Source organism: Deltaproteobacteria bacterium (assembly GCA_005879535.1).
Taxonomy (GTDB): domain Bacteria; phylum Myxococcota; class Myxococcia; order Myxococcales; family 40CM-4-68-19; genus 40CM-4-68-19.
The window spans coordinates 1-56,349 of sequence record VBKI01000050.1; the positions used below are offsets into that span (position 1 = coordinate 1).

Sequence of the window (56,349 nt, forward strand, 5' to 3'; positions counted from 1 at the left end):
CGGCAATGACGCCCTCGAAGCCGGTTGGCGTACTCATACCCTGCGAGAAGAGCAGACCGGTGGCGCTCGTGAACGTGCCCGTGCCGTCGACGATTTGGTCGATCTCGAAGAAGCTGCCTTCCGCGGAGTCGAGGACGCCCTTGTCATGAATCGTGAGGGCACCATTCGGCGTGGTGATGACCAGATCCCCCTCATACTGGAGCAGGTTGTCAGAATCACCGGGTTGGAGGTTCAGCAGAGCGAATCTCGTGGGCCCCCCGCCAGCACCGCCCAGAAGACGGCCCGCTTCGCCCGAGGCTCCGGAATAGCCCGGTGCTCCGCGAGGCCGTCCGGGGTAGCGAGGTCACCGTCCGGCAGGCCGAGGCGGTACTGCCGGTCGCTCGGGGCGAAGCAGAAGCGTTCTGGGTGGCGCGAGCGCGGAAAGGGGAGACCGTTCGTCGGCTCAAAGCTGCAGTGAACCATCCCGGCGGTTGCGACCCCGACGAAGACGAGGAGTGGCATCGGCTGCTCCGCAGTAGGGCCCGTCACTCTCGATGTCCGCGCGGTGCTCAGATGCGCCACCATCGTGCCGCGCACGCACGAGACCATCGTACGCCCGACCGGTGACGGCAGTCGAGACCGAGTGACTGCACCCGGCGGCGTTCCTCACGGCGTCGAGCCAACCGATCAGTACGCGGCTGGAGCTGTCACCGTGAGTATCGCGGACCTCGAGCTGCCGTTGAAAGACGCCGAGATCGTCACTGGCATGGTGGAGGTCACCGGACCCGCGCTGATCGGAAAGGTCACACTCGTCTCACCCCAAGGCACTTGAACGCTGCCGTTCGCCACGACGGCGGGATTGCTGCTCGAGTAGGATACGACCAGCGGCGGGTTCGCCGGGGCCGCCCCGTTGAGGGTCACGGTGACAGACGACGAAACGTTGCTGCCGCCGGGAATGGTGCTCGGATTCAGCGTCACTGACCTGATTCCGGTCGGCGGGGGCGTCACGATGATGATTGCGGACGTCGTCAAGTACTCGTCGTTGAGCATCCTCACTTGAGCGGTGATCATAATCGGAGTGTCGGTGGTCACCGCCCTGGTCGTAATCATGAAGTCGATGCCATACGTTCCAAAGGTCGAACCGTACCCTGGGACGTCAGCGACTGCCGGGTTGCTGCTCGAGAGCCAGAGGGGGACGAGCTGGTAAAATGGCGCACCGACAACTCGTACGTTTCCCTGCGAGGGAGTTCCACCTGCGACGGCGTGACGGAGGGTCAACTCGAGGTGCGTCGGTTCGTACACCCAGGCGTGAGCGTGTCTGACAGCGTCACCGAGGGTGGCGGATACGTCGATCGCGGTAACCGTGGTCACTCTGTGGGTCGAAACGGTGAAGGTCGCTCTTGTATCTCCCGCGGGCACCGTCGCTGTCGGGGGTACGGTGCCGATATCAGCGGGCGTGATCGAAAGCGCGATCGTGGCCCCACCTGCCGGTGCCGGCTGCGCGAGCGTGACCCACCCGGTGGCCGGCGTTCCACCATTCACGTCCGGCACGACGACGGACGCGAGCAACGAGTGCTGAAAGAGACCGGTAAGGCTCCAGCTCGCGCCTCCGTCCGTGCTCTTGAGAACCCCGCCGCTCGTTCCCGCATAGAGGCTCGACGGCGTCTTGGGGTCGATCGAAATGGCGCGGATATAGTCATCCAGGCCAAAGGCGCGGAGTCTGTCGGTCAACCCGCTGTTGACCGGGTTGAACGTGCCTCCGGCGTCCGTGCTTTTGAAGACGCCCGAAGAGTCCGGAGCCGGGGTCCAGAACCACGATTGCGGGTCCCACGTTGACGCGACGGCATAAAGGGTGGCTGGATTTACGGGATCGACGGCGAGTGCCGAGATCGTGGTGGCGGACCAGTAGTTGTCTCCCCACAGCCCCGTGCCGTACCAGGTCGCGCCATCGTCCGGGCTCGCATAGAGCCCGTAGGTCGCGAGACCTGCGTAGGTGGCGCCATTGCCCGGCGCGATGGCCAACACCTCGACAGCGTCGGCAAAGACGCTCGAGTCGGCCAACAGCACCCAGCTCCCGCCGCCGTCGACGCTCTTGTACATTTCTCCCCAACCCATTTCAGGCGATGCCCCCCACGCACCTGCATAGAGGGTGCTGGGGGTCAGAGGATCGATCGCGACTGACCGAACCTGACCGGACGTCTGTTCGTTCGACAGGGAGGTGTCCCAGGTCGCGGCTCCGTCGGTGCTCTTCAGGAGCCCGCCGCGGGGTCCGGCGACCGGCGAACCGCCAGCATCGTCGAGCACGGCATACAGGGTAGTCGGGGTCACGGGGTCAACGACAAGGCTGCGCACAGGACGGTTGGTCAAACCTGTGTTGCTCCAGGTAGCGCCCGAGTCCGTGCTCTTGAACACGCCTCCGGTCGCCGACGGATCAGTGCCCGCGGCATCGGGGCCATACCGGGAGGTGCCGACATAGACCGTGCCCGGGGTAACCGGGTTTATCGCCAGCGTCGTGACGCGAGCATCCGCTGCTCGGCTGGACGTCCAATTCGCGGCCCCATCGGTGCTCTTGAAGACGCGACCGTCGTCTGTTCCTGCGTACAGGGTGCTCGGAGTGAGCGGATCGATTGCCAACGCCTGGACGGGAGGAATACCAGGCGAATCAGTCGAGGCAGCCGGCGATTTTGCTCGCCGCGTCGCGAGGACTGCTCGTGGCTCAGCCGCTTTCCCGCATGAGAACGACGCTGGAATCGTCGCCAGCAAGCAAAGGCGTACCGCCAGGGCAAAGCGAGCGCTGCGCAGCGTCAGTACACCAATGGCACTGCTCGACGTGATGCGTCGCATCGAAGACCTCGCGGGAGTCGATCGAATCCTGGCTGGCATGTGCCGGGTGCGTGCGGATCCGTACCAGGCTGCATTGGCGCACCAGCAATCGCCGGGCCATTGCAGCGGTATCAGCTGAGCTCGAAATGAGTGCGCCGGGTTCGGGGTTGCGCTACCGCGGCGCCGCTGTGGCGCCCCCGGCTCGAGGCAGGCGTCGATCGAGTTCGATGGCCCGAGCAGTGGAGTGAAGCTTTCCGCCATCGTGGCTCCACGGCCATGCAATCCAGAGAGCGATTTCCGCGATACCCACCCGCCCCGGAGGTGCTCTCCATGCCGGCAATGCAATCCGAAAGCTCGTGCCGCCGTAGCGCTCCCGCGGGAGAGCGAGGAGCCTTCGCAATGACGGTGCTTACTCCGACGAAGGTACGAACCGCAAGACCGCATGCGTTATGAGCGCTTGGCCCGCCTTTTCGCGAGTTTCGCTCCACAATCGTCATCGCGATCAGGCTCGCAGCACACTTTACCGATTGAAAGGTCCGGAGAATCGCTCGCGGCATCAGTGGCGGCGGATGTCCCCGGCGGTGACGACGCCCGTGCTTGCAGTGAGCTGGTGCGTGAAGTTGGCGCGGATGAGTCGCCGCTTGCTCGGGTTCTCGGCGCCGTTGTCGGGCCCCGCGGTGGAAAGGGTCGAAGGCCACCTGGAACAGATCGCCGAGGTTGCGGGGCGCTCATGAGCTCCTCCTCCGTTGTGCGCGCTGCGCTTATCCACGCTGGCGGGATGGCGGCAAGGCACTGCTCGCGCGCTCTTGTCCGTCGCACGACCGGGCTCGCCCGCCGTGCATCGCATGGGCGCTGCATTCATCAGGTCACGTGGGGAGTGGTTTCAGCTGCTGCTCGTCTCCTGCGCGTTGGCGTCTGCAGCGCGGTCGGCGCCCGCTGCGGCGAAGGACTTCGACGTCCCCCTCTCCGGCCACGGTCACATCCGCAGCTTCATGTACTTCGACTGGGGCCCCGATAACTGGATCGACACCTTCATCGGCCTCGAGTCCGAGCTTCTCCGGTACAAGCGCTCCTTCCTCGTTTTCCGCTTCGAGAACGAGACCGACATGGGACGGGGCGCCGACCCGAAGATGATCTTCGACCCCAACCGCGGCCGGTGGACCTTCGGGGTTGGCGCCAGGACGGAGCTGCAGAAGCATTTCCTCGAGCTGCTGGTCCGGCATGACTGCCATCACGGCATCGACCGGTGGTGGCCGGGACAGGATTACAAGATGACGTCGGCTGGGCTCGCCTTCGGGACGCTCGCATACCTCCAGAAGTACCGGTACCCGGGCGACGTCGACGGAGGCGCGTCGCTCCCTCTGGGGCTTGCATACTTCGTGATGCCCACCTTCTACCTGCCGCGCGGCGACCCCTGGCAGCGCCAGCCCTATCTGATCAGGCTGGAGGCGAACACGCGGATCGACATCTTCCGCTGGAGCCGGCTTGGGCTGGGACTCGAATCAGCAAACGTCCTCTACTGGAGCGACAAGGGCCAGCTGCAGCGATCCCACGCGCTGAACCTCGACATGTTCCTCTATGGCGACCACGCGGCCCTGCTCCTGTTCGCCGGCTGGTGGCCTTACGACAATCAGGTCTTCCGGAATCGGGCCGGTAAGATCGTGTCCGGACTCGAGATTTCGTTCTAGGCGCTGAAGGCGTCGGGCCCGTGGACTTGAATGTCAGAGGGTCCTGCTATCCAGAAAGAATGAGCGAAGCGCCTGTCGATCCACCCAACCCCCGCCTGGCGGCGCTGGCCAAAGCCGCGGCGATGCTCCAGTGGCCCATCCTCCGCGTCCGGGACGAGGCCGTCGGCGTTCTCCTTGCGAAAGCCATCGACTCCGTCCTGGCCAGCGTCTCCCGCGGCCGCGGCGCCCTGGATATCGCCATCGGCGAACACCTCGACGTCCTCGGGACCGGCGACCGCGTCAGCGTCGGCGACTACGCCCGCGAAATGCTGGGAATCCGCGCCAGCACCGCCCAGAAGATGGCCCGATTCGCGCGCCGGCTCCGGGACTGCCCGCTGCTGGCCGAGGCCGTCCGGAGCGGGGAGGTCAGCGTGCGGCAGGCGGAGGCGGTGCTGCCGGTCGCCCGGGGTGAGGCCGAAGCGGATTGGGTGGCGCGGGCACGGAAGGAGACGGTCCGCGCGCTCCAGGCTGCGGTGAAGGATCCCAGCGGTCGCGACCCCGAGGAGGACGAGCAGTGGGACCGGGTCTGCATCGACATTCCGGCCGCAGGGCGGCAGCGCTTCGATGAAGCCATCGCGCTCGCCGGCAAGGCCCTCGGCGCCAACGTGCCGAAGTGGGAACGGCTCGTGGTGCTCTGCCAGGAATGCATCGGGGCGCATGCGACGCCCGACGGCGAGGCCTCTCCGACCCGGTGCCGGCCGTGCCCGTCGACGACTGGATGGAGCCGGCGAAGAAATGGCTCGAGGAGCAGAGCGCGCGGTGGGCGGCGCTCATGCAGGTGAGTCCGGTGGCGGTCTGGGAGCCCATTCCCGATGTGCATGCCGATGCGCATGGGCTTCATGAGCAGCTGCGGCGGCTCGCCAGCCAGCGCGACGACTGGGACGGGCTCTTCGGCCATCTCGCGATGCTTTTGCAGAGGACGCAGGCCTGGCGCCTTCTCGGATTCGCGTCCTTCGGCCACTACTGCGATGAGCGGCTGGGGATGTCGGAGCGCGCGGTCCAGCAGCGCGCGTCGCTCGAGCGCCGCCTCTATGACCTGCCCTCGCTCCGCCAGGCCATGTGCGAGCGGCGGGTGTCGTACGAGAAGGCGCGGATCATCGCCCGTTACGCCGACGCAGGGTCATTGGACACCTGGATCGAGCGCGCCGGACGGATGAGCTGCGTCGCGCTCAGGGCCGCGCTGCAGGGCGAAGAGGAGGCGCAGATGTGCGCGCGGGGCAATGTCGAGATCGTGGTCCCCAGGCACATTCGCGGGCTGCTAGCCATGGCCTTTCACGCCGTTCGCAACGCCGCTGGGCAGTGGATTTCGCCCGGCGAATGCCTCGTGCGCATCGCCGAGCACTTCCTGGAGGTCTGGAAAGCCGCCTTGGAGGAGCCGAATACGGCCCGGAAGCGCGTCCTCGAGCGGGATCTCGGCTTGTGCCAGGTCTGGGGGTGTACTCGCGCAGCGGTGCACGTCCACCACATCCAGTTCCGCTCCGCAGGCGGCTCCGACGATCCAACGAACCTCGTCAGCCTCTGCGCCGCCCACCACCTGCAATGCGTGCACAACGGGTGGATCCGCGTCCGCGGCAAGGCACCCGATGGGCTCTACTGGGAGCTCGGGGTCCGCCCGGGAAGGGCGCCGCTCGTGGTCGTCGAGCCGGCAGCTGCCTCCGCGGAGACGAGGTGACGATCGTATCGGCGGACGAATGGCCACCAGATGATCAACGCGATGACCAGGTTCACGAGCTGCAACACCAGCGCCTTTAGATCGCCGCCGCTGCTCAGGTACCAGCGTCCACACCACCTCGATGTACGGTGGCCGCACGGCGCCGAAATGCATCGCGCACCACGAGATGACGGCCAGGATGACCGGCGCGGCGATGAAGGGCGGCGCGAGCTTGCCGTTCATCACCACCGGGGCGCCGAAGAGGAGCGGCTCGTTGATGTTGAAGACGGCGGGAACGATTCCGGCCTCGCCCACCAGCCGGAGCTGCTTCGAGCGCGCGAAGAGCAAGAGGATGGCAAAGGCGAGCGTCGTCCCCGACCCGCCCTGCCAGATGAACCAGATGAAGAACTCCTGTGTGAACACGTGCGGGGGAGCGTGGCCGGCGCTGGCGGCGGTCATGTTCTCCGCCAGTGCCGCCAGCCAGAGGGGGCGCACCGCCGCAAGCACCGCGATGCCGTGGACGCCGATGAGCCAGAGCGCGCTGTCGATGAGGACGACGATCACCACCGCGTACAGCGAATCGCCCCCGCGCAGCAGCGGCCGGAAGAGCGCCGCGATGCCGCCCGCCAGGTCGATGCCCAGCACGTGCACGACGAACCAGACCAGCACGACGCAGGTCACGCTGGGCAGCAGCGCCGCGAAGCTGCGCACCACCACGTCGGGCGCGCCGCCGCTCAGCTTGATTCCCCACTTCCGCTGCTGGAAGGCATGCAGGACTTCCACCGCGAAGATGGCTCCCGCGAAGGCCGGGAAGAGTCCGGCCGCGCCGAGAGCCGCCATCGACAGCATCTTGTTCACCGGGTACTGCGCGACGAGCAGGACGGCGAGCGCCGTGGTGGCGCCTGCGACGGGATCGCTCTCCCGCCGCCGCGACAGGGATAAGGCGGTGGCCACGCAGGCGTAGATGGAGACCAGCCCGGCGCAGGCCTGATACCCGGAGAGCAACGTCGAAGGCGCCGGCAAGAACCGGGACAGCGCCGGCCAAGGCGGCTGCGCCAGGAGGAGAAAGAGGCTGCCGAGGAGGATGAGCGGCAGGCTTCCGACCACGCCGTCGCGCACCGCCATCAAGTGCGGTTGCTTTCCCAGCGCGGTGCCGAGAGCGTGGAGCCGTTCCCGCACCCGTGCATTGTCGTGTGCGAAAGGCCTTTGCGCCAGTTTGACACGCCGCGGTGCGCGCGCTAACTGCGCCCTCCATGACGACGGTCGTGATGCCGCAGCTCGGCGAATCGGTCATGGAAGGCACGGTGGTCCGCTGGATCGCGCGGCCGGGTCAGAAGGTGGAGCGCGACGAGCCGCTGGTGGAGATCGCCACCGACAAGGCGAACACCGAGATTCCCTCGCCGAGCGCGGGCGTGCTGGTGGAGCAGCTCGCGAAGGAAGGGGCGGTGGTCACGGTGGGCGGGGCGCTGGCGCGACTCGACGAAGCAGGGGCCGCCGCCGCCGCTGCGGCGCCTCAGGCGAAGCCGGCGCCTAAGGCTGCCTCTCCCGCTGCGCCTTCCGGGGCCGCCACGGCGGAAGCCGATGCCGACGCAAACGGCGTCCGCGCCACGCCGGTCGGACGCAACGTCGCGCAGGAGCACGGGTTGGATCTGAGCAAGGTGCCGGGATCTGGCGCGGGCGGCCGGGTGATGAAGTCCGACGTCACCACGTATCTGGAGAAGGGCGCCACCTCCTCCCAGCAGTCCGAGCTGCAGCCGCCTTTGAGCACGTTCCCCGGCCAGAAGGCGCCCACCGCGCCCCCGCCGCCATACGCGCAGCCGTATTCCCAGCCGCCGATCGCGCCGGTGTACTCGCAGCCCCCGCCGCCCAGCTTCGGGCCGGGTTACCAGGGATTCGGGCCCATCGCGATCACGCTGCGCGCGTACAAGCCGCCGCGGTACACGCCGAAGGAAGGCGACCAGGTGGTGCCGTTCGACCAGCGCCGGCGCCTCATCGCCGAGCACATGGTCTACAGCAAGGCCACGAGCCCGCACGTACCCTGCACGGCGGAAGTGGACATGACCAACCTGACCCGGCTGCGAGGGGAGTGGAAGCGGGCCAAGGAGACCGGAGGCAAGGCGCCCAGCTTCCTGGTCGGCGTCTGCCGCGCCACGGTGCAGGCCCTGGCCGAATTTCCCCGGCTGAACGCGGTGGTGCAGGACGAGAGCGTCATCCTGCGCAAGGACGTGAACCTGGGCGTCGCGGTGGAAACGGAGAAGGGGCTTTTGGTTCCGGTGATCCGCAAGGCCAACGAGCTCAGCGTCCTCGGTCTGGCGCGCGCCATCGACGACCTCGCCGCCCGCGGTCGCACCGGCAAGGTGACGGCCGACGAGCTCTCCGGCGGGTCGTTCACCGTCTCCAATCCGGGGCTGAAGGGAAACCTCTTCGGCGCCGCCATCATCAACCAGCCGCAGGTCGGCATCCTGCGCATGGGCGAGATCGTCAAGCGGGCGGTGGTGCGCGAGCGCGACGGCGAGGACGCCATCGTCATCCGCTCGATGATGTACCTGACGCTCTCGTACGATCACCGCGTCATCTGATCGACGGCGTGACGGGGAACGGGTTCCTGCACCGCGTCCGCGAGCTGATCGAGGAAGCGAAGTTCGAGCTGTAGCTAAGGCGTCCACGTCACCGCGGCGCGGAGCCCTCCGCTCCAGCGTGTCGAGCCGTTCACCAGATCGGCGTTGTCGATGCCCTCGCCGAAGAGCCCCGCCGAGACGACCAACGGCGCCACCGTCGCCTGCGCGTCGATCCCGAGCCGGCGTCGATGCTCGACGGGTCCCCTCGCGACCACGAACACGCCGCGCGCCTGGTCGGAACCGTAAGTGTCGCCGGAGAAGCGCAGCCACTCGAACCAGGGCGAGATCGTCAGCGCCGCATGCTCGAAGTCGGCGCGGATCCACAAAGACGTACCGTCCGGGCCCAGCGCGGAGCCCAGGGTGCGGCCGGCATTTGTCATCCCGGTGGTGAAGACGCCGTGCTCCTGCGAGACCCAGCCGGTGTGCTCCAGCTCGACGAAGAGCCGCCGCCAGGGGCCGAGCCGGATGGCGCGCAGCTCGATGCCCAGCAGGTGATCGGCGTCGTACTCGACGGAGTTCCAGAAGGCCTTGCGTGTGTCCTCGAAGGCAATCTCGTAGTACAGCCGCGCGCCTCGCAGCTCCGGAAGGCGGACGGAGAGATCGAACGAGAGCCGGTTGTTCTCCGCCGTCCCGGTCGGTGTCTCGTGGGTGCGGCCGAAGTGCTCGAGGATGAAACCAGTGAAGCCGCCGTAGTCGGGGGCGCCTTCGCCGCCCAGCATCAGCATCCGCGAGCCCCCCAGCTGAACGCGATCTCCGAAGTCGAGCTGGGCGCGGGCGCAGTCGAGCAGCGTCCCCCGGAAGGTCTGTGGCTGCCGCAGGCGGTCGAGGAAGTAGAGCAACGAGATGCGGACGTCCTTGGCGAAGGGGAGGGCGACGGGCTTGAGCTGCGCGCGAAATCCATCCTGAGGAGCGGCGTTGGTCGAGAGCATCAGCGCCGCACGGACCGAAGGACCCAGCACGAGCACGTCACGGCCGACCTGCAGCGCGAACGGGTCGGATTCGAACTTGAGGTACGCGCGGTCGACGATGAAGCCGCTGGCGTAATGGTCCGTCCCGGCGGAGACGCGAAGGCGAGTTGCCGCGGTGACCAGTCCGCCCCAGCCGGCCGCGGAGTCGAGCTCCAGCGCGGTTCCGACGCCGTCGCCGCAGGGACGGCCCTCCTGATAGTCGCAACTGAGTGCGATGCCGCCGGCGATCTGGCGCGGGCGCACCGGCAGCGAGTAAGGGCGGTCGTGCTCGTCGGCGGCCGAGAGTCGCAGCGTGAGGCGGTCGAGGGGCGCCAGCCACCAGCCCTCGTCGTCGGCGCCGGCCTCCGCCCCTGTCGCGATGGAGAGCGCCACCGCAGCGCCGGCAACGCAGCAAAGCTCGCGCATGGGCGCAGGCGTCTATCACACGGGCGATCGGCTCCACATCATCTTCAAGAACTGGTCCGCCGGGCGCGCGTTGATCACGCGATCGCGTTCCGTCCAGCCGCGCCGCGCGGTGCCCACGGCGTAGTGCAGGTTCTCCAGCTCCTTGGTCGAGTGCGCGTCCACCGACAGGCAGATCTTCGCCTTGTGCTTGCGGGCGACGCGCAACAGCTCGGCGCTGAAGTCCAGCCGGTGCGGAGTCCCGTTGCACTCGATGGTCACACCGCGCTCGGCAGCGATCGCGATCAGCTCTTCCCAGCGCGCCGGCATCGGATCGCGGTCGCCGAGGTAGCGGCCCGTCGGGTGCCCCCAGATGCCGCACTTGGGGTGCAGCAGCGCGCGGCGGATGCGCTCGGTCTGGCGCGCCTCGTCGAGCTTGAAGCGCTGGTGGACCGAGCAGATCACCACGTCGAGCTTGTCGAGGATGTCCGGCGGCCAGTCGAGGGCGCCGTCCTCGAGGATATCCACCTCGCTGCCGCGGAGGATTTGGACCTGCGGCACCTTCTCCTGCACTTCGGCGATCTCGTCCCACTGGCGGCGGAGCCGCTCCACGTCGAGGCCGTTGGCGTAATGAGCGGCGCGGGTGTGGTCGGTGATGGTGATGAACTCGGCCCCCAGGGCGCCGGCGGCGCGGACCATCTCCTCGATGGTCGCCTTGCCGTCGGACCAGGTCGAGTGGCAGTGCACGAAGCCGCGGATGTCGGGCTGTGCGACGAGCTGCGGGAGCTCGCGCTTTGCCGCCAGCTCCAGCTCGCCCAGATCCTCGCGGAGCTCCGGCGGCACCGGCTGCAGCCCGAGCATTCCGTACAGCGCCTCTTCCGATTCCGGCTGCAGTGGGGCGCCGCCGTCCAGCCGCGCCAGCCCGTACTCGGAGATGCTCAGCCCCTTGTCGCGCGCGATCCCGCGCAGCTTGACGTGATGCTGCTTGCTTCCGGTGAAGTGGTGGAGGGCGGTGGCGAATTGCGCCTCGGTGACCACGCGCAGGTCTGCCTGCAGGCCGTCGCGCAGGCGCACGGAGCACTTGGTGCCGCCGCGCGCCAGTACTTCGGCGACGCCGGCAGCGTCCGCGAACGCCTGCATGACCGGCTCGACCGGGCCCTTGACCGCGGCGACCACGTCGACGTCGCCGTTGGTCTCGTTGTAGCGCCGGACGCTGCCCGCGATCTCGGCCCGGACCACGCCGAGCGCCCTGCGAACGCTCGCCACCAGTTGCTCCGCCAGTGGCCGCGTCTCCCACAGCGGCTTTCGCGCTGTCTGGCGGACGCGCACCTTGGCGATGCCTTCGAGGATGGCCTGCTCGGTCTTCTCGCCGAATCCCTTGAGCACCCGCACCCGCCCTGCGTGCGCGGCCTTCTCCAGGTCGTCGAGGTTCACCACGTCGAGCTCCCGGATCAGGATCGCCGCCTTGCGCGGCCCGAGGCCGGGAATCTGGACCAGGTCGAGCGCGCCGCGCGGGAAGTCCAGCCGCAGCTTCTCCAGATATTCGAGCTTGCCGGTGTTGACGAGCTCGGTGACCTTCTGATCGATGGCCTTGCCGACGCCTTCCAGCTCCGACAACGTGCCGGCCTTGACGCGCTCATAGAGCCCGCCGGACGCGGCCGGGTCCGGCGGAAGCGTCTCGAAGGCGTCCGCGCCCATGTCGTAGGCGCGCACCTTGAAGGCATTCTCTCCCTTGAGCTGCAGGAGCTGCGAGATCTCCCGCAGCACCGCCGCCACTTCACGCGGGGTCATGTTGCGCAATCATAGCAGGGCGCATAGCTTGCGGCGGGCATGGCGACCGAGCAGACCCCCGAGCCCTCGAACGTGATCTTGCAGCGTTTCTTCGAGACCAGCGAGTCCGCCCGCAAAGCCGCCACGCACCTGAGATCCGCCGCCGAAGTGGGCGTGCAGTTCACCGACATCAAGGGCGATTTCCGCTTCACGCTGGTCGACGGCAAGCCGCGCTTTCTCGACGGCAAGGCAAAGGACCCGGACTTCGAGCTGACCATGGCGCCCGGCGCGGTCACGGCCATTGCGGCGCAGCCCAACGCCGACGTCGGCGAGCTCGGGATCCTGTTCTTCCAGCACATCGTCGCGCAGGACCCGCAGAGGAAGATCCGGGTGAAGCTGCACAGCGGGCTGATCAAGCTGACCATGCGCGGTTGGGTCGGCGTGATGATGTCGGGCGGGGGCAAGGTCCTCGGCTGGCTGGCGTCGAAAGGTCTCAAGGGTCCTTCCGCCATCGCGCACGCCGTCAGCAGGCTGAGGAAGGGCTGACCGCGCGATGACCGACGCCCTCCTCGTGCTCACGACGTTGCCCACCGCCGACGCGGCGGCGCAGTTCGCGAAGGCCGTCGTCGGCGAGAGGCTCGCCGCCTGCGCGAACATCCTGCCCGCGCTCCGATCGATCTATCGCTGGGAGGGCAAGATCCAGGACGAGAACGAAGTGCTCGTGCTGCTCAAAACGCAAAAGACCCATCTCGCCCGCCTGATGGCGCGCATCCTCGAGCTCCACCCGTACGAGGTGCCCGAGGTGCTGGCGATTCCCGTGGAGCAGGGGCACGCCGCGTACCTGGACTGGATCGCTCGCGAGACGGCGTAGCGCCGGGAGCTCAGGCGCACGCAGGCAGCGTGACCGTGAACCGCGCGCCGTTTCCGGATTCCGAGTCGACGGAGATCGAGCCACCGTGGGACTCCACGATGTTCTTGCAGATGCTCAGTCCGAGCCCGGTGCCTCGTCCATTCTGCTTGGTAGTCACGAACGCCTCGAAGAGGCGGTTCCGGACCGCAGGGTCGATGCCGGGCCCGCTGTCGGAAACTTCCAGGTGGACCTTCCCTCCGCGCTCCCAGGTCCGGACGCGCACCGTCCGCAGCGTCGAGCTTTCGACTGCGTCGGCTGCGTTGACGAGGAGGTTCAACAGCACCTGCGCGATCTCCGGTCCTCGGCAGAGTACCGCCGGAATTGCTGTCAGGTCGCGTTCGAGCTCGATGCGGGACTTGAACCGATGCCTGAGCAAGGAAACGGCTGAGAGTACGCCTTGGTTGAGGTCGTACGGCGCAGGGTCCGGGGCGTCGCCCACGGCGCGCTTCATTCCCTCGATCACGGACCGCATCTGCATGCCTGCGGCGCCGATCGATGCGAGGATCTCGTTGAGGTCATCCGAATTGCGCTCCTGCATGCGGCCCGTCAGAACCGTGAGCTTCTCGAGCGCCTCCGCCGGGAATCCGGCCTCGACCGCCTGCGCACAGGCGCGAAACAGCTCGCGCAGGCGAACCACCTCTTCCCCCAGCCATTGCGCGTTCATCAACAGTGGCGTCGCCGCGTTTGCGAGCTCGTGACCGACGCCGGCGGACAACCGGCCGATCGTAGCGAGCCGCTCGGCGCGGACGAGCTCGTCGAATTGGGCGCTGAGCTTTGCCGCCATGCTTTCGTGCGCGTCCGCCAGCCGTTTGGCCTCGACGGCGCGCCGGACGCTCACGCGCATGTCATCCAGATCCCAGGGCTTGAGAACAAAGCGATAGACGAGGCCGTCGTTGATCGCGCGGAGCGCGACCTCCATCTCGGGGTAGGCGGTGAGCAGGATGCGGTGCGCCCGCGGCCTGCGCTCCCGGACGCGGCCGAGAAAGGCGAGCCCGTCCATCTCGGGCATCCGCTGGTCGGTGATGATGAGGTCGAGCTCCTGCCGGTCGGCGATCTCGAGGCCCCTGATCGGCGAGGTCGTCACGCGGACGTCCATGTCCGCTTCTGCCGCGAACGTGCGCTCGATCAGATTCAGCGCGAGCGGCTCGTCGTCGACCACCAGCAGGCTGTAGGCGGTCCCCTTGGAGCCCACGATTCAATGGCTTACCAGCCGTGGACAGTAGGTTGGGACGGGCGGGAGTGATGCCGTAGGCCGGGGATGCGTACCCGGCCACACACATCCGTTGCGGAGAGCACAATCGCCGACTCACTTCTTGAACAGCGCATCCAGTGCCGAGAGGGCCTTGGCGCGCGGGTCTTCTTCTTTGGCGGCGCGTTCGCCCTTCTTGAACACGAAAAGCTCGCAGGCGTTCGCGCGCTCCTTGTCGCTGGGCGGCTCGGCCTGCGGCTCGCGGCAGCCGTAGCGCATCGACGCGTCGTAGGCGTGGCAGTTGAAGCAGCAATGCAATGGCGCGCGGCAATGCGGGCAATCGTCCCGCCGCCCCGCGGCGCCGCTGACGCCGAGGTCCACTTCCTTGCGGCAGGCGTGGCAGACGTGCATGCGTCTCATCTTGCCCGTTCCGACGCAGTGGCGCTACGCTGCAATGCCCTCGGTCATGCGCCATCCCATCCGGTTCGGGAAATACCTCCTCCTCGAGCGCATTGCCGTCGGCGGCATGGCGGAGGTGTTCGTCGCCAAAGCCTTCGGCGCGGAAGGGTTCCAGCGGCTCCTGGCCATCAAGAAGATCCTCCCTACCATGGGCGAGGACGCCGAGTTCATCCGCATGTTCGTGGACGAGGCGCGCCTGGCGGTCCAGCTCGCGCACGCGAACATCGTCCAGGTGCTCGAGCTGGGAAAGCACGACGAGAGCCTCTACATCGCCATGGAGTACATCTCCGGGCGCGATCTGCGGCAGCTCATGGAGCGCTTTCGCAAGCGGCAGCAGCCGATGCCGCTGCCGCAGGCCTGCCTGATCGTCGGGGAGGTCTGCGAGGCGCTCGACCACGCGCACCGCAAGCGCGACGCGCAGGGACGGGCGCTGGGCATCGTGCACCGCGACGTCTCCCCCCAGAACGTGCTGGTCAGCTTCGACGGGGAAGTGAAGCTGATCGACTTCGGCATCGCCAAGGCGGAGAGCCGCCTGCAGAAGAAGACGCAGGCCGGCATTCTCAAGGGGAAGTTCAGCTACATGTCGCCGGAGCAGGTGAAGGGCTCCGCGCTGGATGGCCGCAGCGACGTGTTCGCCTGCGGCATCCTGCTCTGGGAGCTTGTCTGCGGCGAGAAGCTCTTCGTCGGCGACTCGGACTACGCGGTGCTGGAGAAGGTGCGCCTCGGCGCGATTCCGCCGCCGCGCTCACGCAATCCGGAGTGCCCGGAAGCGCTGGAGAAGGCCATCCTCCGCGCGATGGCGAACGATCCGGCGCGGCGGTACCAGACGGCATCCGAGCTGCACGACGATCTGATGCGCTTCACCGTGGGGCGGGGAGGAGTGTTCGGCGCGCGCCAGCTCGCCGCCTGGATCCGCGAGGAGTTCAAGGCGGAATTCGAGAGCGAGCAGCAGAGGCTGCGGACCTGGCTCGCCGCCGGGGCTGCCGAGGACCGCGATCCGGCACGGGCACGGGCCGCGCCCGGCAACAGCTTGCCCGCCGTGATCGTCGCCGACCTGACGCAGACGCCGCGCGCGCCGGTCCCCGGCGATCCGCACGAGCTGCCGACCATCCAGATCGACGACGTCGCCCTGGCGGCCGCGGAGAAGAGCCGATTCGACGTCTCTGCGGACCGCACCGCGGCGCCGCGGACGATGCGTGCCGGAGCTCTGTCGAAGCCGCTGCGCGAGGAGCGGAACCGGACGAACCGGGCGCGGCGTCTCGCCCGCTACGTCGCCGCGCCAGCCGTGCTCGGGATCGTCGCCCTGGCGTACTCGCTGGCCCGCCGGGAGCCTCCGCCGGCGAAGGTGATCGTAACGCCCAGCCCGCCGGTGGCGGCCGATCTGGTCATCGACGGGCGCCCGTCGGGCCAGCTGCCGCCATTCGTGCACACGCTCGCGCCGGGAAAGCATCGCATCGAGCTGCGCGCGGAGGGATACAAGCCGTTCTCCGCGACGGTGGACGTCAAGGCAGGCGCGATGCCGATCGAGCTCACCGCGAAGCTCGAGGCGGATCACCCCTTGCAAGTCGAGGGCGTCGTGCTCGCGCCGTCGCGTTTGCCGCCGCCGCCGGCTGTCGCGCCGCCTCCGCCGCGCAAGCCGCAGGCGGCCCGCAAGCCAATGCGCGCTCCGGACAACGTTGCGCCGGTGGAGCAGCTCCTCCGCGCGGAGGGGCCGCCCATCGCGGCGGCAACGCCGGTCGCTCCCGGTACCATCGGCTACCTGGTCGTCCAGTCCAAGCCGGCGGCGCGGCTCACCATCGACGGACGCGACACCGGCCGCTGGACGCCGGTCCCGGCCGCGAACCCGATCGTGCTGCCCGCCGGATCGCACACCGTCGTTTTCGAGAGCGCAGACGGGCGGCGCCACGAGGAGAGGGTGGAGATCGAGGCGGGGAAGACGGCGCGGTTCGTCCGCGCGCTCCCCTAGCTGATCCCACGAACGTAGAGGTCGCGGCCGTTGTTGACGAACCCGTAGCTCTCGAAGAACGCGTGCCGCTCGTCGCGCGCCTCGGGAAGCATCATCTCCACGCGCTTGCACGCGAGCGCCTCGCTGCGGCGCAGCGCCTGCGTCAGCAAGTCGTGCCCGATGCCCTTGTGCCGGTGCTCGGCGGCGACCACGAAGAGATCGATCGACGCCACTCTTCCGCCGACGCGGAGCTGCGGTCGGTGCGACATCGTGATCATCGCCAGGATGCGCGTGTACGAGAGGGCGTCGTGCGCGACGAAGCTCTCGAGCTCCGGATGCTGGACGACCCAGGAAAGCACCGCTTCCTGGTCCTGCGCCGGCACCACCCAGCCGTCGGCGGCGAGCAGCTTGAAGGCTGCTTCGCGATCGCCGCGCTTCAGCGGCCGGATGCGCCACTCGTTGCTCGTCGACGGCGGCGGGCCGCTCGAGCGCGAAGGGCTGCCGACCGGAGAGGGGTTGCTGATCGAAGAGCGGGCGCTGACCGCCGGCGGAAAAGTGGCCACGGAAGCGCAGGTTACTTCTTTGCCACCTTTGAGGACAACTCCGCATCGATGATTTGCTTGAACGATTCGAACGGCCTGGCCCCGACCAGCCGCCGGCCGTTGATGAAGAAGGTGGGCGTTCCGTTGGCGCCGACCGCGTTCCCGGCGCTCATGTCGGCCTGGATGGCCGCCTGGCCGCTATGGGAATCGATCGCTTCCTTCCACCTGGGAACGTCCAGCCCGATCTCCCTCGCCACCTGCTCGTAGTAGGCGGGCGAAAGGTCCTGCTGATTCGTGAACAGCCGGTCGTGCATGGCCCAGAACTTGTCGTTTCCCTGGCCATAGGCGGCCATGGCGGCTTCCGCCGCGGGCATGGCGTTGGGATGGAAGGAGAGCGGCTGGTTCTTCCACACCAGCCGGACCTTGCCGCCGTACCGGGCCATCACCTGCTTCAGCGTCTCCTGGGCGCCGCCGCAGTACGGGCACTGGAAGTCGGAGAACTCGACGATGGTGACCGGCGCGTTCTTCGGACCCTTCGCCGGCGCGTTCCCTACCTGGACCTCGAATCTTTGGTCCGCGGCAGGAACGGCCGCGGCGGCCTGCGCCTGCGGCGATCCACCGGCGGCCTTGACGTTCTCTTCCACGAGCGCCTGGTAGAGCTTGTCCTGCTTCACGCCTTTCTTCAGCAGCTCGTCGGCCTTGCGCACCTGCTCGTCGATCACCGCCTTGAACGTCTCGAACGGCATGGCGCCGGAGATGAACTTGCCGTTGATGAAGAACGAGGGCGTTCCCTCGGCGCCGACCTGCTGCGCGTAGGAGTTGTCCTTCGCGATCAGCGCAGCGACTTCGGGCGACTCCTTGTCTTTCTTCCACTGGGCGAGATTGAGCCCGATCTGCTTTGCCCACTCCTCGTACTTCGCTTCCGACAGCTCGGTCTGGTGCGCGAACATCAGCGCGTGCATCTTCCAGAACTTCTCGTTCCCCTGCTTCGCGGCCGCCATCGCTGCCTTCGCCGCTGGCATCGCGTTCGGGTGGAAGCCGAGCGGCTCGTTGCGCCAGACCAGGCGGACGTTGTCCTTGTAGGTGTCGAGGATCTGCTTCAGCGTCGGCTCGACCCTTCCGCAGTACGGGCACTGGAAGTCGGACCATTCGACGATGGTCACCTTCGGCTTCTTCGAGCCCGCCCAGGGGCCGTCACCGGGGTCGACGTTGCGCGCCTGTGGTTGCGGGACGGCCGAGGGCGGCGGAGCGGGCGGACCGCTCTGGCCGTCCTTGATCAGGTGCTCGTACAGGTCCTTCCGCGCGACGCCGCTGCCCAGCGCCGCGTTGGCGCGCTTGAGCTGCCCCTCGAGGACTGCCTTGAACGACTCGAACGGCATCGCTCCCGAGACCCGCGCGCCGTTGATGAAGAAATGCGGCGTCCCATTGGCGCCCAGCTTTGCCGCCTGGGTCTGATCGTCGCGGATGGTCTGCGCGGTGTCCGCCGCGTTCACGTCGCGCTGGTAGCGCTCCATGTCGAGGCCGATGGCCTTGGCCATCGCGTCGACTTTCTCCTGCTTGAGCGCGTCCGGCTGGCGCGAGTTGTTCGCCTCGAACAGCTTGTCGTGCATCTCCCAGAACTTGCCCTGCTTCTGGGCCGCGATGGCGGCCCTTGCCGCGTACGGCGCGTCGGGATGCATGGGTAGCGGGTTGTGCTTGAAGACGAAGCGGACGTCCGCGCCGTAGCTCTTCTCGATCTGGCGGAGCGTATCCATCACCCGGCCGCAGAACGGGCACTGGAAGTCCGACCACTCGACGATGGTGATCTTCGCCTCCGCGCTTCCCTTCTGCGGAGCGTCGCCGAGCGCGACCTTGTAGATCTGGTCCGCGCCTGCCGGCGCCGGGGTGGGGGCTGCCGGCGGCGCATTGCGCAGGGTGGTTCCCAGCCCGCCGCCCTTCGCGGCCATCTGCTGGCCGACGGCGAAGCCGGCGACAGCGCCTACGCAGACGGCGACAAAGACGTTCCAGTTGCTCTTCACTTGGACCCCTTCGTTCACTGCCGGACGGCAGGCGGACGAAACGCTAACATGAAAAACATTGGCGTGCCGCCGCTCATTCCGCCGCCAAGAGCGCCGATTTGTGTCTCAAAGTGCGCGCCGGAACACGACCTGCGCCGCCCGGGCGAGCGCCTTCTGGACCAGCCGGTCCGCGGCCGGAGCGTCGGTGCAGGTGGCGACCAGCCGCAGCAGCGTTCCCCGCTCGTCGACGCGGACGTAATAGACCTCGGGCTCGGCGGCCGCATGATCGAGGTGCTCGTAGCTCTTCGCCAAGGCGAGCAGGGCGGAGCGCACGATCTCCGGGGAGCCCGCCGCGGGCACCAGCGCCTCCGCGCGGGCGACGCGCGTGACGCCGCCCATGGTGGCGTTCTTCACCACCTCCGACGCCAGCGCGTCGTTGGGGATGATGAGCCGTCGCCCGTCTCCGAGGCGAAGCACCGTGTACGTGAAGTGGATGTCCTCCACGATGCCGCGCTCGCCGCGCAGCTCCACGTCGTCGCCGATGCGGATCGGCTGAGTGATCGAGATGGTCAGCCCGGCGATGGCGTTGCCGAGCGTGCCGCGGGCGGCGAACCCGACGATGATCCCGGAGATGCCGGCCGATGCGAGAAGGCCGGCGGAGATCACGCGCAGCGCCTGGAACTGCGAGAGCACCACCGCCGTGGCAGTGATCCAGATGCCGACGTTCAAGAGCCGCCGGGTGAGCGCGAGCTGCGTGGCGGTTTCCGGAAGCAAGGTCCCGCGCTGGCGATGCCGCTCGAGCGTCCGCCGGAAGGCGAGATTGATGAAACGCGACAAGACAGAGGCGAGGGCCAGCAGCACCACGGCCGTGACCACGTGCCTGGGCTGCAGGTCTCCCACGAGGGCGGACCACAACGACGGTTTCGCCGGCGCAGCGACGTCGAGGGAAGAGAGCACGGCGCCGGAAGGTTGATCCGGAGGACCGATCCGTCAACCGCAGAAGTTGCGGCACGTCCAACCCCCGGTACCATGCCCACGGTGAACGACAACCGCCGCCGTTTGCGTCCGCGACCCGTCTTGATCGTCACAGCCTGCGCAGTCGCCGGCCTTTGCTTCGCCGCCCGCGGCCAGCAGGCCCCGGAACAGAGGCCTGGCGAAAGCCCGCCCGCCATGGACGCCGACGAGATCACTCCCGGCGAGCAGATGGGAGAGCCCGACGAGGCGAACGCCCAGGACATCGCCAACGCCGTGGGCGAGGCGCAGGCGGAGCTCGACGGCGGCGCCTCCGAGGCGCCGGCGGAGGTGAAGCAGGTTCCGGCCGCGGCGACGAACGCCGTCGTGCAGCACGTCGATCATCCGCAGGGGCTGGGGCTCTGGAAGAACGCGAAGATCGTCGGCGGCGCCTACGTGGCGAAAACTCCCGAAGGCAAGCAGGCCCGGCTGACGCTGGAGCCCAAGCTGCAGGGATCGATGGAGAAGCTCCTGCGCATGTACAGGCCGGTCGGCGCCGCCGTCGTGGCGCTCGACCCGAAGACCGGCAAGGTCCTGGCTCTGGCCGAGTACGGGGAAGGCGGGGCCACCCAGTCCCTTTATCCGGCCGCCTCCGTCTTCAAGATCATCACCGGCGCGGCCCTTTTGGAGAAGGGCGTCAACCCCGACGTGGAGACCTGCTACCACGGCGGCGTCCACCGCCTGGTGCGAAAGCTCCTCGAGGACAAGCCGCACCTCGACCGCCGGTGCCTTTCGCTGAGCATGGCCCTGGCCAAGAGCGCCAACGTGGTGTTCGCGAAGATGGCGGTGAAGCACCTCGACGCGGACGACCTGCGCAAGGCGGCCGAGCAGTTCCTCTTCAACCGGCCCATCTTCGACCAGCCGCTCGAGCAGTCGCGCGCGCAGATCCCCGAGACCGGGCTGGACTTCGCGAAGAGCGCCGCTGGATTCGGCGAGGTGAAGCTGTCGCCGATGCACGCGGCGCTGATCGCGGCCGCGGTCGGCAACGGCGGTGTGGCCATGGAGCCTTCGCTGATCGACTCCATCGACGGCGAGGCGGTGGAGCCCACGGGATCCATGCGCCTGCTCAACCCGGAGACGGCCGGCACGCTGCGCGACATGATGAAGCTGACCGTCTCGCAAGGAACCGCTACCTATATCTTCCGCGAGCGCCACCGCAACGTGCTCGGCGACATCCAGGTGGCCGGCAAGACCGGCTCGCTCAGCATCCACAAGCGCCCGTTCAAGGACTACTCCTGGTTCGTAGGGTTCGCTCCCGCCGACGACCCGAAGATCGCCGTCGCCTCCGTGGTGGTGAACGGCCTCAAGTGGCGCATCCACGCGCCGTACATTGCGCGCGAGGCGCTGAAGGCCTATCTGGTGGGCGGCCCGCTCGGCCAACCCCCGGTCGCCCGGGTGAAGCACTACAGGCGGAAGAAGAGAAAAATCTGAGCCGCATGCACGAAGTCGTCCTCTATACCCGCGACCGATGCTCCTTGTGCCGCACGGCGAAAGCGGCCATTCTCGCCCTGCGCCGCGAGTTCGCCTTCGAGTTCCGCGAGATCGACATCGGCTGGTCCGGCGAGTTGTACGAGGAGCACAAGCACGACATCCCGGTGGTCGAGATCGACGGACAGCGGGCGTTCAAGCACCGAGTCGACGCCGCGGTGCTGAAGGAGAGGCTGTCGCCGTCATGAGCAAGCCGTACTCGGGGATTCCGCTCGACGAGAAGCGCACCTGGGTGGTGCCGCGCTGGCTCAAGGAGGCGTTCGTCGCCTTCGCCATCGTGTCCGTGCTCGCCGTGGGCATCTCCAAAGGCGTCCAGCATTTCGGCGCTGTCAGCGACCGCGCTCGCAGCGCGGTGGAAGCCGATGAGATGGACGGCAAGCCCGCCTTCAGCTTCAAGCTGCCGGCGCGGGGAGGGGGCGAGATCGATCTCTCCTCGCTCCGCGGCAAGACCGTGCTGGTGAACTTCTGGGCGACCTGGTGCCCGCCCTGCCGCGAGGAGATGCCGAGCCTTTGGCGCCTGGCGCAGTCGTTCGATCCGCAGAGCTTCGAAGTGGTCACCGTCAGCGTGGACGACGGATGGGAGCCCGTCGAGAAGTTCCTCGCAGCGCCGAGGACGCCGTACCGGGTAGCGCTCGACGAGGGGGCCAAGGTGTCGCGCACGTACGGGACCACCAAGTACCCTGAAAGCTACTTAGTGGATCGAGACGGCAAGCTCCGGCTGAAATTCGTCGGCCCGCGCAACTGGACCGACCCCAATGTCGCGACCTTGCTTCAGGAGTTCGGGGCGCGGCGCAAGGGCTAGCCCGTCCCCCGCGGGTACGACCAGGGGCTTCGGACAGTCCGTTTGAAATTTATATATTTTTAAAAAATCCTGTTCCCGTTGTGGGTTGCGACGAGCCCGGCCGGAAAGCGCAAAAAGCCGCCATTTCCCTGGAAATACGGCAGGTTGGCGCCCTGACGACGCAACACGCCAAGTGAAATTCCCAACGAATCCGCCCCCTGCCGCGGGCCGGCTTTCGGCTTGTTTCGCCCAAGATTGGCGGGCTATAAGGCATTGCGCCCGGGAATTTGCAAATTTCCAAACCGGGCAGGAGGCGCAGCTTGGCGATCAAAGTCGCACTGATGGGCCTCGGGGCCATCGGCCGCGGCATTGCTCGCTGCGCGCTCCAGAAGCACGATCTGGAGATCGTCGCCGCTATCGATCTCGACCACCACCGTGTAGGCAAGAAGTTGTCGGACGTAGTGGACGCTCCGACGCCGGACGTCGTGATCGGGTCCGACGCAAGCGCGGAGATGCGCAAAGCCCAGGGCGGCATCCTCTTGCACGCGACGGGCAGTCGGCTCGACCGGGTCGAGGGCGAGCTCGCGCAGGCCCTCACCGCGGGCCTCTCCGTCGTTTCCACCTGCGAGGAGCTTTCCTATCCCTGGCTGCGGCATCCGGAGATCGCCGAGCGGCTCGACAAGCTGGCACAGAAGCGCAAGCGGGCGCTCCTCGGCACCGGCGTCAATCCGGGTTTCGTGATGGATCGGCTGCCTGCCACCCTGGGAGCGGTCTGTGGCCGCGTCGACCGGGTCCGCGTCACGCGGGTAGTGGATTCGCGGACCCGCCGCAAGCAGCTGCAGCTCAAGACGGGCGCGGGACTGAACGAGGAAGAGTTCGACCGGGGCGTCGACGAGGGCACCATCGGGCACGTCGGCTTGATGGAATCCGCCGCGCTGGCGTCGCTGGGGGTGGGCTTGGAGGTCGACGAGGTCGACGAGTCCATCGATCCGGTGGAAGCGGACGAGGACCTGCAGGGCGACGGCTTCACGGTGCCGAAAGGCGGGATCGTCGGGCTCAAGCAGGTGGCGCGCGCTTTCCACGACGGCAAGGAGGTGGCGGTGCTCGACCTCACCATCGCGCTCGGCGCTCTGGAGCCGCGCGACGCCATCGAGCTCGAGGGAGACCCCGGGATCCGCGTCATCATCCCGGGCGGCACGCATGGCGACAAGGCGACCGCCTGGACGGTGGTCCACGCGGCGCCGCTGGTCCAAGGGTCCGAGCCAGGCCTGATCAGCGTTCTGGATCTGCCGGCGGGGAGATAGGGAGCGAACGTGGTCGATCGCAGCGCAACAGGGCGGGAAGCGAAAGCCGCCGTCAACGAGGTGGAGAGGGGCGCGATCCGGCGCTTCGCCGAGGCCATCGGCGAGACCAACCCCATCTACTTCGAAGAGGCCGCCGCGCGCGCCGCCGGGTATCGGAGCGTCGTTGCTCCGCCGACCTTCCCCACCACGCTCAGGGCCGCGTCCGATCTGCGCGAAGGCCTGATGCTCTCGCCGGGCAAGCACCTGTTACAAGCGGAGCAGAGCTTCGAATACGCCCGGCCGATCGTGGCCGGCGACAAGTTGACGGTCCGCAGCAAGGTGGCGGGCATCGAGAGCCGCCCGACGCCCAGCGGCCCTACCGACGTCGTGATCATCGAGGACGAGGGCCGGGACGAAGCCGGCGAGCTCGTCTACCGCTCCCGCCAGCTCTGGGTGGTGCGGATGGCGCCCAAGCACGCGCCAGGAGAAATCCATGACTAGCCGCAGCACGGCCAAGAAAATGGCCAGGCCGGGGCACAAGCCCGCGTCGAAGTCGGCTTCGAAGAAGCCGAAGGCGAAGCTCGCCAGGGTGACGAACTTTCCCACCGCGAGCGTGAAGAAGCCGCTGCCGGCGGCAAAGAGGTCCTCTCCGCCTCCCGCCTCCCAGGCGCGCAAGTCGGATCCGCCGCCGCGCGGAATGCCGGCGCTGACGCCTCCCAAGCAGGTGCAGGAGCCGAAGCAGAGCCTGGCCCGGAGCTTCTACTGGAGCGAGCTGCGGGTCGGCGACGACCTGCCTCCTTTGACGAAGCCGGCCATCGACCGGGTCCAGATCGTCCGTTATGCGGCCTCTTCCGGCGACTTCAACCGGCTCCATCTCGACGAGCCTTACGCGCACGCCGTCGGATTTCCGGGCCTGTTTGCGCCGGGCATGCTGGCGATGGCGTTCGTCGGGCAGCTGCTCACCGCCTGGCTGCGGCGCGGGCATGTGCGCAAGCTCGGGGCGCGCTTCATCAAGATCGTCTGGCCCGGCGACGAGCTGACCTGCCACGGCCGCATCGCCGAGCTGCGCCGGGAGACCGGCGCCTGCTACGCCGACGTCGAGCTGTGGGCGGAGAACCAGAAGGGCGAGCTGGTGCTGCGCGGCCAGGCCACCTGCGAGTTGTACGAGTCGCCGCAGAACGGCGGCGCCGACGGCGGCGGGTTGCTCTTCGCGCTGCAGCAGTCGGGACCGGCAGCGACGGCGGCACAGAAGCCCAAGTCGTCTCCTCCGCAGCCGCCGTCGAAGCCGCCGAAGAAGAAGTAGGAGTGAAGCGGGGCACGCTCCTTCCTGCTGCGCTCCTGGCGGCGGCGGGATGTCATTCGCAGAAGCCTGCGGCGCCGCCTCCCGCTTCGCCCCCCGCGAGGGCGGCGTCCGCTCCGGATCGCGCCGAACGTGCCCGAGCCCATCTCGGCGCCGCGCGGGACCTGCGGGCGCGCATCGCCCAGGCGGAACAGCGGCTCGACCCCGACACGGCGGCGATCGCCGGCGATGCACAAGCGTGCGCGGCGGAAGCGCACCAGTCGTGGACCTGCCTCTATCAGGAAGCTGCCGGCGTGGCGGATCCCGCGGCGAAGATCGGCCGCGAAGGAGCGGAACCGCTCTACCTCCAGGCGGTATGCACGGCGATCTGGGCGCGGATGCAGGGATTCACTCCATTGATCGAAAGGCGCGGCGAGCTCATGGCCGCCTTCGCGCGGGTAGCGCAGCTCGCGCCCGATCTCGACGGAGCGGGAGCGGACCGCGAGCTCGGCGCCCTGTACGCCGCGTTGCCGGCGTATGCCGGGGGCGAGCTGGACGAGGCACGCCGGCACCTGCTGGCGGCGGTGGAGCGCGCGCCGAAGGAATCGCGCAATCACCTGGTCCTGGCCCGGACGGTGGCGGTGAAGGCCCAGGATCGCGCGCTCTTCCGGGAACACGCGGCGATTGCCGCCAGCTCCGGCGATCCGGCCGTCGCCGCCCAGGCGCAGGCGTTGCTCCAGCGCGAGAGGGATCTCTTCGGGCCGGCGGAAGCGGCGCAGCCGATACCCGGCGGGCCGCAGAAGTGAAGCGGTCTACTCCGGTCTCGTCGCCTCCCACGTTCCCGGCAGCTTGCGGTCCAGGGGGAAGAAGAAATCGCCGGTCCATTTTCCGTCCTCCAGCCGCGCTTCGTCCGCCACGCCGGAGACGTTCGCGCTGCCGCTGAACTCGAGCGTGTCGGCCGAAACCGGCCAGGCGCGCGCCAGCGCCTGCGCAACGCCGTCGCCGATCGCGCGCATTCCCCGGCCGCAGAGCGCCTGCACGGTGCCCTCGTCGACGATGCCGTCCGTGGCGCTCTCCACGTCGCGCGCCAGGCCGTCGCAGTCGACGATGCACCCCATCCCGGGAGCGCACTCGGTCGCTTCCTCGATGCACTGGAACTCCCCGCCCGTGACGACGCCCAGGAGCTGGTCGTAGAGGATGAGGAGCACCTTTCCCATCGTCAGCCGCGCGCGACGCTGATTTATCTGGAGGCCGTAGTCCGCGCCGTCCTTCACCAGCGTCGCGTTGAAGGGCGAAAGCTCGACGCTGACCGACGGCAGGACCTCTCCCCTGCATTGCGCGGTCTCGTCGAAACCCGAATCGTGGGTGAGGACGTCGATGCGGGCGCACTCCGGCGGCTTGTCCGGATCGCCGGCGATCTCCCCGTCGCAGAGCGGTAGCCAGTAGAAGACCAGGCTCGTCCAGACTTCGGTGCCGCTCAGGTGCGCCAGGTCGGTGGTGCGCGTCAGGCGCATCGCTCCTTCGCTGCGAAGGTTTCCCAGAATGGTGGCGAAGTCGTCGCAGAGGTGGATGAGCTGCTGCATCCAGGCGGGTAGATACTGCTGCAAGAGCCGCGCGACGAACGCGTTGACGATCGCCTGGAGCCAGCCCGGGATTCCCGGGATGGTGAGCTGGCCGAGGAGCGTCTGATCCATCAAGCGCAGCGCCTTGAAGATCTCCTGTGCCGAGAACGGCAGGACATCGTGGATGCGGAAGTCGTGTCGCGTCAGCCAGAGGCCGGTCACGTCAGGGACGTCCTCGATCGGGCATGCACCGCCACAAGGCGGCGGCTCGCAGATCCCGAAGGCGCAGCGGATGGTGACGTCGAACGTCACCTGCGCGTCCCCCGCCGCCGACTCGGCGACCACCCGCCAAGGGCCTTCCGCCGCTTGGGAGGTGACGAGAAAGGCCTGCGCCTTGCCGCCGGCGCCGGTCTTCGCGGTGGCCGTCCGGGAGACGCCCGCGCTCCAGTGGGCGTTGGCGATGGCCGGGAGCGTAAACGTGATGGTGTCGCCTTCGATGGGCGCCCCCGTGTCCGCGTCGAGCTCGCGGACCTTCAAGGAAACGGTGCCTGCGACGCCGGCGAGCGTCGAGCCGTGCGCGCCGTCGGCGGAGACGGACGTCGCGGGCGTGGGAACCACGCGGAGGGTGCGGCGCAGCGGCACGACGTCGACCGCGAACGCGACGGGCGCGGCCGCGCGCTCCGGCGCCGTGACGGCCAGATGAAAGGCGGCCGGCGTGGACCCGGCGGTCAGACGCACGGTGGCGACCCCTTCGTCGTCGGTCACGACGTCGCCGGCGTCGATCCTGGCGCCCGCCGGATTGCCGTCGAGAAAGGCGAAATGAATCCGCGCGCTGGCGACAGGGCCGTCTTCGCTGGCCGCGAGCAATGCCTGCAGCGCGCGGACCTCCCCGGGATGGAGGGTGATGGCGGGGTCGCCGATGAGCGCAAGTGTGTACCTGCGTGCATCTGCCCCGGCCGTCGGAGTGGCGATCTCGTCTCCGCATGCGACAAGCAGGGAAGCCAGCGAGGCGATGAGGACGCGGGAGGACATGGGATGTCCGGCCTCCAGGAGCAGTCTGCGGCGATCGTGAACGACGCGGCGTCGCTCGACCATCGGTCAGACAGCGGTCCCCTTCGCGGCGTTGTTCCAGGGTGGTACAGAGTCAGGATGTCGCTGCGCGGCCAGGCGCTGCAGGAATTCGACCTGCCCGTGGCACCGCAGCGCATCGACGAGCTCGCTCCCACGACGCCCGATTCCGAAGCCCTCCGCGTGCACGCTCCAGCGGGGCGATTCCTCCTCTTCTGCGGCGCCGGCGCGCTCTCGCTCGCATTCGAGGCCACGCTGTTCGACCTGCTCGCGGAAGCGCGCTATCCGGCGCCGAGGCCGCGCCGCGCGCGCCGCGGGTCGTTCATCGCGGTGCTCGGAGGGCAGCGCGCGGCGTCGTGCTACGCGTGGCCGCCGGGCGAGGAGCTCGTGGTCAGGGATGCGACGGTGCCGCAGGCGATGGAGGTGGGCAGGCTCCTGGCCCGCCTGCACCAGCTCGGCGAGACGCATCCGGCGGCGGTCGCCGACCCTTGCGACGCCCCGGCGCTCCTCGCGCGCTCGCCCTCCGGCCCCGAGCGGGAGGTGCTGGAAACGGTCATCCGCGAGCCGCTGCCCCCGCTTCCTTCGGGTGCCGGCCACGGCGGTCTCAGTCCGGCGCGGGCGCTGTTCATCGGCGACCGGTGCAGCGCGGTGCTTCCGTCCGGATTGTCCGGGTCCGGAGCGCTCGTCGTGGATCTGGCCGAGACCGCCGTCGGTTGGATGGCGGGAGCGAACCGGCCGTCCGCAGCGCTGCGCGCGCTGACCTCCGGATACCAGGCTTTGCGCCGGCTCCTGCCGGAGGAGAAGGACGCCTTCTTCGCGGCGCTTCGCTTTGCCGCCGCCCGGGACGGAGCGCGGCGCCTTGCCACCGGCCGCTCCGGAGCGCTGGACGCGCTGCGCGCCGTCGAATCCGTAGGCGAGCTGGAGGCGCGCGCCGCCGCCGGCTGAACCGGGGAGCGCCCTACAGTCCGGAGGCGATCTTCCACTCGCCGTTCAGGCGAACGAAGCGCATGCGGGCGTCGTCGCTCTCGCTCTTCCACTTCTCGCCGCTCGGCGTCGCCACCGCGTAGCGGAGGACCTGGAAGTAGTCGAGGCGGGCCTGCTCGCCCTTCACCTCGAGGTCCTTGATCGTCGCCTCCAGGCGCAGGCCGGTAACCTTCGACAGGTCGCCCTTCAGCCTGTCCTGGAGCGTGCCGTGATCGGCGGGGCCGATGCCGCGCGAGGGGTCACCCGGATCGGTGTAGTCCGGCGTGGCCAGCGCGAGGATGGCGGTCGGATCGCGCGCCTCCAGGGCCAGCTTGAATCGGCCGAACACGTCCAGCACGGCGCGGTTCTGCGCCGTGTCGCGGATGTTGGTTCCGGGCAGCGTCGCGTGGGAGCAGGCGGCGCCGATCAGGCAAGCGAGCGCGACTCCGAGTCTCATAGTCGCAGGATGTAGGCACAAAATGCGGATCGGTGGTAGCGAGAACGCGATGGAACGGTGGATCGACGTCGGTCCCGCCGATCTGATGGAAGGAGAGCTGCGAGGCCTGGAGGTCGGGGAACGGCTGGTGCTGCTCGCGCGCCATCTCGGCCGCATCACCGCGATGGACGATTCCTGCAACCACGCCGGGTGCCTTCTCTCCGGCGGCTGGATGCAGGACAAGAAAGGCGCGGTGGTGTGCCCCTGCCACGAGTACGCCTTCGAGCTGGGCAGCGGCCGGAACGTCACCTTTCCGCGCCTGTGCGACGATCAGCCGGTCTTCGAGGTGCGCGTCGAGCGCGGTCGCGTCATGATCCGTCTTCCGGAGTAAGCCATGCCGCACGACCACGCGCACGGCCACGGCGATGTGCCGCATCAGCACAAGGCTCGCGCCCCGGCGCACGCCAAGGTCTACGTCATCACCTGCTCGGATTCGCGGACGACCGAGAGCGACGAGGGCGGCCGCATCATCCGGGCGCAGCTCGCGGATGCCGGCCACGCGATCGCCGGTTCGGTCATCGTGCCCGACGAGCCGTCGCGGATTGCCCAGGAGCTCCAGCGCGCCCGCGAGGCGGGAGCCCAGGTCGCGCTGATCACGGGTGGCACGGGCATTACCTCCCGCGACAGCACGTTCGAGGCGGTGAGCGCCGCCATCGCGCGGCCGCTGCCCGGATTCGGCGAGCTCTTCCGGATGCTTTCCTTCGCGGAGATCGGCAGCGCCGCCATGCTGTCGCGGGCGGTCGCCGGCGTCAGCAAGGAGGGGCTGATCGTGTTCGCGATGCCGGGAAGTCCCGCCGCCGTCCGGCTCGCCTGCGAGCGGCTGATCCTGCCGGAGCTGGGGCATCTGCTCGAGGAGCTCGGACGGTGAAGAGCTGGGCGCGCGCGGAGCTCCTGCGTCCCGCGCTGGAGGCGCTTCTTCTGGCGACGGATGCGCCGGAGAGGATGCGCGGCGACCCGGTGGAGCTGCCGCACCAATACGCGGATGCGCCGGACGTGGAGGTGACGGCGCTGCTCTGCGCGGCGCTGGCGTACGGGCGCGTCGATCTCTTCAAGCCGCGCCTGCGTGTGCTGCTCGATGCGCTCGGGCCTTCACCGTCGCAGCTGGCGAGGTCGTCGGGGCCGAAGGAGCTGCTGCGGCGCGCGAGCGGCTTCTCGTACCGGATGACCGACGCGCGCGACGTCGCCTGCCTCCTGCACGGAGCGGGCGCCATCCTTCGCCGCCACGGATCGCTGGGGGCGTGCTTCACTGCACACTATCGGAAGCTGGGGACGGTGCGCGGCGCCCTCGGCGCATTCGTCGACGACCTTTGCGCGCCCGACTTCCGCCCCATCACCGGCCAGCGCGGGCCCACGCGGCGCCTCAAGCATCTGCTCCCACACCCCGATCGCGGCAGCGCCTGCAAGCGCATGAACCTGTTCCTGCGCTGGATGGTGCGCGGGCCCGACGGAGTCGACTTCGGCCTCTGGCGCGAAGTGCCGGCGGCGGAGCTGGTGGTGCCGCTCGATACACATGTCCACCGGATCGGCCGCTTCATCGGCCTCACCCGCCGCAAGGATCTCTCCTGGAAGACCGCCGAGGACGTGACCCGAAAGCTGCGCCTGCTCGACGCCGCAGACCCGGTCCGTTACGACTTCGCCCTCAGCCATCTCGGCATCAGCGGGACCTGCGCAGCCCGGAAGGATGCCCGTCGCTGCGCAGGCTGCCCGTTGAAGCCTATTTGCAGATACTGGGTTTGACCGCGGTCAGTCGACCTCGTGCGTCGGCTGGATCTTCGGCTTCTCCTCGAGATTGGGCTCTCGCCCCATTCCACCGCGCTGCTTCTCCTGATCGCGCTTCTCGATGTTCTTGCCCTGGCCCGGCCGTTCCTGGCCAACGCGCTGCGCATCGCGCTGCGGGGTGCCTTCGCCGAGCTCGCCTTCCTGACCGAGCGTGCCGCCTCGTTCCAATCCCTTGTCCTTTGGCATGGTGACCTCCTACGAAAATGTTCTTGGCTCGCTGCGTAACCGACAAGGCACGGTGGCGCGGGCGCCCGCCCGCCCGTAGCTCGCTGCAGCGCAGGCGCGGTGCTCACGTTTACGGAGGAGGAAGCCCATGAAGACCGTTCTGGCGATCGCCCTCTCGCTCGCGCTCGCGGCTGTCGCGGCGAAGGAGGAAATGCAGATCCGCAACCAGGGCGTGGTGAAGGCCAAAGTCTGGTTGGCCGCGGCGGACCTGGAAGGTGCGCGCGTCAACCTCCGCGTGTTGACGGCGTTGTCCAACGACGCGACGGCCTGGAACTCGCGCCAGGCGGGGGCGTTGCTCAAGGACGCCAAGGAAGATCTGACGACGGCGCGGACGCACGCGCGCAGCCTGAAGTCGCTCCGCAGCAAGGACGCGCCGGAAGACCTGACCCGGCTCGACGCAAACCTCGGAACCGCCATCGCGCTCGTCGACAAGCTTCAGGCGCCCGTCGCGCGCGGCGTGAGCCCGAAGGGGGCGCATACGCGCGCCGACAACACCATGCTCGGCGGGGCGGCGAAGGATCGCGGAATGCCGCCGGGAAAGGGCGGCGACGTCACCAGCGACTCCGGCCGGGGACAGCGCGGCGGCACGCCCGAGGTGCAGCAGCTTCGCGACGGCATCAAGGCGGCTTGGGAAAAGCTCGAAGAGGCGAAGAGCGATCTCGACAAGGTGGCCCGCGCCTACGACACGACGGCCAAGCTTCCGGAGCCGTAGTTGCCGTTGAGTTGGCGCGGGTATTGGCTTAAAGACCCCGCGTGCGTCCCTCGGTCTTCATACGTCTGTTTGTGAACGGCGAAGAGCACGCGCTCGCCGTGCCGGCGCAGCGCACCTTGCTCGAGGCGCTGCGCTACGACCTGGGGCTCACCGGGTCGAAGCAGGGGTGCGACAAGGGCGACTGCGGCGCCTGTACCGTTCTCGCGCACGAGCGCGGTGGCAAGGGCCGGGGCGAGGCGATCCTCTCCTGCATCACGTTGGCGCAGGACGCGCAGGATCTGGAGATCACCACCATCGAGGGCCTGGCGGGGCCACAGGGGCTCGATCCGGTGCAGCGCGCGTTCGCCGACTGCGGCGCGCTCCAGTGCGGCTTCTGCCAGCCGGGGATGATGCTGTCGGCGCGCGCGCTGCTCGACAAGAATCCCCGGCCGACGCTGCCGCAGATCCAGGAAGCCCTGAGCGGCAATCTCTGCCGCTGCACCGGTTACACCAAGATCTACGAGGCGGTGCAGGTCGCCGCCGGATTGCGGGAGCCCGCGCGGCGCGCCCCGGTTCCCTCCGAGCGGGCGGCGCCGAGCGACTCGAAAGCGCAAGTGGTCAAGGAGATCGTCCCGTGAGCATCGGCGCGCGCTTTCCCAAGTCGGACGGCGTCGCGAAGGCCGACGGCTCCGGGATCTATGCCGACGACATCTCGCTCCCGCGGATGCTGTACGCGAAGATCCTCCGCTCCCCGCACGCGCACGCCCGCATCCGCGGGATCGACCTCGGCGCTGCGCTGGCGCATCCGGGCGTGGTGGCGACGCTTGTCGGCGCCGAGCTGCCGGCAAAGTACGGCGTCATTCCCTGGACGCAGGACGAGACGGCGCTGGCGGTGGAGAAGGTGCGCCATGTCGGAGACGCCGTCGCCTGTGTCGCGGCGGTCGACGAGCGGACGGCGGACGAGGCGCTGGCGCTCATCCAGGTCGACTACGAGGTCCTTCCGGCGGTGCTCTCGCCCGAGGACGCTCTCGAGCATCCGGAAATCAAGGTCAACGAGAAGGCGAAGATCGGCAACATCACCAAGCACGTCCACCTCCAGTTCGGCGAGGTGGACGAGGCGGTCGCCTCGGCGGCCGCGGTGGCGCGCGAGACGTACCGGTACGCCGGCTCCACGCACGTCCCCATCGAGCCGCATTGCGCCGTCGCGCGCATCGACGCCGACGGCAACCTCACCGTCTGGAGCTCGACGCAGATTCCCCATTACGTGCACCGCGAGCTGTCGCGCGTGCTCGGGCTGCCCCAGAGCAAGGTGCGGGTCATCCAGCCGCTGTTGGGCGGCGCCTTCGGCGGCAAGAGCGACCCGTTCGCGCTGGAGTTCTGCGTCGCCAAGCTGGCGATGAAGACCGGCCGGCCGGTGAAGATCCTCTACACCCGCGAGGAAGTCTTCTACGCGCACCGGGGCCGGCACCCGATGAAGATGGACGTGACGCTGGCGCTGGACGCGGACGGCCGCATCTCCGCCGTGGACAACAAGATCCTCATCGACGGCGGCGCATACGCTTCGTTCGGGCTGGTCACCGCGTACTACGCGGGCCAGCTTCTGACCGGCCCCTACCGTTTCGGGACCTATCGCTTCGACAGCTACCGCATGTACACGAACAAGCCGCCCTGCGGTCCCAAGCGGGGTCACGGGTCGGTCCAGCCGCGCTTCGCCTTCGAGGTCGCGCTCGACGAGGCCGCCGAGAAGCTCGGGATCGATCCCATGGAGGTGCGGCGGCGCAACTTCATCGGCGAGTTCGTGGAGACGGTGAACGGCCAGAAGATCACCTCCAACGGCTTCCTCAAGTGCCTGGAGCTGGTGGAGAAGGCCTCGGCCTGGAAGGAGCGCCACGGGAAGCTCGGCCGCGGGCGCGGGCTTGGGGTCGCGGGCTCGATGTACATCAGCGGCACCGCATATCCCGTCTACCCGAACGAGATGCCGCAGAGCGGGGTGCTGGTGAAGCTGGACCGTTCCGGCCGGGTCGCGATCTTCAGCGGCGCCTCCGACATCGGCCAGGGCGTGAACACGCTGCTCTGCCAGATCGCCGCAGAAGAGCTGCACTGCGATCCGTACGACGTGACCGTCGTCGCCGCGGACACCGACCTGACGCCGGTGGATCTCGGCGCCTACTCCAGCCGCGTGACGTTCATGGTCGGCCTCGCCGCCCGCGAGGCCTGCCAGAAGCTGGCGGCGAAGCTGCGCGCGGCGGGAGGGTCCACGTTCGCCGAGGCGTGTCAGAAGGCGGAGGCGGCGGAAGGCGCGCCGCTGGCGGCCGCCGGCGGATACCGGACGCAGAAGCTCGGCGGCGACTACCGCGGCGGCACCATCGGCGCCTCCCCGGCGTACTCGTTCACCGCCCACGTCGCGGAAGTCTCGGTGGACGAGGAGACCGGCATCTGGAAGGTGGAGCGGATCTGGGCGGCGCACGACTGCGGCAAGGCGCTGAACCCGACGCTCGTCGAGGGACAGATCGAAGGCAGCGTCTACATGGGCGCGGCCGAGGCGCAGATGGAGGAGATGGTCTACAACGACAAGGGACTGTTGTTCGGACCGTCGCTCCTCGACTACCGCATCCCCACCAGCCTCGACACGCCGGATCTGGACTCGTACATCGTCGAGAGCAACGACCCCGGCGGCCCCTACGGCGCGAAGGAGGCCGGGGAGGGCCCGCTGCATCCGGCGATTCCGGCCATCGCCAACGCCATCCACGACGCCTGCGGGATCCGCATCCGCGAGCTGCCCTTCTATCCGCAGCGCATCCTCAAGCTGCTCCGCGAGCGCGGCCGCCGCGGCGAGGAGCGGGTCGCCTCATGATGACGCTGCCCGACCTGACCGTGCTGCGCCCCGCCTCGGTGGCGGAGGCGGTGGAGGCGCTGCGCGCGAACCCCGGGGCGCGGCTGCTCGCCGGCGGGACCGACATCGTGCCGAATCTCAAGTACGGCATGTACGACACGCGCCACCTCGTCGCCCTTCGCGGTCTCTCCCGGGAGCTGCGCTACGTGCGCGAGGAGTCAGGGGACGTGCTGCTCGGCGCGCTCTGCAACATCGAGGAGCTGGCGCACAGCGAGGTCGTCAAGGCGCGGCTTCCCGCGCTGGCCGACGCCTGCAGGCAGATCGCCGGCCCGCAGTTGCGACGGATGGGGACGCTGGGCGGCAACCTCTGCCTCGACACCCGCTGCGTCTACATCAACCAGACCTATTTCTGGCGCAGCGCCCTCGGCTTCTGCCTGAAGAAGGACGGCAGCCTCTGCCACGTCGTGGCGGGCGGACAGCGGTGTGTGGCCGCGGCCTCGAACGATACGGCGCCGGTACTGCTGTCCCTCGACGCCACGGTGAAGACGGTCTCGCCGCGGGGCGGCCGCGTCATCCCGCTGCGGGAGTTCTACCTCGCCGACGGCATCCACAACACGGTGATCGAGCCCGACGAGCTGTTGACCGAAGTGCGCGTGCCCGCGGCGGCGTCGCAGCGGAGGCAGGCGTTTGCGAAGCTGCGCACGCGCGCCGCCATCGACTTTCCCGCTCTGAACCTGGCGGTCGCGCTCGAGCTGGACGGCAAGTCGGTGCGCTCGGTGGCGCTCGCGGTGGGCGCGTTGGCGGCGCGACCGGCGCTGATCAAGGGCCTCGAGGATCTGCAGGGGCGTCCGGCCGACGCACGCTTTGCCGAAGAGCTGGGCCGCCGGGCGCACAAGCAGTGCAAGCCTCTCACGAACATCGGCGTCGATCCCGATTGGCGGCGTGAGATCCTGCCCGTGCTGGTGCGCAGGGCTACGTTACGGGCTCTGGGTTAGCCGCGGGCGCACCACGCCGGGATCGCGCAGGTACGTCTCCGTCAGCCGCTTTCTGGGCAAGAGCCGCAGCGGCGCGCTCACGATCGACGTGGCATACGCTTCCGCGACGGCGAGCGCCTTTGCGGCCGCGCCGAGCTCCGCCAACGGCTTCGTCAATACCCCCATCCGCAACAGCCGCCGTTCCGCGCAGGCGACCGAGAAGCGGAGGAACTCCGGAAGTTGCGAGAGCACTTCGTGCTCCGGCAGCCGCTTGCGCATGAAGCTCGCCAGACGGCGGACCGCCCACATCGAGACCAACGACAGCCCCAGCAGACGCCGGCGCAGCGCTGGACGTCCGCGGATCGCTTCCATCGTGCGCTGCTCGCCGAACTCGACGTGCCGCTCCTCCTGCTTGACGGCGCGGGAGAGGATGGCGCGGATCTCCTCGTGATCGACGGTGTCGATCACGCCGTACAGAGCCATCAGCACGAAGCCCTCGCCGAGCGCCATCTCCAGGCAGACGTGCTCCTCGAAGCTGCCGGGCATCATTCCCGTGCTGAGGAACCGCACCATGCGGTGCGCCGGCGCGGGCGGCTCGCCGAGCAGCTCGAGGATCCGGACGAAGTTCTCGACGTGCTGGAACTCCTCGACTGCCTGGCGGGAGAAGAAGCGGGCGGCCTCCAGGTCCGGTGCCCGGTACAGCCAGTGTCCGCACTGGATCCCCGTCACCTCGCCGTACAGGAACTGGTTCGTCATCCAGCCGAGCAGGCGCCGGTCGCGATCCGGGTGCAGCCGCGCTCCGCGGAAATCGAACGTCATCTCTTCCCGCGAGAGCAGCATGTGGGGAAAGTTAGCACGTGTCGGCGCCCGGCTCGGCACTTGCGGAGGCGCTGCTTAGGGGTACCATCCTGCGATGCGCAGGTTGCACGACGAGCTCCGCGAGATCCGTGTTCCCTCGGAACAGCTCGCCCGCTGGGCGCTCGAGACACCGGTCGCGTTGCAGGAGGCCACGGCCGTCGCGCTCGCTTTCCTGGTCCATGCCGAGCACGCCGCGGCGACGCTGCTGCCGGTGCCGACGCTCCTGCGCAGCGAGCAGGCCATCCTCGATCCCGACGGTTTCCTCCGGCAGCCTCGGGGCGCCGTGGAGCACTTCCGGCTGCGCGCCCACCGCGCCATCGCCTGGATGGACCTGTTCATCTTCTTCCGCGAGCGCTTTCCGGTTCCGGCGCAGCGGCATACCCCGGACGCGCTCTACAACATGGGCCAGCTGTTCGGCAGCCACGGCGACGAGGTGGAAGCGGCCGTCGACCTGCTCATCCGCGAGTGCGTGATGGCGGAGATCGAGGAGATCCTTTCGCGCACCTTGACCTACCCGCCACTGCAGATGCTGCTGCAGATCCTCCGGGAGACCGACCCGCAGCGCAGCGCCGAGGCGCGGCGCCTCGCCGCACCCATCCTGGGGGATCTCTCCGGCGCCCGGCTCTGGAAGGTGCGGACGCGGCTGGTCACCACCAGCACCCGCGCGCTGCTCGCCGCAAAGCCGTTGCTCGACGAGGTCGAGCGCGGGGGGCTGAAGGTTGACCGGACCCGGGCTGCGCGCGGATTTGCCCGCCGATTGGAAGAGGCAATCTCCGAATTGCCGGCTGCTTCGGTGCTGCAATCCATCCTGCGGCAACTCGCCGGATCTGCCGATGGCGACGCTTCGCGTCAGCCGCCCGCCTGATAGATTGGCTCAGCGCCCTCTCTCCGCGTAGATATGCCCCCGCGGGGGACCGAATTTCCACATGCTGGCGACGCCCGCCGCCATCAGGCAGAGGAGTCCGGCGACGAGCAACCAGATCGTCTGGCGCGGAGGAAGCAGCCGGCGCATACGTCGCCATCGTAACTCCGCACCGATTCGAAGTCACATCCCGCAAACGAAATAGCGGTGGGCCCGTGTCGTAGAGGCGGCAACCGCGGAGGTTTGTCTTGATCGTGTCGAGCGAAGCCGAGCTCCCACAACCCACGCGTGCCGCGCCGCCAGCCCTGGTGGCGTTGGTGGCGCCGGATTCCGGCATGGAGCGGCAGGCCAAGGTGGGCAAGGCGGGGCTGGCGGTGGCCATCGCCATCGCTTGCTCGCTGTTCGCGGCCTTTGGCCATTCCATGCGCGTCGACGCGCAGTCCGCGACGCTGCAGAAGCTGGACGCGGCAGGTCAGCTCGCTTCGATGAGCGACCGGGCCATCGAGGACGAGACGCGCAATGCCGAGCGCCTGTTCCAGGTGATGCGCGTCGCCTGGGGAGCGCTGGAGACGCCCGTCTTCCTTCTGCTCGGCGCGCTCGCCGTGGTCGTCCTGGTGTGGTTCCTGCGGGGCAAGGTGAAGGGGCGGGGAGTATTCCCTGTCGCGGCAGCTGTTCTTCTCCCCGGCGCCATCGCCAACCTGCTCGACGGCATCACGGCGCTACGCCAGGAGTCCCTGCCCGCGGGCCCAGCCGTCCTGACTCCGCGGAACGTCAGCGCGGTCCTTGCGGCCCTCGGGCACACGCTGTCGGGCGCCGCCCTGAAGCTCGGCAATGCAATCGACTTCTTCTCGCTCTGGGCCGCGGTCATGATGGCGTTTGGCGTGGCGGCGGTGGGGGACGTGTCCGCGAAGCGCGCGCTGATCGGGACGCTCGCCGCCTGGCTCTGTCTTCGGCTGGTCGTCAGCGTCGCAATGGGGGGATAGCGGTGGTCCGCGGATTCATCTTTGCAATGATTGTCTCGGCCGCTGCGGTGGCGCAGCCTCCTCCTCTCACCCTGGACGACGCGGTGAAGCTCGCGCTGCAGCGCAATTCGGATCTGCAGCGCCAGATCCTGCTCACCCTCTCGGCCGAGCAAGACCGCGTCATCGCCCGCTCCGCCGTCCTGCCCCGTCTTGACTTCAACGCGTCCGTCGGACGGACGCGACAGGGCGCCGGCGACGTCGTCGTCTCCGGCGTGTCTTTTCCGCAGTCGGCCTCGAACTTCAGCAGCGGCAGCGCCGGTCTCAATCTCCGCCAGTTGATCTTCGACGGCGGCAAGTGGTGGAACAACGTCTCGGCCGCCAACCTCGCCTTCGACGCCAACGTGGCGCAAGTCGATGAGCAGCGGCTGCAGATTACCTACCTGGTCGAGCAGCGCTTCTACGAGTTGGTGCGCGCACAGCGACAATTGCTGGTGCTGTCCGACGCGGCGAAGCGCAGCCGCGACCAGGCCGATTACACGCAGCGCCTGTTCGAGGGCGGCCGCGCCACGCAGGCGGACGTATACGCGGCGCGGGCGAATCGCGACAACGACGAAGTCACGCGGCTCGGCCAGGAGCGCCAGGTCGAGCTGGCGCGCGCCGACCTTTCCGTCGCTATCGGCCTCGATCCCGGGGCGCCCCTGACCGTCGCGGAGCCCCGCAACATGCTCGCCGCGCCTAATCAGCCTCCCCAGCTGCAACCTGCCGTCGAGCAGGCCCTGACCAATCGGCCCAGTCTCAAGGCGTTCGCGCTGACGGCTGAGTCCAACCGCAAGCTCGCCAGCGCGGCACAAGGCGATTATTGGCCGACGGTCTCGGTGAACGGTTTCTGGCAGCGCGGCACGCGCGATGACCTGAACAAGCTCTTCGAGACGCCCGCTCGCGAAAGCCAGGCCGGGTGGAGCTTCAACCTGAGCTGGAACTTGTTCAACGGCCTTTCGACCCAGGCCAACGTCCGCAAGGCGGAGCTCCAGACCGCGCTGGCGGAGAACGACCTGGCGAGCGGGCGGCGTGCAGTCGCCTCCGACGTCGAAAAGGCGGTGGCGCAGCTGGCAACAGCGCGCGCGCAGGTGCAGGTAGCGCAGCAGGCGGAGCAGACCGCGCGTGAAGGTCTGCGTCTTGCGCGCACGCGCCAGGAAGTGGGCGTGGGGACTCAGCTGGAAGTGCGGGACGCGGAGCTGAAGCTCACGCAGGCGCAGTTGAACGTCGTCGGATCACTGGTGGACGGCCGCGAGGCCGAGGCGGCCCTTCGCAGGGCACAGGGTGGAACATGACGAAGGGACGCTGGATCCTCGCCGGATTGGTGGTGGCGCTGGTGGGTTTCGCCACCGTGATGGGCTTGCGGCCGAAGGCGCCGCCGCCGGTGGAGGTGACCACTTCGGCGGCGAAGAAGGGGACCGTCACCCGGGTGGTGACGGCCGCCGGACACCTGCAGGCCCGCGAGACGGTGAAGGTGAGCAGCAACGTCACCGGCGACCTGCTCTCCCTGAGCGTGAAGGAGGGCGATCACGTCAACCGCGGGCAGGTGCTGGGTCAGATCGACAAGCGCTTCTACGAGACGCAGGTGACGCAGTTCCGCGGCGCGGTGGCCTCTGCGCGCGCGTCGATCGCCCAGATCGAGGTGGCCATCGAGCAGGACAAGCGCGACGTCGAGCGGATGAGGCGGCTGACCGACGAGAGGCTGGCGAGCGCCGCCGAGCTGGACAAGCTGGTGACGCAGCTGAAGATGGACGAAGGCCGCCTCGCCGCGCAGAAGGAGCTGGTGGCGCAGAACGTCGGCCAGCTGGAGACCGCGCTCTACAACCTCTCGCGCGCGACGCTGACGGCGCCCATCGACGGCACCGTCCTCGAGCTCAGCCACAAGGTGGGCGAGCGCATCCGCGGCTCCGACTTCTCCGAGGACGTCGTGATGCTGATGGGTGGCCTCGCGGACATGGAGGTCAAGGCGGAGGTCGGGGAGCACGAGGTCGTGGCCATCCACGTCGGCGACGACACGGCGGTGGAGATCGACGCCATTCCCGACAAGCAGTTCAAGGGGCACGTGGTCGCGGTGGGCAAGAACGCCCAGATCAAGAACCCCGGCACCGACGCGGAAGTGACCACCTTCTTCGTCCGCGTGGGGCTCGACGTTCCACCCGAGAGCGCGCTGCCGGGCATGTCCAGCGCGGTGTCGATCTCGACGGCCACGCACGACAACGTGGTGATGATCCCGATCCAGGCGGTCACCTCGCGCGAGGCGAAGAAGAAGGAGCAGAAAGCCGCGCCGCGCGAGGGCGAGATCAAGGTGGCCGACGCCACCACCACGACCGGGACCAGCGGGACGAACGGGGGGTACGGCAAGGACGATCCGCCCACCAAGGCGGCGACCGGCAAGCCCAAGCCGGTCAAGGTGGTCTTCGTGGTCGACAAGGACGGCGTGACGCAGATGCGCGAGGTGCAAACCGGCATCGCCAGCCGCACCGACGTGGAGGTGCTGAGCGGCATCGCCGAGGGCGAGACGGTGGTGGACGGCCCGTATCGGACGCTCGCCCGCGAGCTGCAGGAGGGCCAGAAGGTCAAGCCGCAGAAGCCCGGCCAGGGGGCCGGGGACAAGGGCCCTCAGGGCGGCCGTAGCTGATCAGGCACTTGGCTACGGCCGGAGAACACATGCCGCTCATCGAGCTGGAACACATCGTCAAGACGTACGACCTGGGCCTCTCGAAGGTCCCCGCGCTCCGGGACATCCACTTTCCGATCGAGCGGGGCGAGTTCGTCGCCATCGTCGGGCAGTCGGGGTCGGGCAAGTCGACGCTGATGAACATCATCGGCTGCCTCGACGTGCCCACCGCCGGGCGCTACCGGCTGTCCGGCCGCGACGTGAGCACGCTCTCCGACGACGAGCTGGCGGACGTGCGCAATCTCGAAATTGGATTCGTCTTCCAGAGCTTCCAGCTCCTCCCGCGCGCCAGCGCGCTGGAAAACGTCGAGCTGCCGCTCGTCTACCGCGGCGTCAGCAAGAAGGAGCGCCGCGACCGCGCCGTCGAGGCGCTGAAGATGGTGGGACTCGAGGACCGGATGAAGCACAAGCCGGCGGAGCTTTCCGGCGGCGAGCGGCAGCGGGTGGCGATCGCGCGTGCCCTCGTGACTCAGCCCTCGCTGCTGCTGGCCGACGAGCCCACCGGCAACCTCGACAGCCGGACCGGCGAGGAGATCGTCGGTCTCTTCCTCGAGCTGCACGGACGCGGCAATACCATCGTGCTGGTGACGCACGAGCCCAGGCTGGCCGCGCGCTGTCCCCGCGCGGTGCGGCTGGTGGACGGGCTGGTGATCGCGGACGGCCCGGGCAAGGAAGTGGCGATGGCGAACGCCGAGGCGCTCGGGGCCGAGGCGCTGGCCCAGTTCCATGCCGCCGCCGAGCGGGTGGCGGCGCGGGCAGGAGCACGGCCATGAAAGGCATCCGGAGGTTTTTCGCGGAGCTGCGCGACGCGATCGTGCAGGCGGCGTTTTCGCTCGTGTCGCACAAGCTCCGGGCGCTGTTGACCATCAGCGGGATCGCCATCGGCATCATGACGGTGATCCTGATCTTCATGGTGCAGGCGGGAATGTCGTCGAGCTTCGCCCGGCAGCTCAGCACACTGGGGCCGAATACCCTCTTCGTGCACAAGTGGAAGTGGGGCGTGAGCGGCAACGACTGGTGGAAGTACAAGAACCGGCCGCACGTGAACATGCTCGACCTGCGCGCGCTGCAGGCGAACACGACTCTGCCGGTGGCCATCGCTCCCCTGGTGAATACGCAAGCCACCGTCTCGTACGGCGGGAAGGACGTGAAAGGCGTCGACGTGCGCGGGACCACTGATGGTTATCTCGACGCCACCGGCTGGCAGATCCGGCGCGGACGCTTCCTGACGGCGCTGGACCAGGAGATCGGCGCCAACGTCTGCATCATCGGGGCGGACATCGAGGATGCCTACTTCAAGAGGCAGGAGCCGCTCGGTCAGCAGATCCGGGTAGGCCCCAACCTGCGCTGCAGCATCGTGGGCATCTTCGCGCGCAAGGGGAATGCGTTCGGGCAGACGCAGGACCTGCGGGTGATCCTCCCGCTGTCCGCCTTCATCCAGACCTTCGGCAGCAAGCGCGGCCTGGTGGTCGCCGTGGTGGCGCCGGAAGGCAAGGTGCGCGAGACCGAGGACGAGGTCACCGCCGTGATGCGCAACGCGCGGCACCTGGCGCCAGACCAGGAGGAGAACTTCTCGGTCAACCGGCAGGACAAGCTGCTCGAAGGGTTCAACCAGATGATGATGGCCACCAACGTCACCGGCATCCTGGTGGGCATCATCACCGCCATCGTGGCCGGCATCGGGATCATGAACATCCTTTTGGTCTCGGTGAAGGAGCGCACGCGGGAGATCGGCATCCGGCGCGCGATCGGGGCGCGGCGGGGGACCATCCTCTGGCAGTTCCTCTGCGAGGCGGTGATGGTGGCGGTGGTGGGAGGGATGGTTGGGATCGTGCTCGCGTCGGGAGCGGCGTCAATCATCGATCTGATCTCGCCCTTGCCGGCGAGGGTGGATCCGCGCGTGATGCTCGGCGGGGTGATCGGGTCTGCAGTGCTGGGAATGGGATTCGGGCTCTGGCCTGCGCTGACGGCGGCGATGCTGCAGCCGATCGAGGCGCTGCGCTATGAGTGAGGTAGCGGTCCAGGCGCCCGGAGTCGAGGCGCCGGTCTCGTCCGGCCGGTTGCGGCGCGGATGGACCGCGCGCCACGACGACCTGCGGCTCGCCCTCGACTCGCTCTCCTCGCACAAGCTGCGATCGGGGCTCACGCTGCTGGGCATCGTGATCGGCGTGTTCACGGTGGTGGCGATGATGGGCCTGTTGAACGGGCTGCGGAAGTCGATCGACAAGCAGCTCGGAGAGCTTGGAGCGAACGTCTTCCAGATCCAGCGCTGGCCGGCGGTGCAGTTCGGGAACTTCTCGCCCGAGATCCAGGCGCGCAAGAAGCTCACTCTCTCGCACATGCGCCAGCTCAAGGAGCTGCTGCCGCAAGCGAGCCAGGTGGGGGCGCAGATCTGGGAGTACGGCAAGACCGCGACCGCGAACGGGAACACCGACCTCGGCGTGCAGGTCGCCGGCGGCACTCCGGAGTTCTTCACGCTCACCAATCTGTCGATCGCCAGTGGCCATGGATACACCGAGGCGGAAGTGATCGCCGCGACCCGGGTGGCGGTGATCGGCGCGAACGTCATCGACTCCCTGTTCCCGGGTCAAGATCCGATCGGGCAGAAGCTCAGGCTGGGCCGGATGGAGCTGGAGGTCATCGGCACCATCGAGCGGCAGGGCGGGCTGCCGATCGACACCAACCCGGACAACACGGTGTCCGTCCCGATTTCGCTCTTCATGGAGCTGTACGGGACCTCGCGCACGGTGGACATCGGCGTCATGGCGCACGAGCCCGAATCGATGAAGAAGCTGCAGGACCAGGCCGTCGCCGCCTTCCGGAAGGTGCGGGGGCTGGACAACTCGAAGGAGAACGACTTCGAGGTCTTCTCCAACGAGTCGATGCGCGGCATGTTCGACAACCTGGCCACCGTGGTGACCATTGCCAGCGCGTTCATGTGCTTCCTCTCATTGATCGTGGGTGGCATCGGCGTCATGAACATCATGCTGGTCGCGGTGACCGAGCGGACCCGCGAGATCGGTCTGCGCAAGGCCCTCGGCGCTCGCCGGATGCGGATCCTGATGCAGTTCGTGATCGAAGCGGTGTTTTTGGCGGCCTTCGGCGGAGCGATCGGAGTCGCGCTCGGGTATTGCGCATCGTGGGTCGGCCAGTTCCTGAAGTTCCCCGCACAGGTGCCGCTCTGGGCCGTGGCGCTGGGGATCGGCGTGTCGAGCGGAGTGGGCCTCGTTGCAGGGATCTATCCGGCGTGGCGCGCGTCGCGGCTCGATCCGGCGGTGGCGCTCCGCGACGAGTAGTCGCCGGGCTTGCGCGAATAAGTCCCGGGGCGCACCGTCAGAGAGTCATGCGCGCGATCTTCTTGCTCGCGGCCGCTTGCGCCACGGGTGGTTCGAACTACGGGACGGTAGCGATCAAGTCATTCTCCAACGCCGCCGCGCCAGCGGCCCGGTTCTCGGTCGGGGAGCGGACCATCTCCGGATCGAGTCTGTATGCCGTCCTCGACCAGGGGTGCATCCGGGGGAGCGTCGGCAGGGCGCCGATCGGTTTCTGCAGCGATCCGGCGGACCCGAATCATTGGTCAGGAATCAGCGGCGACTTCACCGCGGTGGCGAACCCGGACGGGCACAGCGTCAACGTGGATGGCTACCTCACGCTGGATACGAGGCGGCAGGCGTCGATGACGCAGGTGGTCCGGCTCGGCGACGGGCCGCAGTGGGATGAGCTGCGGAAGAATCCCGCGCTGGCGGCCATCGCGGCCACGGCGGCGGATCTGCAGGCAGCGCACATCCGCTACTGAGGTGGCGCAGCGCGTCCGGCTACAGATCCAGGGTCAGGCGGTCCCGCGCCACCGCGCTGAAGCCGGCTGCGCGGTAGAGGGCGAACGCGGCAGTCTGGGTGCGCACGACTTCGAGGTCGAGGGCGCGCAGGCGACGGCGGCGCGCTTCCTCGAGCACGCGGGCGAGGATCGCGCGCGCTACGCCGGTGCGGCGTGCCTCGGGCGTGACATAGAGCTCCTCGATCCAGAGCGTTTCGCCTCCCTTCTCGACCGAGACGATCTGATTCGCCAGCAGGACGCCGACGGGTTTGCCGTCGCGCTCGGCGATCAGCAGCCAGGCCGGGGTTCCGGCCCGGAAGGCCGCGTCGAGGCCGCGGTCGATGCGGGCCGGCTCGGCCGGGAGCTGGTGCTCGATCATCTGGGCCGTGAGCAGAGCGTGCACGATGACGCGGTCAGCGGGTTCGGCGCTTCGGACGCGGAGGCTCATCGGAGAGAAGGTACTCAAGACGCTGGCACGGCGCCCGGCCGATATTGCGCGATGTCGGCGACTCGCCCCGGGGCGAGGTCCAGCAGCCAGTAGCCCTCGGCGTCGCGTTCCGTCGAGGAACCGGCGCAGATCACGTTGCCCGAGCGGAAGCGCTCGTGGATGTGGCCGCAGAGCACCGCTGCCGCGTCGCGCGTGGCCTCGAGCAGCTTGCGGGCTCCGCGGAGGCGGTGCCAGGGCCAGTCGGGGATGCCGCCCGTCCGGAACGGGGCGTGGTGCACGAGGACAATCTTGCCGTGGAAGTCCTGGGCCAGATCCCGGTCGACGATGCGGCCCTGGGTGATCACCGGCCAGCACACGTCTCCGCAGGAGTCGAGCGCCGCGAAGCCCGCCGGCAGCGGGCGAGGCGGAAAGTACGACTCGTAGAGGGTGTTGGGCCGGCCGGCCACGGGATACCGGTCGTGATTCCCGGCGATGCACAAGAGGCGGTCCTTGAGCGGCGCGAGGGCGTCCTGGGCAAGCGCGAACTCCTCCTCCATCGCGAGCTGCGTCAGATCCCCGGTGCAGACCACGAAGTCGGCCCGCAGCTCGTCCGCGTCGCGGACGATCTGGCGGAGCTTCTCCAGGGCGTCCTCGTAATCGTGACCGCGCCCCTTCCACAGCTCGACCGTGGCGAGCGCGCGGAGAGGACCCAGCTCGCGCAGGGGCCGCTCGCGCCAGCGAGGGAGCTGCACATGCGGATCCGAGAAGTGCAGGATCCTCACGGCTTCTCCGCCACCGCCAGCAGGCCGAGGCCGCCCAGGGTCTCGTCGATCCGCAGCACCCGCAGGCCGGCAGCTTCCAGAGCGTTCCAAAGCGACTGCGCCGTAGGACGGCCGTAGAGCCCGCTCATGATCCGCCAGAGCGCGGCGGTGGCCGCCCAGCGGACGTCGGGAAGGGCGCGGGCCAGGCCCAGCATCGTCGCGCGCGGCCCGGCCTGTGGCTCGAGCAGCACGGCGCGGCCGCCGGGCCGCAGGACGCGCGCGATCTCGCGGAGCGCGGCCGGCTGGTCGGGGAGCAGGTACAGGACGCTGTGCAGCGTCACCGCGTCGAGCGCTCCCGACCGCACCGGCAATGCCGCCGCGTCGAGCGCGACGAGCGGCATCCGCGGGTCATGACGGCGGGCTCGCCGGAGCATCGACATGGCGGAGTCGCCGCCGACGGTTCCCGCCGGTAGCTTCGCGGTGGAGATGCCCGGTCCGCAACCAAGATCGAGGACGTGCCGCGCACCCTCGGGAAGCTCCTGCGCCATCCGCTCTCGATGCCGCTGCCAGACCGGATGCCGCGTCAACAGATCATACGGCAGCGCGAGCGCATCGAACACCGCCGACGACCGGAGCATCGCCGCTCCATAGCAGATGCGTTACAACCGTGGCATGGGGCTGCTCGACAAGATCAAGCCGCAGAGGCCGCAACCGAAGCCCACCGATCTGGCGTTCGACGCCGACGGCAACCTGCTCGTCCGCTGGGACGACGGCCGGGAATCGAAGTTCGCGCCGCGGTGGCTGCGCGCCCGGTGCCCGTGCGCGGAGTGCGTGGAGGAATGGAGCGGCAAGCGCGTGGTGGGGGAGGAGCAGGTGAAGCAAGACGTAAAGCCGCAGGGGATGCATGAAGTCGGCCGGTACGCGATGCAGGTGCAGTGGTCAGATGGCCATTCGACCGGGATCTATTCCTGGGACTACCTGCTGAAACTGCGGGAAGAGCAGCCTTGAACGGTCTCCCTTCTTTGTAACGTGTCCCGCCGGGGCCTCCGCCCCGGCCGGTGTTTGTTGACTCGGCGCGTTAGCGCCGTTATGACGCGCGCCACCCGGAGGAACCCATGCCCCCCCGCCCAGGCCGCCGCGTCGCCATCGTCGCCGGCCTACGCACCCCATTCGTCAAAGCAAACACCTCGTTCAAGGATCTCTCGGCGCTGGAGCTGGGAAAGCAGGTCGTCGGGGAGCTGGTCCAGCGGGCGGAGATTCCCGCAAAGGCCATCGACCAGATCGTGTTCGGGACCGTGATTCCCTCGGTGGAGCTCCCCAATATCGCGCGCGAGGTGGGGCTGGCGGCGGGGCTGCCCAAGAATGTGGATGCGCACTCCGTGGTCCGGGCCTGCGCCACCAGCCTGCAGGCGATGACCAGCGCCGCCGACGCGATCGCGCTCGGCGAGATCGACCTCGCCGTCGTTGGTGGGTCGGAGGCGATGAGCGACGTTCCCATCACCTACTCGCGCCCGGTCGCCCAGGCCGTACTGGCGGCGAGCCGCGGCCGTTCCCTGGTGGAGAAGCTGCAAGCGTTCCAGCACGTCAGCGCCAAGGATCTGCTGCCGGTACCGCCCGCAATCGCCGAGTACTCCACCGGACTCTCCATGGGCGAGTCGGCGGAGAAGATGGCGAAGGAGAACGGCATCTCCCGCGAGGCGCAGGACGCCTGGGCGCACCGATCGCACTTCCTCGCCGCGCAGGCGTGGGAGGGCGGCAAGTTCCGTCACGAGGTCATGCGGGTCCTCACCGGGAAGGACTTCGAGACCGTGGTCGCCGAGGACAACATCGTGCGCAAGGACTCCAAGCTCGAGGGCTACGGCAAGCTCAAGCCGGTGTTCGACAAGAGGTACGGCTCGATCACCGCGGGCAACTCGTCGCCCTTGACCGACGGCGCCGCGGCCCTCGTGGTCTGCGCCGAGGAGCGCGTCCGCGAGCTCGGGCTCCGTCCGCTCGGCTTCCTGCGCGCGTACGCGTACGCCGCCGTCGACCCCGGTTGGCAACTCCTGCAGGCGCCCGCGTTCTCCGCGCCGAAAGCGCTCAAGCGCGCAGGGATGAAGCTGAGCGACATCGACCTCGTCGAGATCCACGAGGCCTTCGCCGCGCAGGTGCTCTCCAACCTCCAGGCCTGGAGCTCGAAGAAGTTCGCCGACGAGCACCTCGGCGGCGCGGAGCCCATCGGCGACGTCCCGGACGAAAAGCTGAACCCACGGGGCGGAAGCATCGCTCTCGGCCACCCCTTCGCCGCCACCGGCGCGCGCCTCGTGCATCAGGCGCTGCGCGAGCTGGACGAAAAGGGCAAGAACACGGCGCTGATCTCCATCTGCGCCGCCGGAGGCCTCGGCGCAGCCTGCGTCCTGGAGCGGACGTAGATGGGCGCCCTTCGCGCAGAGACAGGGCCGGACGGCATCGCGCTCGTCCTCTACGACGTTCCCGGCGAGCGCGTGAATACGCTGCGCGACACCTTCCAGCAGGACTTCCATGAGATTTTCGGCAGGCTCGCCGAGGATTCGGCGGTCAAGGGAGTTGTGGTCGCCTCCGCCAAGCCCGACAACTTCGTGGTCGGCGCCGACGTGGAGATGCTGGCGCGGACGAAGAGCGCCATCGAGGCGACGGCGCTGGCCCGCGGGGCGCAGCAGGCGCTGCAGCGGCTCGAAGATCTGGGCAAGCGCAAGCCGGTGGTCGCCGCCATCCACGGGCCCGCGTTGGGCGGCGGGCTGGAGCTGGCCCTGGCCTGCACGTACCGGATCGCTTCCGACGATCGCAAGACGCAGCTCGGACAGCCCGAGGTGCAGCTCGGGCTCATCCCGGGCGGCGGTGGAACACAGCGGCTGCCGGCGCTGATCGGCATCGCGCAGGCCATCGACCTGATCCTCACCGGCAAGTCCGTGCGGGCCGCGAAGGCGCGCAAGCTCGGCCTGGTGGACGACGTGGTGCCCAGGGCGATCCTGGTCGAGGTTGCGCGCCGGCGGGCCCGCGAGCTGGCCGAAGGCGAGCTGCGCATCGAGCGCAACAAGGTCGAGCTCAAGCTGCCGAAGCTGTTGCGCACGGAGGTGCTCCAGCAGATCGCCCTCGAGGACAACCCCGTGGGCCGGAAGATCCTCTTCCAGCAGGCGCGCAAGGCGCTCCTGGCGAAGACCCACGGACACTATCCAGCTCCGGAGCGCGCCCTGGAGGCCATCCGCATCGGCGTGGAGAAGGGAACCGAGGAAGGCTACCGCGCGGAGGCGAACTTCTTCGGCGAGCTCGTCGCGAGCGACGTCTCCCGCCGCCTGGTGGAGATCTTCTTCGCCACGCAGACGCTGAAGAAGGACACCGGCGTCGACGAGCCGTCGGTGAAGCCGCGCGACGTGGAGAAGGCGGCGATCCTGGGCGCCGGCCTGATGGGCGCCGGCATCGCGTACGTGACGGCGGATGCCGGGATCACGGTGCGGCTGAAGGACAAGGACGATGCGGCGCTCGGCCGGGGGCTGAAGCAGATCGCGGGCATCCTCGACGAGCGCCTCCGGCGGAAGCGGCTCAGCCCGCGCGAGCGCGAGGAGAAGCTGGCGCTGATCACCGGCACCACCGATTACAGCGGCATGCGGAACGCGGACGTCGTGATCGAGGCCGTGTTCGAGGACCTCTCCGTCAAGCACGGCGTCGTCCGCGACGTGGAGCGCGAGGCCGCCAACGCGATCTTCGCTTCCAATACCTCGTCCATTCCGATCGGCCTCATCGCCGAGGCTGCCTCGCGGCCCGACAAGATCGTGGGCATGCACTTCTTCTCCCCGGTCAACAAGATGCCGCTTCTGGAGGTCATCCGCGGCCGGAGCACCGGCGCCGAAGCGGTGGCGACGGTCGTCGCCCTGGGGAAGCGGATCGGCAAGACCGTCATCGTGGTGAACGACGGGCCGGGCTTCTACACCTCGCGCATCCTCGCTCCCTACATCAACGAGGCGGCGTTCATCTTCACCGACGGCGCGGCGGTCGAGGACATCGACCGGGCGCTGGTCGACTTCGGTTTTCCGGTCGGCCCCATGCAGCTGCTCGACGAGGTGGGCATCGACGTCGCCGCCAAGGTCGCGCACGTCATGCACGACGCTTTCGGCGGCCGGTTGGCATCGCCGGCGGGTTTCGAGAAGCTGGTGGAGAGCGGACGCCTGGGGCGCAAGACGAAGAAGGGCTTCTATCTGTACGGCGAGTCGAAGACCAAAGAGGTGGACCGCGCGGTCTACGAGCTCACCCCGCAGGGCCACAAGCGCAACTCGCCGACCACGGGCGAGATCGCCGAGCGCTGCGTGCTGCAGATGGTGAACGAGGCCGCGCATTGCCTCGGCGACGGCATCCTCCGCTCCGCGCGCGACGGCGACGTCGGCGCGGTCTTCGGGCTCGGCTGGCCTCCGTTCCGCGGCGGTCCTTTCCGGTATGCGGATTCCCTGGGAGCGGCGCAGGTGGTCGAGCGCCTGCGGAGCTACCAGGACAAGTTCGGCGTCCGTTTCACCCCGGCCCCGAAGCTGGTGCAGCTCGCCAGCTCGGGCGGGAAGTTCCACGGCAGGTAGAACCGCGGCTCGTTCAGGTCACGGTGACGTTGAACAGCTTCCCCGCGCCCCAGGTGGCTGCGGCGGCGACGGCCAACACCAGTACCTGCCGCGCCGCGCTCCAGAGGACGTTCCGGCCGCCCAGGTAGCCGAGCACGGCCCCCACCGCCACCGCCGCGACGCCGCCGAGTACGATCGAGGCCAAAGCCGCCTCGGTGCCGCTACGGAAGAACCAGGGGACGAGAGGCACCAGCGCACCGCCGGCGAAGGTGAGCAGCGAGCTCGACGCTGCCTTCCACGGCGAGCCCAGCTCGTCTGGATCCAGTCCGAGCGACCGCGCATACACCGCCAGCGCGCGATCCGGGATCATCGCGATCTGCTGGGAGGCGTTGTGCGCCGTCGCCTGCGCGACGCCACCGCGCTGGATGAACTCCTCCAGCTCCTGCCGGGCCCGCTCGGGAGCGCGCTTGAGATGCTCGCGGTAGTCGGCCAGCAGGCGCTGCAGGAGCTCCACCTGCGCCGACATGGAGACGTACTCGCCGACCGCCATCGAGGCCGCGCCCGCGACCAACGAGGCCAGCCCGGCGAGCAGCACGAAATGGCCGCTCGCCTCCGCGCCCGCGACGCCGAGGATCAGCGAGACGTTGGTGACCAGTCCGTCGCTGACCCCGAGCACCGCCGCGCGCGTCGCCCCGCTCTGCACCTCTCGCGCGCGCTGCCGATCGGGCCGCCCCTGCGGCATCAACTCTCCAGCATCGTGCGCAGCTCGGAGAGGGTGGGGAGGGCAGCGTCCTTCGGCGACAGCAGCGGGTCGTCGATCGGCCAGTCGATCCCCGCGCTGTCCCAGCGTGCGCCGATCTCGTCGGCGCGGTCGTAGTAGTCGGTGCACTTGTACTCGACCTCGGCCACGTCGCTGAGCGCGCAGAACCCGTGGGCGAACCCCGGCGGGACGAAGATCTGGCGGAAGTTCTCCTCGCTGAGGCGGCTGCCCACCCACTTGCCGAACGTCGAAGAGCGCAGGCGGATGTCGACGGCGACGTCGAAGATCTCGCCCCGCACCACCCGCACCAGCTTCCCTTGCGGGCGGGTGCGCTGCGCATGCAGGCCGCGAAGCGTCCTTCGCACCGAGCGCGAATGATTGTCCTGGACGAAGGAGAAGGGGATGCCGCCTTCGCGGTAGCGGTCGGCGCGGAAGGTTTCGAGGAAGAAGCCGCGCGCGTCGCGGAACACGTCGGGCTCCACGATCACGACGCCGGGCAGCTCGGTCTGAAGAAACTTCAATGGCTCACCTCTCGAACCGGTATCCGTGCCCGCGCACGGTGAGGAAATGGCGCGGCTCCTCCGCGTTCACCTCCAGCTTGACGCGCAGCGAGCGGACGAAGTTGTCGACCGTTCGCGGCGTGCCCTCGTACTCCGCCCCCCAGCAGCGCGCAAGGATGTCGTCGCGGCTGAGGGCGCGGCCGTTCGAGGTGAGGAAGAGCCGCAGCACCTTGAACTCCTGCGGGCTGACGTCCAGCTGGGTCCCCTCGCGGGCGACGATCTGGCGGTCGAGGTCGACCTCCACCTGCCCGAACCGGATGACCGCGTTCTTCTCGGGCGCAGCGGGCCTGCGCCGCAGGAGCGCTTCCACCCGCGCCAGGAGCTCCCCGAGGCCGAACGGCTTGCTCAGATAGTCGTCGGCGCCGAGCTTGAGCCCGAGGATCTTGTCGCTCTCCATTCCCTTGGCGGTGAGCATCAGGATCGAGGCGGTCGATCCACGCCTGCGCAGCTCCTTGAGCACCTCGAACCCGTTGAGCCCGGGGAGCATCACGTCGAGCACGATCAGGTCGACGTCCGACTCCAGCGCCATGCGCAGGCCGGTCTCGCCGTCCTCGGCGATGCGCACCTCGTGGCCGTCCTTGCGCAGGTTCAGGCGCAGGCCCAGCGCGATGGCGCGGTCGTCTTCGATGATCAGGAGGCAGGGCATGCCGGGGCCCTATGCGGCGGGGAGGACGACGCGGAAGGTGCTCCCCTCTCCGACCCTGCTGTCCAACTCGATGTGGCCGCCGTGCAGCTCGACGATCTTCTTGGCGATGGCCAGCCCCAGGCCGGTGCCCTCCGTGCGCCGCGAGAGCAGATCGTCGGCGCGATAGAACCGCTCGAAGATACGCTTGCGGTCGTGAGGTCGCACGCCAGGTCCGTTGTCCTCCACTTCGATGGCGACGTTGCGCCCCGCGCGGCGGGCGCGCACGCGGATGCGCTTCTGATCGCCAGTGTACTTCACCGCGTTGTGGAGCAGGTTGAGGACCACCTGCGCCATCGCGTCGCGGTCGACGTTCACCGCCGGAAGCTGCGGGTCGAGCTCGGTCTGGTAGGTGGCCGGCAGCTGCTGGGCACGGTAGGCCTGCCCGATGCGGTCGAGCAGCGCCGCGACGTCGGTGCGCTCGAGGTCGAGCGCCGCCCCGCCCGATTCCAGCCGCGACCAGTCGAGAAGCTTTCCGACCATGCGCGAGAGGCGGTCCGCCTCCCGCGAGAGCATCGTCACGCACTCGCGGACCTCCTCCGGTCCCTCCGCCCGCCCTTCGCGCAGGGTCTCGGCAAAGAGACGAACGCTGGTGAGCGGCGTGCGCAGCTCATGGGAGATGTTGGCGACGAAGTCCGTCTTCATGCGCGAGAGCTTGTAGGCGCGGCGCATCTCGCGGATGGTGAGCCCGAATCCCACGCCGATTCCGACGTACAGCAGGACGAGGAGCGCGATGTAGAGCGTCCGGTTCCGGAACGCGAGCGGCGCGGCCGGATCGCCCGGCAGCTCGGCCGCGAGGACGAATCCTTCCAGGGGAGGTCCGAGCGAGGTGCGGGCAACCACGGTGGAAGTCTGTCCCGCCTCCGCCACGATCCGCCGCAGGGCCGCGAGCGCGGCCACCGGCTCGCGCGGCGGTACCAGCCGGAACAAAGCCCGCTCGCGGGGAAACCGCGCCTCCGCGAGCCGGTGCACCTCTTCCGCCAGGGCCGGAATGTCGAACTGGGCAAGCAACGTCCGTTCGCCCTTCGGTTGCACCGCCCGAACCAACGCGACCGCGCGCCGCTCGCCTTCGATCTCCGTGTTCGCGAAGACGTGGCCGCCGATGGGGAGCGTCGCCGCGCGCCGCGCCGCATCGGCGAGCTCGGCAGGGGGCGAATCGAGCGGCCGCACCGAGTAGACCAGCGGATCCCTGCCGGTGGCAGCGATCGTCTCCGCGGACTTGTCCAGGCGCGCGAGAAGCTCCAGACCGAGCGCGCGAAGCCGCGCGTCGTACTCCTCCGCCAGCCGGCGCTCGACGGCCGCTCGCTCGTTCGCCACCGCCACCACGCCGAAGGCCACCAGCGCGACGCTGGGGAGCAGCATGCCGCAGAGCAGCCAGACGAAGGCGCGGCGAAATTCGATCAGCTCGGAGGTCCCAGCCATCCGCTTTCCTTCTATCAGCGATGGTGTAAGGTGCGCGCCCCGAATGGCAATGAAAGGCAAGCAGCCCCGCGTTGCGGCTTCGCCGCCGCAGCCGCAGACGCCGCTCGCCAAGGCGCGCTGGGCGCTGGAAGCGGGGGACATCCGCCGGGCGCGGCAACTGGCGAACGAGGCCGCCCGCTCCGGCCCGGAGTCGGAGCGGGCGGAGGCCGAGGCACTGCTGCGCAAGCTGGGGCCGGATCCACGCGCGCTGCTGGTCGCCGCCATCGTCCTGGTGATGATTGTGATCGCCGCCTGGCTGGCGATTCTGCGGAAGGGCTAGAATCGCCGGCGCCAGCAAGCAACCGGCTGACGTTGGAGGCGATCATGCTGCGTATTGGGCGTGCACGGTGCTCGCATGCGCCACATCCCGGCCAGCTTCGGTGGACGTGGTGCAGCGGCAACTCGAGGCTTTCAACGCACAGAATCTCGACGCCTTTGCAGCGACGTACGCGGACGACGTGCTCATCACGAGGGGCCCTGAAAAGAAGCCGTTCGTGCAGGGCAAGCAGGAGCTGCGCGACGTGTACGGCAAGATGTTTGCGAAATACCCGAATTGCCGGGCGCGACTCGCCGAGCGCAAGACCGAAGGCGAGAAGGTGGTGCTCGACCACGAGATCATCACGGGCCGCGGCCCGGAGCGCCCGGATCCGTGGGACATCGGGTTCGTCCGCTACGTGGTGGAGAACGGCAAGATCAAGGCCGTCGAGCTGCCCTGAAGCTTCTCATTCCGGGTAGCACCGCCGGAAGAACCCGCAGCCGATCTCCCGGCAGCGCGCCGGCTCCACCAGCGGCCACACGCCGGTGCGGCGTCCATCGGCGATGGCTTGCGCCGCGTCGAGCAACCTCGCGCGCGTTTCGTCGGGTGGCGCCGGAGCACGCTCGACGAACGGAGCGGCCTTCGAGCGCAAGAAGACGATGCCCGTCCGCACCGGCAGCGGCACTTCCGCCACGAGCTCGCGCGCGGCCAGCGCATACGCATCGAGCTGGGCGGCATACCGGGCAGTGTCGCGCGCCTGCGAGAGCTTGTAGTCGACCACCGTGACGTCCTCGTCGACGAGCAGGGCGTCGATCTGCCCGCGCAGCAGCAGCTCCGGGGCTCCGGCGCGCTCGAGGCGCAGCACGAACCGGAGCTCGCGGTAGAGCCGGTTCGCGGGCGCGGCGGCCATGCGGCGCGCCAGCGGCGAGTCCAGGAACGCGCAAGCGGCGTCCAGGACCTCCGCATGCGCCGTGGGATCCTCCCCTTCGAGCCGAAGCACGGCCTCGAGCTCCGCGCGCCGCGTTTTGGGGTCTACGTTCAGCGGGATCAGCTCGAGCAGCCGGTGCGCCAGCGTTCCCAGCGCAGCCGGGGGACTGGCGTCGTCGCCGAGCGGATCGGCCAGCGGATGTTCCGCCTCGGGCCGCTCTTCGAGCCGCAGCTCGTGGAGCAGCTGGTACCGCCGGGCACAGGCCTGTGCATCGGCGAGCTGCGTCACCGGCGCCGAGATCGTCACCTGCGCCGCTGGAACGGCGGCCTGGACGCGATCGACGTCGGCGTGCTGCGCGGGCGCGAGCTTGCCGAGCTCGGTGGGTTCGACCGCTGGCCCTGCCGCCGAAAGCGGCTGCGCCGCCCCGACGTCCCGGACGACGCGCAACAGCCCGCGGCCGGCCGCTTCGTCCGCGACCTGATCCACCCAGGAGCGCCAGGATTCCTCCTTCCGCGCTGCCCGCCCCGACAGGACCAGCAGATCGCGTGCGCGCGTGACGGCGACGTAGAAAAGGCGCCGCGACTGGGCCAGCTCCCGCGCCTTGCGCTTCTGGTCGAGCGCCTCCCCGCTTCTGCCCCAGCGCCGCTTGCCATCGGCTCCGCGCGCCTTGACCGCGAGCCCGAGCTCGCGGTCGACGAGCACCCGCTCGGCGCCCGGATTGAACGAGGCCGCCGCGCACTCCGGAACGAACACCACCGGGAACTCGAGACCTTTCGCTGCGTGGACGGTGAGGAGCCGGACCGCGTGCGGATCGCGCTCCTCCACCACCGCCCCCTCCGCCTCTCGCGTCTCGTCGTCGGCGAGGCGGCGCAGGCCGGCGGCGAACGCGCGGACGCTCACGCCCCGGACCTCCGCCTCGCGCGCGAGCGCGAACAACTTGTCGACGTTCGCGGCGGCTTGTTCGCCATGGAGCCCGCCAGCACAGGCGGCGACGTAGTCGGTGGCGGCGACGGCTGCCTCGAGCAGGCTGGCCGGCCCGAGCCGGTCGGCCTCGTGCCGCAGCCCGCGCAGCAGCGTTCGCACGCGCGCCATCGCCTCGGCGTCGTCGGGCTCGAGGTCCGAGGCGTCGTCCAGCGACCAGCGCCTCCGCGCGAGCAGCACCAGCGCATCGTCCGAGAGCGGTCCGAAAGGAGCGCGCAGCACGGAAGCGAGCGACAGATGGTCATCCGGGTCGGCGGATGCGCTGAGCAGGGCGACCAGATCCATCACCTCGCGCGCGAGATGGAAGCCCCGCCCCCTGTAGACCAGATGCGGCACCCGCCTGCGCAACAGCGCCCGCCGGAACGTTTCCAGA

General features: G+C 68.9%; 53 protein-coding genes and 2 pseudogenes (1 of these 55 only partly in view). 34 read left to right on the plus strand and 21 right to left on the minus strand.

Going from position 1 to position 56,349, the window contains the following annotated elements; translation table 11 throughout:
- Positions 1–666: 666 nt before the first annotated feature.
- On the minus strand, positions 667–2,613 hold the full coding sequence (locus E6J58_05910) for a hypothetical protein (GenBank protein ID TMB40066.1): 1,947 nt from the start codon (positions 2,611–2,613) through the stop codon (positions 667–669).
- Positions 2,614–3,710: 1,097 nt separating this feature from the next.
- On the opposite strand from E6J58_05910, the gene E6J58_05915 reads away from it, so the two are divergent.
- Positions 3,711–4,490 (plus strand): hypothetical protein, encoded by a 780-nt coding sequence (locus E6J58_05915; GenBank protein ID TMB40067.1) that lies wholly within the window; start codon positions 3,711–3,713, stop codon positions 4,488–4,490.
- 59 nt (positions 4,491–4,549) lie between these two features.
- Positions 4,550–5,311, plus strand: coding sequence for a hypothetical protein (locus E6J58_05920; protein TMB40068.1), 762 nt, complete (start codon positions 4,550–4,552; stop codon positions 5,309–5,311).
- 476 nt (positions 5,312–5,787) lie between these two features.
- Here E6J58_05920 and E6J58_05925 read toward each other — a convergent pair whose 3' ends face one another.
- Positions 5,788–7,359 carry a PTS sugar transporter subunit IIC gene (locus E6J58_05925; GenBank protein ID TMB40069.1) on the minus strand — a complete coding sequence of 524 codons (1,572 nt, stop codon included), beginning with the start codon at positions 7,357–7,359 and terminating at the stop codon, positions 5,788–5,790.
- A gap of 74 nt (positions 7,360–7,433) precedes the next feature.
- On the opposite strand from E6J58_05925, the pseudogene E6J58_05930 reads away from it, so the two are divergent.
- Positions 7,434–8,833, plus strand: a pseudogene (locus E6J58_05930) (2-oxo acid dehydrogenase subunit E2).
- On the opposite strand, the gene E6J58_05935 reads toward E6J58_05930, so the two are convergent.
- Both E6J58_05935 and polX read right to left on the minus strand, forming a co-directional pair.
- On the minus strand, positions 8,834–10,171 hold the full coding sequence (locus E6J58_05935; GenBank protein TMB40070.1) for a capsule assembly Wzi family protein: 1,338 nt from the start codon (positions 10,169–10,171) through the stop codon (positions 8,834–8,836).
- Between the two features lie 15 nt (positions 10,172–10,186).
- Entirely contained in the window at positions 10,187–11,938 is a 1,752-nt protein-coding gene (polX, locus tag E6J58_05940) for a DNA polymerase/3'-5' exonuclease PolX (protein TMB40071.1), read from the minus strand.
- A gap of 39 nt (positions 11,939–11,977) precedes the next feature.
- On the opposite strand from polX, the gene E6J58_05945 reads away from it, so the two are divergent.
- Together E6J58_05945 and E6J58_05950 are read left to right on the plus strand one after the other, a co-directional pair.
- Positions 11,978–12,463 carry an AAA family ATPase gene (locus E6J58_05945; GenBank protein ID TMB40072.1) on the plus strand — a complete coding sequence of 162 codons (486 nt, stop codon included), beginning with the start codon at positions 11,978–11,980 and terminating at the stop codon, positions 12,461–12,463.
- A 7-nt stretch (positions 12,464–12,470) separates the two neighbouring features.
- The gene (locus tag E6J58_05950) at positions 12,471–12,788 is read left to right on the plus strand and encodes a divalent-cation tolerance protein CutA (protein TMB40073.1); all 318 of its coding nucleotides are present in this window, start codon (positions 12,471–12,473) and stop codon (positions 12,786–12,788) included.
- Between the two features lie 10 nt (positions 12,789–12,798).
- Here the strand turns inward: E6J58_05950 and E6J58_05955 are convergent, their stop codons facing one another.
- Both E6J58_05955 and E6J58_05960 read right to left on the minus strand, forming a co-directional pair.
- The gene (locus E6J58_05955) at positions 12,799–14,019 is read right to left on the minus strand and encodes a response regulator (GenBank protein TMB40074.1); all 1,221 of its coding nucleotides are present in this window, start codon (positions 14,017–14,019) and stop codon (positions 12,799–12,801) included.
- 114 nt (positions 14,020–14,133) lie between these two features.
- Positions 14,134–14,427 (minus strand): hypothetical protein, encoded by a 294-nt coding sequence (locus tag E6J58_05960; protein TMB40140.1) that lies wholly within the window; start codon positions 14,425–14,427, stop codon positions 14,134–14,136.
- A gap of 55 nt (positions 14,428–14,482) precedes the next feature.
- Between E6J58_05960 and E6J58_05965 the strand changes: the two are divergent.
- Positions 14,483–15,400: pseudogene (locus E6J58_05965) on the plus strand (serine/threonine protein kinase).
- A 1,037-nt stretch (positions 15,401–16,437) separates the two neighbouring features.
- Here E6J58_05965 and E6J58_05970 read toward each other — a convergent pair.
- From E6J58_05970 to E6J58_05980, 3 genes are all read right to left on the minus strand, one after another.
- Entirely contained in the window at positions 16,438–17,049 is a 612-nt protein-coding gene (locus E6J58_05970; GenBank protein TMB40075.1) for a GNAT family N-acetyltransferase, read from the minus strand.
- The gene (locus E6J58_05975) at positions 16,995–18,908 is read right to left on the minus strand and encodes a thioredoxin (protein ID TMB40141.1); all 1,914 of its coding nucleotides are present in this window, start codon (positions 18,906–18,908) and stop codon (positions 16,995–16,997) included. Before E6J58_05975 ends, E6J58_05970 begins: the two co-directional genes overlap by 55 nt.
- A 177-nt stretch (positions 18,909–19,085) precedes the next feature.
- Complete coding sequence (locus E6J58_05980; GenBank protein TMB40076.1) at positions 19,086–19,946, minus strand: mechanosensitive ion channel; 861 nt, start codon at positions 19,944–19,946, stop codon at positions 19,086–19,088.
- Between E6J58_05980 and E6J58_05985 the strand changes: the two genes are divergently transcribed.
- The 7 genes from E6J58_05985 (at position 19,749) to E6J58_06015 (ending at position 25,607) form a co-directional block, all read left to right on the plus strand.
- Positions 19,749–21,401: a penicillin-binding protein gene (locus E6J58_05985; GenBank protein TMB40077.1), complete on the plus strand. Its 1,653-nt coding sequence runs from the start codon at positions 19,749–19,751 to the stop codon at positions 21,399–21,401. The two genes, E6J58_05980 and E6J58_05985, sit on opposite strands and share 198 nt — an antisense overlap.
- 5 nt (positions 21,402–21,406) lie before the next feature.
- The gene (locus E6J58_05990; protein TMB40078.1) at positions 21,407–21,646 is read left to right on the plus strand and encodes a glutaredoxin family protein; all 240 of its coding nucleotides are present in this window, start codon (positions 21,407–21,409) and stop codon (positions 21,644–21,646) included.
- The gene (locus E6J58_05995; GenBank protein TMB40079.1) at positions 21,643–22,260 is read left to right on the plus strand and encodes a TlpA family protein disulfide reductase; all 618 of its coding nucleotides are present in this window, start codon (positions 21,643–21,645) and stop codon (positions 22,258–22,260) included. The genes E6J58_05990 and E6J58_05995 overlap by 4 nt, the downstream gene beginning before the upstream one ends.
- A gap of 320 nt (positions 22,261–22,580) precedes the next feature.
- The gene (locus E6J58_06000) at positions 22,581–23,543 is read left to right on the plus strand and encodes a dihydrodipicolinate reductase (protein TMB40142.1); all 963 of its coding nucleotides are present in this window, start codon (positions 22,581–22,583) and stop codon (positions 23,541–23,543) included.
- 9 nt (positions 23,544–23,552) lie between these two features.
- Positions 23,553–24,023 carry a MaoC family dehydratase gene (locus tag E6J58_06005; GenBank protein ID TMB40080.1) on the plus strand — a complete coding sequence of 157 codons (471 nt, stop codon included), beginning with the start codon at positions 23,553–23,555 and terminating at the stop codon, positions 24,021–24,023.
- Positions 24,016–24,825 (plus strand): hypothetical protein, encoded by an 810-nt coding sequence (locus tag E6J58_06010; protein ID TMB40081.1) that lies wholly within the window; start codon positions 24,016–24,018, stop codon positions 24,823–24,825. Before E6J58_06005 ends, E6J58_06010 begins: the two co-directional genes overlap by 8 nt.
- Positions 24,543–25,607, plus strand: coding sequence for a hypothetical protein (locus tag E6J58_06015; protein TMB40082.1), 1,065 nt, complete (start codon positions 24,543–24,545; stop codon positions 25,605–25,607). The genes E6J58_06010 and E6J58_06015 overlap by 283 nt, the downstream gene beginning before the upstream one ends.
- A 6-nt stretch (positions 25,608–25,613) precedes the next feature.
- Here the strand turns inward: E6J58_06015 and E6J58_06020 are convergent, their stop codons facing one another.
- Positions 25,614–27,395: a hypothetical protein gene (locus E6J58_06020; protein ID TMB40083.1), complete on the minus strand. Its 1,782-nt coding sequence runs from the start codon at positions 27,393–27,395 to the stop codon at positions 25,614–25,616.
- Positions 27,396–27,512: 117 nt separating this feature from the next.
- Here E6J58_06020 and E6J58_06025 point away from each other — a divergent pair, with 117 nt between their 5' ends.
- Positions 27,513–28,376 (plus strand): hypothetical protein, encoded by an 864-nt coding sequence (locus tag E6J58_06025; protein TMB40084.1) that lies wholly within the window; start codon positions 27,513–27,515, stop codon positions 28,374–28,376.
- A 13-nt stretch (positions 28,377–28,389) separates the two neighbouring features.
- On the opposite strand, the gene E6J58_06030 is transcribed toward E6J58_06025, so the two are convergent.
- Positions 28,390–28,851 carry a hypothetical protein gene (locus tag E6J58_06030; GenBank protein ID TMB40085.1) on the minus strand — a complete coding sequence of 154 codons (462 nt, stop codon included), beginning with the start codon at positions 28,849–28,851 and terminating at the stop codon, positions 28,390–28,392.
- A 49-nt stretch (positions 28,852–28,900) separates the two neighbouring features.
- Here E6J58_06030 and E6J58_06035 point away from each other — a divergent pair, with 49 nt between their 5' ends.
- The 3 genes from E6J58_06035 to E6J58_06045 all read left to right on the plus strand — a co-directional run bounded on the left by E6J58_06035 (position 28,901) and on the right by E6J58_06045 (position 30,627).
- Positions 28,901–29,221: a Rieske 2Fe-2S domain-containing protein gene (locus E6J58_06035; GenBank protein TMB40086.1), complete on the plus strand. Its 321-nt coding sequence runs from the start codon at positions 28,901–28,903 to the stop codon at positions 29,219–29,221.
- Between the two features lie 3 nt (positions 29,222–29,224).
- On the plus strand, positions 29,225–29,758 hold the full coding sequence (locus E6J58_06040; protein ID TMB40087.1) for a molybdenum cofactor biosynthesis protein MoaB: 534 nt from the start codon (positions 29,225–29,227) through the stop codon (positions 29,756–29,758).
- Between the two features lie 74 nt (positions 29,759–29,832).
- A complete protein-coding gene (locus tag E6J58_06045; GenBank protein TMB40143.1) occupies positions 29,833–30,627 on the plus strand; it encodes a TIGR02757 family protein in 795 nt (264 codons plus the stop codon).
- Positions 30,628–30,633: 6 nt separating this feature from the next.
- Here the strand turns inward: E6J58_06045 and E6J58_06050 are convergent, their stop codons facing one another.
- Positions 30,634–30,855 (minus strand): hypothetical protein, encoded by a 222-nt coding sequence (locus E6J58_06050; protein ID TMB40088.1) that lies wholly within the window; start codon positions 30,853–30,855, stop codon positions 30,634–30,636.
- A 127-nt stretch (positions 30,856–30,982) separates the two neighbouring features.
- Here E6J58_06050 and E6J58_06055 point away from each other — a divergent pair, with 127 nt between their 5' ends.
- The 4 genes from E6J58_06055 to E6J58_06070 are packed head-to-tail and all read left to right on the plus strand — an operon-like array spanning position 30,983 to position 35,413.
- On the plus strand, positions 30,983–31,606 hold the full coding sequence (locus tag E6J58_06055; protein TMB40089.1) for a hypothetical protein: 624 nt from the start codon (positions 30,983–30,985) through the stop codon (positions 31,604–31,606).
- Between the two features lie 59 nt (positions 31,607–31,665).
- Positions 31,666–32,223, plus strand: coding sequence for a (2Fe-2S)-binding protein (locus E6J58_06060; GenBank protein TMB40144.1), 558 nt, complete (start codon positions 31,666–31,668; stop codon positions 32,221–32,223).
- Complete coding sequence (locus tag E6J58_06065) at positions 32,220–34,439, plus strand: aldehyde oxidase (protein TMB40090.1); 2,220 nt, start codon at positions 32,220–32,222, stop codon at positions 34,437–34,439. The genes E6J58_06060 and E6J58_06065 overlap by 4 nt, the downstream gene beginning before the upstream one ends.
- Positions 34,436–35,413 (plus strand): 4-hydroxybenzoyl-CoA reductase subunit beta, encoded by a 978-nt coding sequence (locus tag E6J58_06070; protein ID TMB40091.1) that lies wholly within the window; start codon positions 34,436–34,438, stop codon positions 35,411–35,413. Before E6J58_06065 ends, E6J58_06070 begins: the two co-directional genes overlap by 4 nt.
- Here the strand turns inward: E6J58_06070 and E6J58_06075 are convergent.
- Positions 35,396–36,232 carry a ferritin-like domain-containing protein gene (locus E6J58_06075; protein TMB40092.1) on the minus strand — a complete coding sequence of 279 codons (837 nt, stop codon included), beginning with the start codon at positions 36,230–36,232 and terminating at the stop codon, positions 35,396–35,398. The two genes, E6J58_06070 and E6J58_06075, sit on opposite strands and share 18 nt — an antisense overlap.
- Before the next feature lie 73 nt (positions 36,233–36,305).
- On the opposite strand from E6J58_06075, the gene E6J58_06080 reads away from it, so the two are divergent.
- From E6J58_06080 to E6J58_06115, 8 genes are all read left to right on the plus strand, one after another.
- Positions 36,306–37,115, plus strand: a complete 810-nt coding sequence (locus E6J58_06080; GenBank protein ID TMB40093.1) for a hypothetical protein — start codon at positions 36,306–36,308, stop codon at positions 37,113–37,115.
- 245 nt (positions 37,116–37,360) lie between these two features.
- A complete protein-coding gene (locus tag E6J58_06085) occupies positions 37,361–38,095 on the plus strand; it encodes a signal peptidase II (protein ID TMB40094.1) in 735 nt (244 codons plus the stop codon).
- Between the two features lie 26 nt (positions 38,096–38,121).
- Positions 38,122–39,405: a TolC family protein gene (locus tag E6J58_06090; protein TMB40095.1), complete on the plus strand. Its 1,284-nt coding sequence runs from the start codon at positions 38,122–38,124 to the stop codon at positions 39,403–39,405.
- Positions 39,402–40,748: an efflux RND transporter periplasmic adaptor subunit gene (locus E6J58_06095; protein TMB40096.1), complete on the plus strand. Its 1,347-nt coding sequence runs from the start codon at positions 39,402–39,404 to the stop codon at positions 40,746–40,748. The genes E6J58_06090 and E6J58_06095 overlap by 4 nt, the downstream gene beginning before the upstream one ends.
- Positions 40,749–40,777: 29 nt before the next feature.
- Complete coding sequence (locus tag E6J58_06100) at positions 40,778–41,560, plus strand: ABC transporter ATP-binding protein (GenBank protein TMB40097.1); 783 nt, start codon at positions 40,778–40,780, stop codon at positions 41,558–41,560.
- Positions 41,557–42,798: an FtsX-like permease family protein gene (locus E6J58_06105; GenBank protein TMB40098.1), complete on the plus strand. Its 1,242-nt coding sequence runs from the start codon at positions 41,557–41,559 to the stop codon at positions 42,796–42,798. The genes E6J58_06100 and E6J58_06105 overlap by 4 nt, the downstream gene beginning before the upstream one ends.
- Positions 42,791–44,083: an ABC transporter permease gene (locus tag E6J58_06110; GenBank protein TMB40099.1), complete on the plus strand. Its 1,293-nt coding sequence runs from the start codon at positions 42,791–42,793 to the stop codon at positions 44,081–44,083. Before E6J58_06105 ends, E6J58_06110 begins: the two co-directional genes overlap by 8 nt.
- 47 nt (positions 44,084–44,130) lie before the next feature.
- Positions 44,131–44,583: a hypothetical protein gene (locus E6J58_06115; GenBank protein ID TMB40100.1), complete on the plus strand. Its 453-nt coding sequence runs from the start codon at positions 44,131–44,133 to the stop codon at positions 44,581–44,583.
- A 19-nt stretch (positions 44,584–44,602) separates the two neighbouring features.
- On the opposite strand, the gene E6J58_06120 is transcribed toward E6J58_06115, so the two are convergent.
- From E6J58_06120 to E6J58_06130, 3 genes are read right to left on the minus strand one after another with little or no spacing between them, the layout of a single operon-like run.
- A complete protein-coding gene (locus E6J58_06120) occupies positions 44,603–45,049 on the minus strand; it encodes a GNAT family N-acetyltransferase (protein TMB40101.1) in 447 nt (148 codons plus the stop codon).
- A gap of 14 nt (positions 45,050–45,063) precedes the next feature.
- On the minus strand, positions 45,064–45,969 hold the full coding sequence (locus E6J58_06125) for a hypothetical protein (protein TMB40102.1): 906 nt from the start codon (positions 45,967–45,969) through the stop codon (positions 45,064–45,066).
- Complete coding sequence (locus tag E6J58_06130; protein ID TMB40103.1) at positions 45,807–46,427, minus strand: methyltransferase domain-containing protein; 621 nt, start codon at positions 46,425–46,427, stop codon at positions 45,807–45,809. The genes E6J58_06125 and E6J58_06130 overlap by 163 nt, the downstream gene beginning before the upstream one ends.
- 16 nt (positions 46,428–46,443) lie before the next feature.
- On the opposite strand from E6J58_06130, the gene E6J58_06135 reads away from it, so the two are divergent.
- From E6J58_06135 to fadJ, 3 genes are all read left to right on the plus strand, one after another.
- The gene (locus E6J58_06135; protein TMB40104.1) at positions 46,444–46,797 is read left to right on the plus strand and encodes a DUF971 domain-containing protein; all 354 of its coding nucleotides are present in this window, start codon (positions 46,444–46,446) and stop codon (positions 46,795–46,797) included.
- 107 nt (positions 46,798–46,904) lie between these two features.
- Entirely contained in the window at positions 46,905–48,200 is a 1,296-nt protein-coding gene (gene fadI, locus E6J58_06140; protein TMB40105.1) for an acetyl-CoA C-acyltransferase FadI, read from the plus strand.
- A complete protein-coding gene (gene fadJ, locus E6J58_06145; GenBank protein TMB40106.1) occupies positions 48,201–50,369 on the plus strand; it encodes a fatty acid oxidation complex subunit alpha FadJ in 2,169 nt (722 codons plus the stop codon).
- 13 nt (positions 50,370–50,382) lie between these two features.
- On the opposite strand, the gene E6J58_06150 is transcribed toward fadJ, so the two are convergent.
- From E6J58_06150 to E6J58_06165, 4 genes are read right to left on the minus strand one after another with little or no spacing between them, the layout of a single operon-like run.
- Entirely contained in the window at positions 50,383–51,090 is a 708-nt protein-coding gene (locus tag E6J58_06150; GenBank protein ID TMB40107.1) for a hypothetical protein, read from the minus strand.
- Positions 51,090–51,629, minus strand: coding sequence for a dTDP-4-dehydrorhamnose 3,5-epimerase (rfbC, locus tag E6J58_06155; protein ID TMB40108.1), 540 nt, complete (start codon positions 51,627–51,629; stop codon positions 51,090–51,092). The genes E6J58_06150 and rfbC overlap by 1 nt, the downstream gene beginning before the upstream one ends.
- 4 nt (positions 51,630–51,633) lie before the next feature.
- Entirely contained in the window at positions 51,634–52,314 is a 681-nt protein-coding gene (locus E6J58_06160; GenBank protein ID TMB40109.1) for a response regulator transcription factor, read from the minus strand.
- A gap of 9 nt (positions 52,315–52,323) precedes the next feature.
- On the minus strand, positions 52,324–53,772 hold the full coding sequence (locus E6J58_06165) for a two-component sensor histidine kinase (GenBank protein TMB40110.1): 1,449 nt from the start codon (positions 53,770–53,772) through the stop codon (positions 52,324–52,326).
- 43 nt (positions 53,773–53,815) lie between these two features.
- On the opposite strand from E6J58_06165, the gene E6J58_06170 reads away from it, so the two are divergent.
- Together E6J58_06170 and E6J58_06175 are read left to right on the plus strand one after the other, a co-directional pair.
- The gene (locus E6J58_06170) at positions 53,816–54,091 is read left to right on the plus strand and encodes a hypothetical protein (GenBank protein TMB40111.1); all 276 of its coding nucleotides are present in this window, start codon (positions 53,816–53,818) and stop codon (positions 54,089–54,091) included.
- A 1-nt stretch (position 54,092) separates the two neighbouring features.
- Positions 54,093–54,527, plus strand: coding sequence for a steroid delta-isomerase (locus tag E6J58_06175; GenBank protein ID TMB40112.1), 435 nt, complete (start codon positions 54,093–54,095; stop codon positions 54,525–54,527).
- 6 nt (positions 54,528–54,533) lie between these two features.
- Here the strand turns inward: E6J58_06175 and E6J58_06180 are convergent, their stop codons facing one another.
- Positions 54,534–56,349, minus strand: the 3' portion of a protein-coding gene (locus tag E6J58_06180) for a hypothetical protein (GenBank protein ID TMB40113.1). 1,538 nt of this gene lie beyond the right edge of the window; 1,816 of the gene's 3,354 nt are visible here — the last part of the coding sequence; its start codon lies off the right edge, out of view; it ends in the stop codon at positions 54,534–54,536.

Bases quoted from the DNA above. Each gene is read 5' to 3' on its own strand.
- E6J58_06120 (TMB40101.1), bottom strand. From the start codon at position 45,049: ATGAGCCTCCGCGTCCGAAGCGCCGAACCCGCTGACCGCGTCATCGTG.
- E6J58_06025 (TMB40084.1), top strand. From the start codon at position 27,513: ATGTCGCTGCGCGGCCAGGCGCTGCAGGAATTCGACCTGCCCGTGGCA.
- E6J58_06075 (TMB40092.1), bottom strand. From the start codon at position 36,232: ATGCTGCTCTCGCGGGAAGAGATGACGTTCGATTTCCGCGGAGCGCGG.
- E6J58_06000 (TMB40142.1), top strand. From the start codon at position 22,581: ATGGGCCTCGGGGCCATCGGCCGCGGCATTGCTCGCTGCGCGCTCCAG.
- E6J58_06170 (TMB40111.1), top strand. From the start codon at position 53,816: ATGGCAATGAAAGGCAAGCAGCCCCGCGTTGCGGCTTCGCCGCCGCAG.
- E6J58_06010 (TMB40081.1), top strand. From the start codon at position 24,016: ATGACTAGCCGCAGCACGGCCAAGAAAATGGCCAGGCCGGGGCACAAG.
- E6J58_06115 (TMB40100.1), top strand. From the start codon at position 44,131: ATGCGCGCGATCTTCTTGCTCGCGGCCGCTTGCGCCACGGGTGGTTCG.
- E6J58_06045 (TMB40143.1), top strand. From the start codon at position 29,833: ATGCGCGGCGACCCGGTGGAGCTGCCGCACCAATACGCGGATGCGCCG.
- E6J58_06035 (TMB40086.1), top strand. From the start codon at position 28,901: ATGGAACGGTGGATCGACGTCGGTCCCGCCGATCTGATGGAAGGAGAG.
- E6J58_06080 (TMB40093.1), top strand. From the start codon at position 36,306: ATGCGCAGGTTGCACGACGAGCTCCGCGAGATCCGTGTTCCCTCGGAA.
- E6J58_06100 (TMB40097.1), top strand. From the start codon at position 40,778: ATGCCGCTCATCGAGCTGGAACACATCGTCAAGACGTACGACCTGGGC.
- E6J58_06070 (TMB40091.1), top strand. From the start codon at position 34,436: ATGATGACGCTGCCCGACCTGACCGTGCTGCGCCCCGCCTCGGTGGCG.
- E6J58_06020 (TMB40083.1), bottom strand. From the start codon at position 27,395: ATGTCCTCCCGCGTCCTCATCGCCTCGCTGGCTTCCCTGCTTGTCGCA.
- fadI (TMB40105.1), top strand. From the start codon at position 46,905: ATGCCCCCCCGCCCAGGCCGCCGCGTCGCCATCGTCGCCGGCCTACGC.
- E6J58_06105 (TMB40098.1), top strand. From the start codon at position 41,557: ATGAAAGGCATCCGGAGGTTTTTCGCGGAGCTGCGCGACGCGATCGTG.
- E6J58_05985 (TMB40077.1), top strand. From the start codon at position 19,749: ATGCCGCTCGAGCGTCCGCCGGAAGGCGAGATTGATGAAACGCGACAA.
- E6J58_05945 (TMB40072.1), top strand. From the start codon at position 11,978: ATGGCGACCGAGCAGACCCCCGAGCCCTCGAACGTGATCTTGCAGCGT.
- E6J58_06095 (TMB40096.1), top strand. From the start codon at position 39,402: ATGACGAAGGGACGCTGGATCCTCGCCGGATTGGTGGTGGCGCTGGTG.
- E6J58_05935 (TMB40070.1), bottom strand. From the start codon at position 10,171: ATGCGCGAGCTTTGCTGCGTTGCCGGCGCTGCGGTGGCGCTCTCCATC.
- E6J58_06130 (TMB40103.1), bottom strand. From the start codon at position 46,427: ATGCTCCGGTCGTCGGCGGTGTTCGATGCGCTCGCGCTGCCGTATGAT.
- E6J58_06030 (TMB40085.1), bottom strand. From the start codon at position 28,851: ATGAGACTCGGAGTCGCGCTCGCTTGCCTGATCGGCGCCGCCTGCTCC.
- E6J58_06090 (TMB40095.1), top strand. From the start codon at position 38,122: ATGATTGTCTCGGCCGCTGCGGTGGCGCAGCCTCCTCCTCTCACCCTG.
- polX (TMB40071.1), bottom strand. From the start codon at position 11,938: ATGACCCCGCGTGAAGTGGCGGCGGTGCTGCGGGAGATCTCGCAGCTC.
- E6J58_06055 (TMB40089.1), top strand. From the start codon at position 30,983: ATGAAGACCGTTCTGGCGATCGCCCTCTCGCTCGCGCTCGCGGCTGTC.
- E6J58_05990 (TMB40078.1), top strand. From the start codon at position 21,407: ATGCACGAAGTCGTCCTCTATACCCGCGACCGATGCTCCTTGTGCCGC.
- E6J58_05950 (TMB40073.1), top strand. From the start codon at position 12,471: ATGACCGACGCCCTCCTCGTGCTCACGACGTTGCCCACCGCCGACGCG.
- E6J58_06135 (TMB40104.1), top strand. From the start codon at position 46,444: ATGCGTTACAACCGTGGCATGGGGCTGCTCGACAAGATCAAGCCGCAG.
- fadJ (TMB40106.1), top strand. From the start codon at position 48,201: ATGGGCGCCCTTCGCGCAGAGACAGGGCCGGACGGCATCGCGCTCGTC.
- E6J58_05995 (TMB40079.1), top strand. From the start codon at position 21,643: ATGAGCAAGCCGTACTCGGGGATTCCGCTCGACGAGAAGCGCACCTGG.
- E6J58_06110 (TMB40099.1), top strand. From the start codon at position 42,791: ATGAGTGAGGTAGCGGTCCAGGCGCCCGGAGTCGAGGCGCCGGTCTCG.
- E6J58_06040 (TMB40087.1), top strand. From the start codon at position 29,225: ATGCCGCACGACCACGCGCACGGCCACGGCGATGTGCCGCATCAGCAC.
- E6J58_06160 (TMB40109.1), bottom strand. From the start codon at position 52,314: ATGCCCTGCCTCCTGATCATCGAAGACGACCGCGCCATCGCGCTGGGC.
- E6J58_06050 (TMB40088.1), bottom strand. From the start codon at position 30,855: ATGCCAAAGGACAAGGGATTGGAACGAGGCGGCACGCTCGGTCAGGAA.
- E6J58_06165 (TMB40110.1), bottom strand. From the start codon at position 53,772: ATGGCTGGGACCTCCGAGCTGATCGAATTTCGCCGCGCCTTCGTCTGG.
- E6J58_05920 (TMB40068.1), top strand. From the start codon at position 4,550: ATGAGCGAAGCGCCTGTCGATCCACCCAACCCCCGCCTGGCGGCGCTG.
- E6J58_05975 (TMB40141.1), bottom strand. From the start codon at position 18,908: ATGGCCGCGAAGGGCGGCGGGCTGGGAACCACCCTGCGCAATGCGCCG.
- E6J58_06150 (TMB40107.1), bottom strand. From the start codon at position 51,090: ATGCCGCAGGGGCGGCCCGATCGGCAGCGCGCGCGAGAGGTGCAGAGC.
- E6J58_05960 (TMB40140.1), bottom strand. From the start codon at position 14,427: ATGCACGTCTGCCACGCCTGCCGCAAGGAAGTGGACCTCGGCGTCAGC.